50 protein-coding genes, 1 tRNA gene and 3 pseudogenes (2 of these 54 running past the window's edge) are annotated in these 55,343 nt (G+C 73.1%); 21 read left to right on the top strand and 33 right to left on the bottom strand.

Annotation, left to right across the window (positions count from 1 at the left end; all coding sequences use genetic code 11):
- On the top strand, positions 1-178 hold the end of the coding sequence (locus ACZ7LB_RS04150; RefSeq protein WP_471465287.1) for a heavy metal translocating P-type ATPase. The gene continues 2,183 nt to the left of window position 1, outside the view; only the last 178 of its 2,361 coding nucleotides appear in the window; the start codon falls outside the window, past its left edge; it ends in the stop codon at positions 176-178.
- A gap of 760 nt (positions 179-938) precedes the next feature.
- Here ACZ7LB_RS04150 and ACZ7LB_RS04145 read toward each other — a convergent pair.
- From ACZ7LB_RS04145 to ACZ7LB_RS04135, 3 genes are all read right to left on the bottom strand, one after another.
- Positions 939-1,433 (bottom strand): hypothetical protein, encoded by a 495-nt coding sequence (locus ACZ7LB_RS04145; protein ID WP_265294408.1) that lies wholly within the window; start codon positions 1,431-1,433, stop codon positions 939-941.
- Positions 1,434-1,704: 271 nt separating this feature from the next.
- Positions 1,705-2,157, bottom strand: coding sequence for an ATP-binding protein (locus ACZ7LB_RS04140; protein WP_471465286.1), 453 nt, complete (start codon positions 2,155-2,157; stop codon positions 1,705-1,707).
- A gap of 8 nt (positions 2,158-2,165) precedes the next feature.
- Complete coding sequence (locus tag ACZ7LB_RS04135) at positions 2,166-2,594, bottom strand: hypothetical protein (RefSeq protein ID WP_471465285.1); 429 nt, start codon at positions 2,592-2,594, stop codon at positions 2,166-2,168.
- Positions 2,595-2,749: 155 nt separating this feature from the next.
- On the opposite strand from ACZ7LB_RS04135, the pseudogene ACZ7LB_RS04130 reads away from it, so the two are divergent.
- From ACZ7LB_RS04130 to ACZ7LB_RS04120, 3 genes and pseudogenes are all read left to right on the top strand, one after another.
- Positions 2,750-3,854, top strand: a pseudogene (locus ACZ7LB_RS04130) (helix-turn-helix domain-containing protein).
- A 16-nt stretch (positions 3,855-3,870) separates the two neighbouring features.
- The gene (locus ACZ7LB_RS04125) at positions 3,871-4,539 is read left to right on the top strand and encodes a YdcF family protein (protein WP_471465284.1); all 669 of its coding nucleotides are present in this window, start codon (positions 3,871-3,873) and stop codon (positions 4,537-4,539) included.
- A gap of 46 nt (positions 4,540-4,585) precedes the next feature.
- Positions 4,586-5,275, top strand: coding sequence for a WbqC family protein (locus tag ACZ7LB_RS04120; RefSeq protein WP_471465283.1), 690 nt, complete (start codon positions 4,586-4,588; stop codon positions 5,273-5,275).
- A gap of 30 nt (positions 5,276-5,305) precedes the next feature.
- Here ACZ7LB_RS04120 and ACZ7LB_RS04115 read toward each other — a convergent pair.
- Together ACZ7LB_RS04115 and ACZ7LB_RS04110 are read right to left on the bottom strand one after the other, a co-directional pair.
- Positions 5,306-6,255 (bottom strand): annotated as a pseudogene (locus tag ACZ7LB_RS04115) (mobilization protein); the annotation flags it as partial.
- Between the two features lie 84 nt (positions 6,256-6,339).
- Positions 6,340-7,629, bottom strand: a complete 1,290-nt coding sequence (locus tag ACZ7LB_RS04110) for a helix-turn-helix domain-containing protein (protein WP_471465282.1) — start codon at positions 7,627-7,629, stop codon at positions 6,340-6,342.
- A gap of 188 nt (positions 7,630-7,817) precedes the next feature.
- Here ACZ7LB_RS04110 and ACZ7LB_RS04105 point away from each other — a divergent pair, with 188 nt between their 5' ends.
- Together ACZ7LB_RS04105 and ACZ7LB_RS04100 are read left to right on the top strand one after the other, a co-directional pair.
- A complete protein-coding gene (locus ACZ7LB_RS04105) occupies positions 7,818-8,282 on the top strand; it encodes a glycine-rich domain-containing protein (RefSeq protein WP_161229481.1) in 465 nt (154 codons plus the stop codon).
- Positions 8,283-8,389: 107 nt separating this feature from the next.
- Positions 8,390-9,091 (top strand): class I SAM-dependent methyltransferase, encoded by a 702-nt coding sequence (locus ACZ7LB_RS04100; RefSeq protein ID WP_471465281.1) that lies wholly within the window; start codon positions 8,390-8,392, stop codon positions 9,089-9,091.
- Positions 9,092-9,616: 525 nt separating this feature from the next.
- On the opposite strand, the gene ACZ7LB_RS04095 is transcribed toward ACZ7LB_RS04100, so the two are convergent.
- Positions 9,617-9,690 (bottom strand) — tRNA-Pro (locus ACZ7LB_RS04095).
- 383 nt (positions 9,691-10,073) lie between these two features.
- Positions 10,074-11,000 (bottom strand): metallophosphoesterase, encoded by a 927-nt coding sequence (locus tag ACZ7LB_RS04090; protein WP_161229479.1) that lies wholly within the window; start codon positions 10,998-11,000, stop codon positions 10,074-10,076.
- 498 nt (positions 11,001-11,498) lie between these two features.
- Here ACZ7LB_RS04090 and ACZ7LB_RS04085 point away from each other — a divergent pair, with 498 nt between their 5' ends.
- Positions 11,499-11,963: a GatB/YqeY domain-containing protein gene (locus ACZ7LB_RS04085; RefSeq protein WP_471465280.1), complete on the top strand. Its 465-nt coding sequence runs from the start codon at positions 11,499-11,501 to the stop codon at positions 11,961-11,963.
- 487 nt (positions 11,964-12,450) lie between these two features.
- Here ACZ7LB_RS04085 and ACZ7LB_RS04080 read toward each other — a convergent pair whose 3' ends face one another.
- Complete coding sequence (locus ACZ7LB_RS04080) at positions 12,451-14,886, bottom strand: transglycosylase domain-containing protein (protein WP_471465279.1); 2,436 nt, start codon at positions 14,884-14,886, stop codon at positions 12,451-12,453.
- Positions 14,887-15,345: 459 nt separating this feature from the next.
- Here ACZ7LB_RS04080 and wblA point away from each other — a divergent pair, with 459 nt between their 5' ends.
- Positions 15,346-15,684: a transcriptional regulator WblA gene (gene wblA / locus ACZ7LB_RS04075; protein WP_202551979.1), complete on the top strand. Its 339-nt coding sequence runs from the start codon at positions 15,346-15,348 to the stop codon at positions 15,682-15,684.
- Positions 15,685-15,877: 193 nt separating this feature from the next.
- Here the strand turns inward: wblA and bagB are convergent, their stop codons facing one another.
- Together bagB and bagA are read right to left on the bottom strand one after the other, a co-directional pair.
- Positions 15,878-17,440, bottom strand: coding sequence for an ATPase BagB (gene bagB, locus ACZ7LB_RS04070; protein WP_471465278.1), 1,563 nt, complete (start codon positions 17,438-17,440; stop codon positions 15,878-15,880).
- Entirely contained in the window at positions 17,437-18,414 is a 978-nt protein-coding gene (gene bagA / locus ACZ7LB_RS04065; protein WP_471465277.1) for an ATPase BagA, read from the bottom strand. The genes bagB and bagA overlap by 4 nt, the downstream gene beginning before the upstream one ends.
- A 72-nt stretch (positions 18,415-18,486) precedes the next feature.
- Here bagA and ACZ7LB_RS04060 point away from each other — a divergent pair, with 72 nt between their 5' ends.
- The 4 genes from ACZ7LB_RS04060 (at position 18,487) to ACZ7LB_RS04045 (ending at position 21,264) form a co-directional block, all read left to right on the top strand.
- Positions 18,487-18,645, top strand: coding sequence for a DUF4177 domain-containing protein (locus tag ACZ7LB_RS04060; RefSeq protein WP_382680914.1), 159 nt, complete (start codon positions 18,487-18,489; stop codon positions 18,643-18,645).
- On the top strand, positions 18,642-19,109 hold the full coding sequence (locus ACZ7LB_RS04055) for an Atu1372/SO_1960 family protein (protein WP_161229472.1): 468 nt from the start codon (positions 18,642-18,644) through the stop codon (positions 19,107-19,109). The genes ACZ7LB_RS04060 and ACZ7LB_RS04055 overlap by 4 nt, the downstream gene beginning before the upstream one ends.
- 446 nt (positions 19,110-19,555) lie before the next feature.
- The gene (locus tag ACZ7LB_RS04050) at positions 19,556-20,425 is read left to right on the top strand and encodes an NUDIX hydrolase (RefSeq protein WP_471465276.1); all 870 of its coding nucleotides are present in this window, start codon (positions 19,556-19,558) and stop codon (positions 20,423-20,425) included.
- Positions 20,422-21,264, top strand: coding sequence for an MBL fold metallo-hydrolase (locus tag ACZ7LB_RS04045; RefSeq protein ID WP_471465275.1), 843 nt, complete (start codon positions 20,422-20,424; stop codon positions 21,262-21,264). Before ACZ7LB_RS04050 ends, ACZ7LB_RS04045 begins: the two co-directional genes overlap by 4 nt.
- Before the next feature lie 147 nt (positions 21,265-21,411).
- Here ACZ7LB_RS04045 and ACZ7LB_RS04040 read toward each other — a convergent pair whose 3' ends face one another.
- Positions 21,412-22,086: a Crp/Fnr family transcriptional regulator gene (locus ACZ7LB_RS04040; protein ID WP_161229469.1), complete on the bottom strand. Its 675-nt coding sequence runs from the start codon at positions 22,084-22,086 to the stop codon at positions 21,412-21,414.
- 697 nt (positions 22,087-22,783) lie between these two features.
- Between ACZ7LB_RS04040 and nth the strand changes: the two genes are divergently transcribed.
- The 3 genes from nth to ACZ7LB_RS04025 all read left to right on the top strand — a co-directional run bounded on the left by nth (position 22,784) and on the right by ACZ7LB_RS04025 (position 25,803).
- Positions 22,784-23,773 carry an endonuclease III gene (gene nth / locus ACZ7LB_RS04035; RefSeq protein ID WP_471465597.1) on the top strand — a complete coding sequence of 330 codons (990 nt, stop codon included), beginning with the start codon at positions 22,784-22,786 and terminating at the stop codon, positions 23,771-23,773.
- A 109-nt stretch (positions 23,774-23,882) separates the two neighbouring features.
- The gene (locus ACZ7LB_RS04030) at positions 23,883-24,590 is read left to right on the top strand and encodes an NUDIX hydrolase (RefSeq protein WP_471465274.1); all 708 of its coding nucleotides are present in this window, start codon (positions 23,883-23,885) and stop codon (positions 24,588-24,590) included.
- Positions 24,591-24,603: 13 nt separating this feature from the next.
- The gene (locus tag ACZ7LB_RS04025; RefSeq protein WP_471465273.1) at positions 24,604-25,803 is read left to right on the top strand and encodes a MarP family serine protease; all 1,200 of its coding nucleotides are present in this window, start codon (positions 24,604-24,606) and stop codon (positions 25,801-25,803) included.
- 107 nt (positions 25,804-25,910) lie between these two features.
- Here the strand turns inward: ACZ7LB_RS04025 and ACZ7LB_RS04020 are convergent, their stop codons facing one another.
- From ACZ7LB_RS04020 to ACZ7LB_RS03990, 7 genes are all read right to left on the bottom strand, one after another.
- Positions 25,911-26,093 carry a hypothetical protein gene (locus ACZ7LB_RS04020; RefSeq protein ID WP_471465272.1) on the bottom strand — a complete coding sequence of 61 codons (183 nt, stop codon included), beginning with the start codon at positions 26,091-26,093 and terminating at the stop codon, positions 25,911-25,913.
- Between the two features lie 127 nt (positions 26,094-26,220).
- Positions 26,221-27,174 carry an alpha/beta fold hydrolase gene (locus ACZ7LB_RS04015; protein WP_471465271.1) on the bottom strand — a complete coding sequence of 318 codons (954 nt, stop codon included), beginning with the start codon at positions 27,172-27,174 and terminating at the stop codon, positions 26,221-26,223.
- Positions 27,171-27,659 carry a phage holin family protein gene (locus ACZ7LB_RS04010; protein ID WP_265294389.1) on the bottom strand — a complete coding sequence of 163 codons (489 nt, stop codon included), beginning with the start codon at positions 27,657-27,659 and terminating at the stop codon, positions 27,171-27,173. Before ACZ7LB_RS04010 ends, ACZ7LB_RS04015 begins: the two co-directional genes overlap by 4 nt.
- Before the next feature lie 100 nt (positions 27,660-27,759).
- Positions 27,760-29,184: a Na+/H+ antiporter NhaA gene (nhaA, locus tag ACZ7LB_RS04005; protein ID WP_471465270.1), complete on the bottom strand. Its 1,425-nt coding sequence runs from the start codon at positions 29,182-29,184 to the stop codon at positions 27,760-27,762.
- Positions 29,185-29,476: 292 nt separating this feature from the next.
- Entirely contained in the window at positions 29,477-31,441 is a 1,965-nt protein-coding gene (acs, locus tag ACZ7LB_RS04000; protein ID WP_471465269.1) for an acetate--CoA ligase, read from the bottom strand.
- 1,138 nt (positions 31,442-32,579) lie between these two features.
- Positions 32,580-32,939 (bottom strand): hypothetical protein, encoded by a 360-nt coding sequence (locus tag ACZ7LB_RS03995; protein WP_471465268.1) that lies wholly within the window; start codon positions 32,937-32,939, stop codon positions 32,580-32,582.
- A gap of 2 nt (positions 32,940-32,941) precedes the next feature.
- The gene (locus ACZ7LB_RS03990; protein ID WP_471465267.1) at positions 32,942-33,283 is read right to left on the bottom strand and encodes a hypothetical protein; all 342 of its coding nucleotides are present in this window, start codon (positions 33,281-33,283) and stop codon (positions 32,942-32,944) included.
- A 136-nt stretch (positions 33,284-33,419) separates the two neighbouring features.
- Between ACZ7LB_RS03990 and ACZ7LB_RS03985 the strand changes: the two genes are divergently transcribed.
- Positions 33,420-34,196 (top strand): GntR family transcriptional regulator, encoded by a 777-nt coding sequence (locus ACZ7LB_RS03985; protein ID WP_471465266.1) that lies wholly within the window; start codon positions 33,420-33,422, stop codon positions 34,194-34,196.
- Positions 34,197-34,423: 227 nt separating this feature from the next.
- On the opposite strand, the gene ACZ7LB_RS03980 is transcribed toward ACZ7LB_RS03985, so the two are convergent.
- Positions 34,424-36,913: a SulP family inorganic anion transporter gene (locus ACZ7LB_RS03980; RefSeq protein WP_471465265.1), complete on the bottom strand. Its 2,490-nt coding sequence runs from the start codon at positions 36,911-36,913 to the stop codon at positions 34,424-34,426.
- A gap of 721 nt (positions 36,914-37,634) precedes the next feature.
- Between ACZ7LB_RS03980 and ACZ7LB_RS03975 the strand changes: the two genes are divergently transcribed.
- The gene (locus ACZ7LB_RS03975) at positions 37,635-38,912 is read left to right on the top strand and encodes a polysaccharide deacetylase family protein (RefSeq protein WP_471465264.1); all 1,278 of its coding nucleotides are present in this window, start codon (positions 37,635-37,637) and stop codon (positions 38,910-38,912) included.
- Between the two features lie 40 nt (positions 38,913-38,952).
- Here the strand turns inward: ACZ7LB_RS03975 and ACZ7LB_RS03970 are convergent, their stop codons facing one another.
- A complete protein-coding gene (locus ACZ7LB_RS03970) occupies positions 38,953-39,933 on the bottom strand; it encodes an ATP-binding protein (protein ID WP_471465263.1) in 981 nt (326 codons plus the stop codon).
- 111 nt (positions 39,934-40,044) lie between these two features.
- Between ACZ7LB_RS03970 and ACZ7LB_RS03965 the strand changes: the two genes are divergently transcribed.
- Positions 40,045-40,869: a Fic family protein gene (locus ACZ7LB_RS03965; protein ID WP_471465262.1), complete on the top strand. Its 825-nt coding sequence runs from the start codon at positions 40,045-40,047 to the stop codon at positions 40,867-40,869.
- A 427-nt stretch (positions 40,870-41,296) separates the two neighbouring features.
- Here the strand turns inward: ACZ7LB_RS03965 and ACZ7LB_RS03960 are convergent, their stop codons facing one another.
- Positions 41,297-42,145 (bottom strand): HAD family hydrolase, encoded by an 849-nt coding sequence (locus ACZ7LB_RS03960; protein WP_161229457.1) that lies wholly within the window; start codon positions 42,143-42,145, stop codon positions 41,297-41,299.
- Between the two features lie 511 nt (positions 42,146-42,656).
- On the opposite strand from ACZ7LB_RS03960, the gene ssd reads away from it, so the two are divergent.
- Positions 42,657-43,778, top strand: coding sequence for a septum site-determining protein Ssd (gene ssd / locus ACZ7LB_RS03955; protein WP_471465261.1), 1,122 nt, complete (start codon positions 42,657-42,659; stop codon positions 43,776-43,778).
- Between the two features lie 554 nt (positions 43,779-44,332).
- A pseudogene (locus ACZ7LB_RS03950) lies at positions 44,333-44,911 on the top strand (ATPase, T2SS/T4P/T4SS family); the annotation flags it as partial.
- A 183-nt stretch (positions 44,912-45,094) separates the two neighbouring features.
- Here ACZ7LB_RS03950 and ACZ7LB_RS03945 read toward each other — a convergent pair.
- From ACZ7LB_RS03945 to ACZ7LB_RS03935, 3 genes are read right to left on the bottom strand one after another with little or no spacing between them, the layout of a single operon-like run.
- Positions 45,095-45,295, bottom strand: a complete 201-nt coding sequence (locus ACZ7LB_RS03945) for a hypothetical protein (RefSeq protein WP_471465260.1) — start codon at positions 45,293-45,295, stop codon at positions 45,095-45,097.
- Positions 45,292-45,624, bottom strand: coding sequence for a hypothetical protein (locus tag ACZ7LB_RS03940; protein ID WP_471465259.1), 333 nt, complete (start codon positions 45,622-45,624; stop codon positions 45,292-45,294). Before ACZ7LB_RS03940 ends, ACZ7LB_RS03945 begins: the two co-directional genes overlap by 4 nt.
- Positions 45,621-45,875, bottom strand: a complete 255-nt coding sequence (locus ACZ7LB_RS03935) for a hypothetical protein (protein ID WP_471465258.1) — start codon at positions 45,873-45,875, stop codon at positions 45,621-45,623. The genes ACZ7LB_RS03940 and ACZ7LB_RS03935 overlap by 4 nt, the downstream gene beginning before the upstream one ends.
- 156 nt (positions 45,876-46,031) lie before the next feature.
- On the opposite strand from ACZ7LB_RS03935, the gene ACZ7LB_RS03930 reads away from it, so the two are divergent.
- Positions 46,032-46,298 (top strand): GntR family transcriptional regulator, encoded by a 267-nt coding sequence (locus ACZ7LB_RS03930; RefSeq protein ID WP_471465257.1) that lies wholly within the window; start codon positions 46,032-46,034, stop codon positions 46,296-46,298.
- A gap of 67 nt (positions 46,299-46,365) precedes the next feature.
- Here the strand turns inward: ACZ7LB_RS03930 and ACZ7LB_RS03925 are convergent, their stop codons facing one another.
- The 9 genes from ACZ7LB_RS03925 to ACZ7LB_RS03885 all read right to left on the bottom strand — a co-directional run.
- The gene (locus ACZ7LB_RS03925) at positions 46,366-46,674 is read right to left on the bottom strand and encodes a hypothetical protein (protein ID WP_471465256.1); all 309 of its coding nucleotides are present in this window, start codon (positions 46,672-46,674) and stop codon (positions 46,366-46,368) included.
- Positions 46,671-46,904, bottom strand: coding sequence for a hypothetical protein (locus tag ACZ7LB_RS03920; protein WP_471465255.1), 234 nt, complete (start codon positions 46,902-46,904; stop codon positions 46,671-46,673). Before ACZ7LB_RS03920 ends, ACZ7LB_RS03925 begins: the two co-directional genes overlap by 4 nt.
- Before the next feature lie 3 nt (positions 46,905-46,907).
- The gene (locus tag ACZ7LB_RS03915; RefSeq protein WP_471465254.1) at positions 46,908-47,828 is read right to left on the bottom strand and encodes an N-acetylmuramoyl-L-alanine amidase; all 921 of its coding nucleotides are present in this window, start codon (positions 47,826-47,828) and stop codon (positions 46,908-46,910) included.
- 72 nt (positions 47,829-47,900) lie between these two features.
- A complete protein-coding gene (locus tag ACZ7LB_RS03910; protein ID WP_471465253.1) occupies positions 47,901-49,454 on the bottom strand; it encodes a hypothetical protein in 1,554 nt (517 codons plus the stop codon).
- Positions 49,455-50,054, bottom strand: a complete 600-nt coding sequence (locus tag ACZ7LB_RS03905) for a hypothetical protein (protein WP_471465252.1) — start codon at positions 50,052-50,054, stop codon at positions 49,455-49,457.
- 1 nt (position 50,055) lies between these two features.
- Entirely contained in the window at positions 50,056-50,997 is a 942-nt protein-coding gene (locus ACZ7LB_RS03900; protein WP_471465251.1) for a hypothetical protein, read from the bottom strand.
- 5 nt (positions 50,998-51,002) lie between these two features.
- Positions 51,003-52,184: a siphovirus ReqiPepy6 Gp37-like family protein gene (locus ACZ7LB_RS03895; protein WP_471465250.1), complete on the bottom strand. Its 1,182-nt coding sequence runs from the start codon at positions 52,182-52,184 to the stop codon at positions 51,003-51,005.
- A gap of 10 nt (positions 52,185-52,194) precedes the next feature.
- Positions 52,195-53,187 (bottom strand): phage tail family protein, encoded by a 993-nt coding sequence (locus ACZ7LB_RS03890; protein ID WP_471465249.1) that lies wholly within the window; start codon positions 53,185-53,187, stop codon positions 52,195-52,197.
- Positions 53,188-55,343, bottom strand: the 3' portion of a protein-coding gene (locus tag ACZ7LB_RS03885) for a hypothetical protein (RefSeq protein ID WP_471465248.1). 1,699 nt of this gene lie beyond the right edge of the window; 2,156 of the gene's 3,855 nt are visible here — the last part of the coding sequence; the start codon falls outside the window, past its right edge; the stop codon is at positions 53,188-53,190.

The raw sequence follows: 55,343 nt of genomic DNA, 5'->3' as shown, positions 1-55,343 counted from the left end.
CACCATCAAGGCCAACCTCTTCTGGGCCTTCGCCTACAACGTCGCCGCCCTCCCGCTGGCCGCCACCGGCCTCCTCAACCCCATGATCGCCGGAGCCGCGATGGCCCTCTCGTCGGTCTTCGTCATCACCAACAGCCTCCGCCTGCGCAAGTTCACCCCGCTCCCGACCACCGCCTGACGCCGGGGCGGAACACCAAGCAGGGGGAGGCGGGCCGGATGGGCCGCCTCCCCCCGCGTGGTGGAAGCACCCCAAGGCGGCGGGGGCGTCCTCCGGGTGGTGGCGGCGCCTCAAGGCGGCGGGGCGCCCCTCCCCGCGGCGTGCGGTGCCTCAAGGTGGCGGGGGGTGCCCCTCCGTGTGGTGGCGGCGCCCCAAGTCCCCGCGGCGGAGGCGCCGCACGCCAGGCGCCACACCCGGGCCGGACCACCACCTCGGGCCTCCTCGTGCTCACCGGGGACGACATCGGCGTCCTTGCCCCGGCGGAGCCGGTGAGGGGCGGGCAGGCCCTCCCACCACCGGGGGCAGGCCCTCCCACCACCGGGGGGCAGGCCCTCCCACCACCGGGGGCGGGCAGGCCCTCCACGGAGGCGAGGGCGGGCGGGGCCCTCCCCGGAGTCGCCACAGTCTCGGCACCGGGCCCCGAACGCGGTCGCCGGGGCTGGTGGTTCCCGGGCCGACGGTTCCCGGGCCGACCGGGCCGGCACCCTCACGCACCGTGCCCGGAGCGCGCCGTCGGCCCACGCCCCGGCCGCCCTCCGCGACCAGCCCGGACAGCACCCGTACGCCGCCGGTCCGGGACGCGGCAGCCTGAGCCGACGCCACCGGAATCACCTATCCCGTCGGCGTCGCCGCGCAGTTGGACGCTCTCCCCGGGTGTGCCCCGGGCTGCTGCGCGGCTGGGCCGATCGGGCCCGCACGGCACGCGAGGGACATGCCCCGGTCAGCCCCGGGACACCAGCTCGATCGTCACCGGTGCCGCTGATTCAAGGTCGATCGTGTCTCCGTCGTGCTCGGAGAGAGCTTCGTCCGGGTAGTCGGCGGGCACGACGATCAGCATCGTGTGAGGGCGGGGGAGCCAGCCGACATCCTGCGGAGGGTCATAGCGGCCGATATCGATGATCCGCACCAGCGTCTCGGGTATGCCCACCAGGCAGCTGTCACCGGCGTGCAGGTTCCACGGTTCGGGATCGGTCTTGAACAGGCTCATGGTCCACTCCGGGGAGTCGGGCGACATCGCGAAGGCCCTCTGCCCGTTCCACCTGAACCGGGAGTGCGGATCGATCTCCGCCCATGGCCACTCGACCGAGGCGTGGAAGCGGGACACCTCGGCCACTCGTCCTTCAGCGGGCGGGCAGCCGACTCGCAGAACGTCACCCACCCGGAACTCGTGATGCGGTGTGCCCGTGCCCGTGCCCGTGCCCGTGTCTGTGTTCATGGCCGCCCCTGCCGTCGCCCGCTCCGGGAACTGCACCGTACCGGCCGCTTCAGCCGCAGCGTGCGACTGTACGAACGAGTTGGACGCCCGGTGCCGTGTCTCCTTGGCCCTGCCCGGCTGCCCGCCCGAGCGCGGTGACTGAGTGTGGCGAGTGCCGGCGAAGACACTCCGCGGCCGTCCGCGGAGATGGCGAGGCGGCGCAACGAGCCGGTCTCAGTGCCCCGCGTGCTTGCTGCGGCAGGCGCAGCCCGATCCGGTGTGCCGGTTGTGGTCATCGGACCTTCACAGGGCAGTCGTCGCGGTCTGAGCCGGGAGGGCTGATCGGGGCTGCGTCGTCGTCCGCGGTTTTGAAGCAGGACCAGATGACCTTTCCGAGCGGGGTACGGTCCTTCACTCCCCACTCGTCGGAGAGCGCGGCCACCAACATCAGGCCCCTCCCGGAGATGTCTGTGGCGGTCGGCTCGCGTACGACGGGCTGCCGGCGACGGCTGTCGTGCACTTCCAGGCGTACGCAGTTGTCGTCGATGTCGAGCCGGACGAGGAAGCCGTGCCCGCGGGTGGTGCCGTGGAGGACAGCGTTCGTGGCGAGTTCGGAGACGCACAGGCGGATGTCCTCGGTGCGGCTCGTCAGGCCCCAGCCGTCCAGCGCCCGGGTGGCGAACTCCCTTGCCTTGCGGACGGACTGGTGTCGAGCGTCGAAGAACTGCTGAAGCGACTCGGGCATGGGGTGCCTCATGACTCCGTGCTCAGGAGGAGGAGTGGCGCGGGGAAGCGGCGGTGGGCGGTCTGCTGACGAGGTACGTGGCCAGGCCCGATGCGGGGGCGGCGGGCCAGCAGCAGGCGGGCGTCGGCGGCCTCGATAAGGCGGGCGCGTTCGGCGGCGAGGTGCTTCGGCCCCAGATGAGACAGGGCGGGGGCGATGACGCCGTAGACGTCGGGAAGAGCCAGCGCGTCCAGCAGACCGGTGAAGGCGGTGGAGGTCGGGTCGGTCGTCGCGCGCCTGTCCTTGAAGATGCCGGAGAGCTGCAACTCATGGATCCGGCAGTACTCCGTCAGAGACGCCCGTAACGCCGTTTGACGGGCTGCGGAGACGCCGACCAGCCGCAGGAAGCCGTAGACGACGGGCCCGTTGACCGGGCGGTGCTCGGTAAGGAGTTCCATGCTGGTGACCCTTCAAGGGACTCGGCGAAAGAATGACCCCTTGAGCGTCGCCGTACCCCAACGCGCAGGGAATCACCGGCTGTTCCACTTGCGCTCTACTTCCGCCCCACCGGCCACACGCTTCTGCTTCCATGGCTGGTGGAAGGGAGCGACGCGTGGCGACCGTGCACCATTGGACCGGCCTGGAGGCCAGAGCTTTACGGCTCGCCCTACGCCTGAGTGTGCGGGCTTTCGCCGAGCGCCTCGGTCTCGCCGTCGCGACCATCTCGAAGTGGGAAAAGCTCCGGTCCGTGACCGAGCCCCGCCCCGACACCCAGGCCATTCTCGACACCGCGCTCGGCCGCGCCGATGCCTCCGTGCACCTGCGCTTCGAAACGCTCTTGTCGGAAATGGCCGGCCCCGGGCAGCCGGCAGCCGGGCGCCGGGTGACGGCTGCCGGGCCCAGAGCCTGGGAGTACGAGTCGTGGACCGACGACCTGGACCGTGCCGTCGTCGCCTTGTCCCGGCAGAACTTCACCTTCGCCGACAGCCTGCTGGGCCGATGGCTCAACCGATTCACGGCCGCCGAACTCGACGACAAGGGCCTGTACCTCTACGCCCGATCCACCGCGTTACTCGGAGACCTCAAGCGCGATCAGGGCGCTGTGCTCGGACCGCTGTCCGCGCGCCACGCCTACGCGGGCGCGCGCTCGATCTTCACCCAGCTCGACATCCCCCGCCGTGTCGCCCAGCTCGATCTGTCCCTCGCGGTCGTCGCGGAGATGTCCGGTGACCTGGAGGCATCGGCCCGTACGTACGAGACGCTCGCCGTCGACGACCGGCTCTCTCGCCGTGACCGGGCCAGAGCCCGCCTGTGGGTGGGCATGGCACTCAGCAAGGACGGCAACCACGACTACGCGACCCGCGTGATGCAGGCCGCGACCCGTGAGTTCGAAGACCTCACCGAACCCGACGATTGGTCGGTGGCCCATCAGAAGCTGGCCCTGGCCCGCCGGGGCGTCGGAGACCTCACCCAGGCCCTGCACTTCATCGACATCGCCCGAAGCAGCGGGAGCACCGACTCACCGATGCAACGCGTACGACTGGACACCGCTCACGGCCACATCCTGCTCTCCGACACGGCGACCCGCGATGATGGGCTACGCGTTCTCGGCCAGGCCGCTCGGACGGCCGCGCAGTACGGCCTCGTGCACCAACTGCGCAGTATCGAGAGCGTCAAGGCCAGCAGTGAGGGGCTGCCCCGGGCCTCGCCGACGGTGATCAGGGAGACGAACGCGTGAGTGACAACCAGCAGGCCATCACCGAAGACCAGTGGCACCAGGCCAAGGCGATCTGGGACTTTCACCAGATGCACCACCAGGCCCGCCCCGTGGACGTGGCGATCGGCCTGGGCAGCCATGACCTTGGGGTGGCCACGCGCGCCGCCGAGCTGTACCACGCGGGTCTCTACCCCACGCTGGTCTTCACCGGCGGCAACAGCCCGACCACCGTCAAGGTCTTCCCACGCGGCGAAGCGGTCCACTTCCGCGAGCACGCCATCGACCTTGATGTCCCCGCCTCCGCGATCCTGCTGGAGCCCCACGCCGCGAACACCGGGCAGAACATCACCCTCGCCCGCGAGGTCCTGGCCAACGCCGGCATCACCCCGAAGAGGGTGCTGCTGGTCTCCAAGCCCTACATGGAACGGCGGTCGTACGCCACCGCCCGCAAGCTGTGGCCCGAGGCCGAGATGGTGTGCGCCTCGGAAACCCTGGAGTTCGACGACTACCTCAAGTCCATCGGCGACGAGAAGCTCGTGGTGGACATGCTCGTCGGCGACCTCCAGCGGGTGATCGAGTATCCGAAGCTCGGGTTCGCCATCGAGCAGGAGGTCCCGGAGGACGTGCATGCCGCGTACGAATCCCTCATCCACGCCGGCTTCACCAGCCGCCTCATCGCTTCCTGAACTCTCCACCCCAGGCGGCCTGTGCGCCATCCACCAGCCCAACTTCATGCCCCGGCTGACCACGCTGGCCAAGCTGTTCGCGGCGGATCACTGGATCGTCCTGGACGAGGTGCAGTTCGCCCGCCGCGACTACCAGCATCGCGCCCGCATCGCCGCACTCGACGGCCTCGGCCCGAACCGGTGGCTGACCCTCCCCACTCATCGCCCCTCCGGGCGGGCCACCCTCATCAGAGACGCCCTGATCGCCGACCCTGCCGCGGCCCGACGCCGGGCCTCAACGATCCTGCGCCAGCAGTACGGGACCAGCTCTCACTGGCCCGCACTTGACCGTGCCCTTCAGCCGGTCTGGAATGCGTTCGACACAGGAAGGGTCGCGCCGGTCGCCACGGCCTCGACTCGAGCCCTGCTCGGACTGCTCGGCTGGCGGGGACAGATCTTCACCAGCAGCGCCTTGCCCGCACGTACCGGCCGGTCCGAGCGGCTGGCCGACCTGGCCGACGCCACCGGTGCACGCGCGTACCTGTGCGGCACCGGCGGCATGACCTACCTGGACCATGCGCCCTTCACCGAGCTGGGCGTGGCCGTCGTCCCGTTTCTCTCCCCGGCCACTGGGCTGTGGGCCTCGGGGCGACAGGTCGGTGCTCTGCGGGCACTGGTCTTCCGCGTCCCCGACGCTGTGGGAGCTCGGTTCCGGGCTCTCGCGTTCGCCCACGATGCGCTGGGGTGCGCGGCCTGACACCCGCTTCGGGTACGAAAGCGAGTGTGATCAACGTCGACGTGCCTGTGGAAGCTGCGGCTGGGAGGCCGGCGCAACCGTTGTCGATCGGACCGGCGTGCCCGCCCACCGTGCCGCACTCCGCATGCCTGCCACACGTGCACGCTCACTCGGAACCGGCCTGGCACTGAGTCGCTCGACGCGCCAGGTCAGCACCCGTGGGGGGCTTCGGGCGTCGTCGAGTGCCCGTTCGTCGGTTGCCTGCTGAAGCAGTTGCTTCGGATCGTCTCCGGCCTTCTTGGCGGTCGCGAGCACGGCTGTGAGTGCGTCGAAGGACGGGTTTTCGACCACCTGCTTGGCATGGTCCGGTGGATGAGGAGGATGTGGCGCTGCACCACTTGCTGTGGTGGCCGACGCTGGGCGAGTGCGGTCAGCGGTGCGACGGCTGGGTGCTCGTAGGCGGCTCGCAGCTGGATGAGGGTCTGGTGGGCTGCCGCCACCTGCTGGTCGTGGTGACGTCGCTGGTGCCAGCGGGCGGCGGTGATGACGACAAGGATCGCGGCGTCGAGGACATCGCCAACAGCGCGCCGTCCCTCGGGGCGGGTTCGTGGACCATGGCCCGCACGGCGCCGCGCAGAGCGCGGGCGTGCTGGTGCTTGGCGTGGACGCGGGAGCGGGTGGCGCGCTCGAATGCCTCGGCTGCCTGCCGGAGGTGGGGGCGGATGGCCTGGGGCGCGCGAAGGGACAGGGCGTCGAGGGCTTCGCCGACGGCGGCCAGGCGGGCCTGGGCTGCCGCGTCCTCAGCGTGTTCGAGGCGATGGGGGATGCGTTCCGCAACGGCAGTGGCCTGGTGCCACGGGTTGGTTGTGCGGGGGCTCTTCTATGTGGTCGGTGTGCTGGAGCAGGCTGATGAACTGCTCGATGCTGGTGGCGGCGGCCACGGCGGTACGGACCGTGGTGCGCAGGCGTTCACGGGCGGTGCGGGCCTGGCCGACACGCTTCAGGCCTGGTCGAGGCCGGCTGGGACCCCTTAGCGCCGGGAGCGAGGCATGTCCGGATCCGGCGGGGCCCGACGGGCGGCGGTCTCAGCTCGCCGGGGCGGACACGGCGGCGTGCAACTCCCGCACACCAACGGCACGAGGGTGCCGCTGCGCCAACTCGGTCACGATGCTGCGGATCGCGGGACGGTCTCTCACCTCGCCGGGGCTCGCACGGTGAGCGTCGAGCAAGGCGCGGGCGGTCTGCTCAGGGCGGCCCCACGCCCACCAGGCACGCGCCATGTCTGTGCCCAGGCGTGCCTTCCTCTCGGCCGTGGGGAAATGCTCGGGCCGAAGGTATCGCCCCGCCTCCAGCGCGGCACCGGCGTCGCCAAGGGCCCAGTGGACGCCGACGGCGTAGAGATCCACGGCGGCCGGGCTGATGGGGAAGAGACGCCCGGCAGGTGCCTGGAGCGGCAGGCGCCGTGCGGCCCGCCGTGCCTCCTCGGCCATGGTCAGGGCCTCCGCGCGCCGGCCTCCCCGGGCGGCGGTGTAGGCCAGGGTGCACAGCATCTGCGCGTAGGCCGACGAGGCCGCGTCCGTCCGCAGCCCTGTCGTCTCCACCCGGGCCGCGGCCGACTCCATGAGGGTTTGGGCTTCCTCGCCCCGGTCCTGGTGGCGCAGCACGATTGCGAACTCGCGGGAGGCGGCAGCGGCGGCGAGCGGGGACCCGGACACCTCGGCCCAGGTGCGCGCGCGGTCGGCGGTGAGGCGGGCCTGCTCGTACGAGCCGAGCTTGATCAGCAGGGCGGCGCTCAGACTGTAGACGGAGGACAATCGGGCTTGGTCCAGCTCGCGGCGCGAGGAGGCAGCGGCGTGCCCGTCGGCCAAGAGGCCCGGCAGCAGCCCGAGGAGCTGCGTGTGGGCCCCCTTGTCGTAGAGGCCGCGGGCGGAGGCCACACGGTCGTTCAAGGCACCCCTGCCCGTCGGTGGCGGGGTGTCGGCCAAAGCCCGGTCCACGCCGAGCAGCATGGCAGCCGGTACGGTCGCCGTGGCGGTGAGCAACGAGCGGCGGCGCATCGGGTCCTCCTCGGCGTGCGGACTGGCCGACACTCTAGTGCTGGCCTGTCCGGAAGGAGCGGGGGGTACCAGAGAACTCACCAGGACGTGTCGAGGAACGCCTACTGCGGAGGCGGCTAGGTGAATGAGCGTCAGGTCGGTTACCTGGGTGCGGCGTTCCATCCGCGAGACCGTCGCCGCCGAGCACCCCAGATGCTCGCCGAGTCCGGCGAGTGTCCATCCTCGGTGCTCACGGCCCAACCGTACGAGTCCGCCCGGTTGCCGCCGGGCGACTAGCTCTCTGACCTTCGCGCTGTTCCAGAGCGGGTCACCGGGCACTGGTCCCTCCCCCTGCTGCACGACCGGGGGTCACCACGGTACGGGCGTGGGACGGCACCCGTCGAGACCGCTTGCACAACGTGCAAACGCCTTGCAAGGAGAGTCAGTTGACCACTGACCGGGTGCCGGATGCGGTGTTCTCGTTACATCGCCCCGCACCTCGTGGGGCACCATCCAAGGGAGGCACCATGGCAACCGCAGCCGACACCCCCGCCGCCACCGACCCGGTGACCGGGCCGGCCCGCTCCCCCCGTGACATCGTGCCGGCGGACCTCTGGGAGAAGCAGATCGGCCTGCTGATGCGGGACTGCCCGTACGACTCCGTCATGGCAACCCGCGTCCTCGGCCAGGGCTACGCCTACCTGCTCACTGCCATGTCCCTCCGGGGCCAGGGCCTGGGACTCGCCCCGAGCAAGCTGGTCGACATCGGCGCCCACACGATCATCCTGGACACCGTCGCCTACGCCGAACTGTGCGACAAGTACAACGGCGGGCACTTCCTGCACCACGTGCCCAAGGTCGAGATGAAGAACGACGGGTCGGTAATCAAGACCGCCCACCTCGTCGCCCGCGCAGGTTGGGAGGTGGACCTCCCTCTGTGGGAGGACGCCGCCGACTGCGGCCCCTGCCACCCGGGCAACGACTCGCACTGACCTCCACGTGACGCCCTCGGCGGTCCGGGTCCACGGCTCGGGTCGCCGAGGCGCGCCCGGGTGACTTTCGCCCGAACCGGCAGCAGCCCCCGCGCGGTGCCGCCAGGATGACGCGGGTGACGACCACGACCACAGACCTATGGCACCACTACGGCCGGGCCCGCGCCGCGCAGGACCACGCCGTCTCCGACTCCTTCCGCTGGACCTGGGACCAGCAGGACGGGCCGGGCCCGGAAGTTCTCGGCGATCTCACCGGCAAGACCGTGGCCGACCTCGGCGCTGGCGCCGCCCGCCACGCCGCGCACCTGGCCGTGCACCATGCCCCGAACCGGATCGACGCCGTGGACGCCTCCCCGGCCCAGCACGGCATGGCCACCGCTCTGTACGCCGACCTCGCCCCGCGCCTGCACTTAGTCCACGCGGACGTCGTCGCCCACCTTCGTGCGAACCCGGGCGCCTACGACGTGCTTTACAGCCACTTCGGGGCGGTGGACTTCACTGACCCCCGCGAGCTGCTCCCGGCCGCCGCTGACGCGCTCCGCCCCGGTGGACACCTGGTCTTCTCCACCCTTGCCCACTACCTGTCCGGCAAGCCCGCGCAGTCGGACGTCATCGCCGCCGAGGTGCCGGCGAAGACCCCGGGAGGCGAGAGTGCCACCATGCACCGGTGGGTGCTGCAGGAGCACGTGTGGACCAAGGTTCTGGACCAGGCCGGGTTCACCGACATCCGCGTCGAGGAGCTGCCCGCTGGCGACGGCCTCCGGCCTGCCGCCACCCTCCTCGTCACGGCCGAGCGCCCCGCCACCTGAGACCGGGCCGGGGCATGCCGCTGCCCCGGGCCCAGTCTCCTTGACTCCGGGACAGCGGTGCGTTCGCGCTGAGGGTCGGCCGCTCCAGGAACCTCTGCACTCGCGCGTCCAGGACCTTCTCCGTCTCCGGGTTGATCGTGCGCAGGGCCACCTGGGCAGTCACGATGACGTCGCACAACTTCTTCTCGACGTCCTCCCAGGTGTGGCTGTTGCCCTTGCGCGGGTTGGCGCCGGGGCCCCCGGTGACGGCCTCCGCCGCCTCCCCGAACTCCTCACCGACTTGAGCACGCGCAGCAGCCGCACGTCGCCGGCCGCGGCCTGGTCCTCCTCGTCCAGCCAGCCGCGCCGCTTCCGCACGCCGTCCCACGTCTGGCCCATGTGGCACGTCTCCACGTATTTGCTGCAGCAGCGCGCCGCCGAGCGGTGACACCCCATTTCAAGATGACGCCCGGATGGCACCCAGACACAACGCGGTCAGGGCCGGTCTCCCCAAAAGGAGACCGGCCCTGACCTGCGATTACGAAGTCGGGGTGGCGGGATTTGAACCCACGACCTCTTCGTCCCGAACGAAGCGCGCTACCAAGCTGCGCCACACCCCGATCGTCGGCGCTCTCGCGGCGACGTCGTTTACTTTAGCCCACTGGTGGCCTGAGACGAAATCCGGTTTCGGCGGTGGTGGCGCGGGGGCCCGGCGAGGTCAGGAGCGGTGCCGGGGCGATCGCCGGTGCGTGTCCGCCCGTGCGGGCGGCGGTACCCCGGTTCCCGGTCGGTGAGGGTGGGGGAGTGGCTGTCCGGGGGGCCGGGGGAGTGCCCGCTACGGCGCCGAAGGCGGGCGTCCGCCCGGGGCGCCGGGCCGCGGGGCGGGAACCGCTGTGCTCTCCCGGCCTCAGTTCCGTCCCGCCCCAGCCCCGGCCTCAGTCCCGTCCCGGCCCCAGTCCCGTCCCGGGTTCCGTTCCGCCCCGGACCCCCCGGCGTTCCGTCGCTACCCCCGGCTCACCAGCGTCAGCAGGGTCGACTCCGGGGGGCAGGCGAAGCGGACCGGGGTGTAGCGGTTGGTGCCGCAGCCCGCGGAGACGTGCAGGTGGGAGGTGTTGCCCCGGGCCGTGTGGGTGGACAGGCCCTTCACCCGGTCCGTGTCCAGGTCGCAGTTGGTGACCAGGGCGCCGTAGAAGGGGATGCAGAGCTGGCCGCCGTGGGTGTGGCCGGCCAGGACCAGGGGGTAGCCGTCGGCGGTGAACGCGTCGAGCACGCGCAGGTACGGAGCGTGGACCACGCCCATAGAGAAGTCCGCCGTGTCCGACGGGCCGCCCGCCACCTCCGCGTACCGGTCCCGCTTGATGTGCGGGTCGTCCACGCCCGTCAGCTCGACCGTCATCCCGTCGATCTTCAGGGTGCCGCGCGTGTTGGTGAGGTTGTGCCACCCGGCGGCGTCGAAGGCGTCGCGCAGGTCCTCCCACGGGTTGTGGACGGCGCCGACGGCGGGCGCGTTGCCGTTGAGGCCGTGGCGGCCCTGGGCCTTCTCCAGCAGGTACCGGGCGGGGTTGCGCAGCTTGGGGCCGTAGTAGTCGTTGGAGCCGAAGACGTAGGCGCCCGGGAACTCCATCAGGGGGCCCAGCGCGTCCAGCACCTCGGGCACGCCCTCCGGGTCGGACAGGTTGTCGCCGGTGTTGATCACGAAGTCGGGGCGCAGCCCGGCCAGGGAGCGCAGCCACCGCTGCTTCTTCCGCTGGCCGCCGACCATGTGGATGTCGGAGACCTGGAGCACGCGCAGGGGGCGCATCCCGGGAGGCAGCACGGGGACGGTCACCCGCCGCAGACGGAACGAACGGGCCTCGAAGCCCGCCGAGTAGAGCAGACCGGCGGCGCCGACCGCCGTGATTCCCAGGGGCACTGTGTATCGCGCGCGCATGACTCCATCGTGTCAGAAACGGCGGGGGCGGCCGACCGCGCGGGCGCCGTCCCTTCGCCGCCGCGGCCGCCGCCCCTCACCACCGGTGTCACGGCCCGTCCGCCGTGCGCCCGCCGCCCGTCACCATCGGTGTCACGGCCCGTCCGTCGTGCGCCCGCCGCCCGTCACCATCGGTGTCACGGCCCGTCCGTCGTGCGCCCGCCGCCCCTCACCACTGGTGTCACGGCCCGTCCGTCGTGCGCCCGCCGCCGCGTTCACCGCCCGTCCGCCGCCGTGCTCACCGCCCGTCCGCCGCCCACCCGCCGTCGTGCCCATGGCCCACCCGGGGGCGCCCACCGCCGCGTCCACCGCGCGCCCGCCGCCGTGTCCGCGGCCCCTCGCCCCGGTGCCACCGTCCGCCCGCCGTCGCGTCCACCGCCGGCCCGACGCCGCGGGCCACCGCCCCGCCTCCGGCAAAACGACGGGCGTCCGCCCGCCCGTACCTGAGACAATCGGCCCATGACCACGCTCAAGTCGAAGCTGCACGACGACCTCAACTCCGCGATCAAGGAGCGGGACGAGCTGCGCTCCTCCACCCTCCGGCTGACGCTCACCGCGATCACCAAGGAGGAGGTCGCGGGGAAGACGAAGCGGGAGCTCTCCGACGACGAGGTGCAGAAGGTGATCACCCGCGAGGCGAAGAAGCGCCGTGAGGCCGCCGACGCCTTCGCCCAGGGCGGCCGTCCCGAGCAGGCCGAGCGGGAGAAGGCGGAGGGCGAGGTGCTCGCCGCGTATCTGCCGAAGCAGCTCTCCGACGACGAGCTGCACGCCATCGTCGCCCAGGCCGTCGAGGAGGCCAGGGCCGGCGGCGCGGAGGGGCCCCGGGCCATGGGCGCGGTCATGAAGATCGTGAATCCGAAGGTCGCCGGACTGGCCGAGGGCGGCCGGGTCGCCGCCGTCGTCAAGAAGCTGCTGGCGGGCTGACCCCGGCGGGGTCCGGGTGGGCCGGGGTGCGTCCCGGCGCCACCCGGCGGCCCCGGGACGCCCCGGGACGCACCCGGCGCGGGCCGCTCGCCCCGCCCGGTGTGCTGGCCCGGCGTCCCCGCCGTCGTCAGTGCGTCCGCTCCTGACCGCGCCTTCGCCCGGCGCCTTGCCCGGTGTGCCGCCCCTGTCCAGGGCTCGTGGTCGGCGCCCCCGCCTTCGCTCGGCGCGCCCGCGCCTCCGCCTCCGCCGCCGCCCGGGACCTCGGCCCCCGGCCGCGGCGGGGACGTCGGCGCCCGGGACCTCCCGCCCCCGGCGGGCCCCGCCCCCGCACGGCGAACGGCCGGGGCTCCCGTAAGGGAAACCCCGGCCGCTCCCCGGCAGGTATGTACGCGCTCGTCATCCGATGCCCGTACCGCTGCCGCGCGTCACTGTCGTCGCTGTCGCCGCTGGTGACCCGCCTGTGCCGGGCGGGTCACCAGCGCCGTTCTCAGCCCTGCTCCCCGCCGTTGGCCTGGCCCTGGAACGGGACGCCCGGGAGTCCGCCGGTGGCCGCGCCGCCGTCGCCCGTACCGCCGGTCGGGGTGCCGCCGGTCGCGGCCCCTCCGTCGCCGGTGCCGCCGTTGCCGCCCCCGCCGGTGCCCGGGTCGCCGGTGGTCACGCCGCCGTTGGCCACGCCTCCGGCCGCCGTGGCGCCCGTGGTCACGCCGCCGTGGGTCGCGCCCCGGCCGGCGGTGCCGCCGGTCTGGCCGGCGATGAAGCCGCCCCGGCCGCGGTTGCGTCCGTCGTCGCGGCCCTTGTCCCGGTCGCGGCCCTTGTCCTTGTCCTTGTCCTTGTCCTTGCTCTTGTCCGCGTCCGGGATGTCGACGAGGTTGAACGAGGGGGCGTCCTTGCCGGACAGGGCGCCGGTCATGGCGTCCTTCCAGATCGGACCCGGCACCGCGCCACCGAAGACCAGCTGGTGGAAGACACCGCCGATGGAGATGTTCCGCATCTTGACCTTCTGGCTGCCGCTGCCGACCCAGACCGCGCCCGACATGTTCGGCGTGTAGCCGACGAACCAGGCGTTGCGCCGCTCGTCGGTGGTACCGGTCTTGCCCGCGTTGTCGCGGTCGCCGAGGCCGGCCGCCCTACCCGTACCGGAGTCGACCACTCCGCGCAGCAGGGTGTTCACGGTGTCCGCGGTCCTCTCGGACATCGCCCGCGAGCACGTCGACTTCGGCACGTCGAGCGACTTGCGCTGGTCGCCGACCTTCTGCGAGATGGACTCGATCGCGATGGGCGTGCAGTACATGCCGCGCGAGGCGAAGGCGGCGTAGGCGCTCGCCATCCTCAGCGGCGACATGCCCACCGAACCGAGGGCGAGGGCGGAGGGGTTCTGCGGCAGCTTGTCCCCGTTGCCCTGGATCACGTGGAGCTTGTCGGCCATGTTCGAGACGGGGCAGAGACCGATCTCGGCGAGCATCTGCACGAAGTAGGTGTTGACCGACATGGCCATCGCCTCCTTCAAGCGGTACGGGCCGACTTCCTTCTCGTTCTCGTTCTCGACGGTGTAGTTGCCGTCGTTGATCCAGGGCTGCCCGCAGGTCTGGATCGGGCTCGGGTAGTCCATGTCGTAGGGCGACGAGTACTCCTTCGTCGCCGGGATGCCCCGCTCCAGGGCCGCCGCCGCGAGGAACGGCTTGAAGGTCGAGCCCGTCGGGAAGCCGAAGTTGGAGCCGCCGTAGGCCGCGTCGACCGAGTAGTTGTACTCGGTCTCGTGCTGCTTGGCGTTGGAGCCGTAGGGCTTCGACTGGCCCATGGCGACGATCCGGCCGGTGCCCGGCTCGACCAGGGTGGCGGCCGCGGCGACCGAGTCCGACTTGTAGACGTGGTTCTTCAGCGAGGCCTGCACCGAGTCCTGGGCCTGCGGCGCCAGGGTGGTGCGGATGGTCAGGCCGCCCCGGTTCCAGGTCTTGGCCCGGTCCTTGCGGCTCTTGCCGAAGACCGGGTCGCTCAGGAACACCTCGCGCACGTAGGCGCAGAAGAAGCTCGCGTCGCGGGTGGCGGTGATGCAGCCGTTCTTGGGGCGGCTGACCTTCAGCTTGAGCGGCGCGGCCTGCGCCTTCTCCGCCTCCGCGACGGAGATGTCGCCGACCTGGGCCATGCGGTGCAGCACGGTGTCGCGCCGCTTCCTGGCCTCCGCCTCGTCGTTCACCGGGTCGTAGCGGGTCGGCGACTGGACGATGCCGGCCAGGAGGGCGGCCTCGCCGAGGTCGAGGTCCTTGGCGTGCTTGGAGAAGTAGCGCTGGGAGGCCGCCTCCACGCCGTAGGCCTGCTGGCCGAAGAAGGTGATATTCAGGTAGTTCTCGAGGATCTTCTTCTTGCCCAGCTCCTCCTCCACCTGGATCGCCAGCTTCAGCTCGCGGATCTTGCGGCCGATGGTCTGCTGGGTGGCCTGGGCGACCTTGGTCGGGTCGTCGCCCGCCTCCTCGACGAAGACGTTCTTGACGTACTGCTGGGTCAGGGTGGAGGCGCCCTGGGAGACCTCGCCGCTGCCCGCGTTCTTCTTCAGGGCGCGCAGGACGCCCTTGAGGTCCACCGCGCCGTGCTCGTAGAAGCGCGAGTCCTCGATGGCGACGATGGCCTTCTGCAGGTACGGCGAGATGTCCTTGAGCGGGACCACCGTGCGGTCGCGCGAGTAGACGGTGGCGATGTGGCCGCCCTCGGCGTCGAGGATGGTGGTGCGCTGGCTCAGCGGGGGCGTCTTCAGGTTGGCCGGGAGAGCGTCGAAGCTCTCCACCGACCCCTTGGCCGCGAGTCCCAGGGCGCCCACGGCGGGCAGCGCGAGGCCGGCCAGGACTGCTCCCGCGAGCACACTGACACCGAGGAACTTGGCGGCCTGCTGAGTGGGCGACAGGCCACCACCGGAGGGCTTCTTAGGCATGGGGGCAGCCTACGTTCTCATTCGCCGGACACGCGTATATGCCTTGGCCTAAGCTGCACTCGACTGTCACAGCTTTGTGGTCACGTATCAACACGTCCGGCGAACCCGAATCGTTCCGGACCTGTTCGACTTTTTTCCGCACGGCGCCGACGGAGGCGCGCAGGCCCGTCCGAGTGTGCTCCGCGGTGCGGGGCACATGCGTCCGGAACCACCCGGTGTGTTGTGTGGTGCCCGTTATTACCCGTCGGAGATGTCTCCTATGCCGGGATGGTCGCGCATGTCGCCAGCTCACTCCCCCGGGTGATCTGCCGCTTACCCATAGTCCGTTCGGGCCATTCAAGATTGGGCCCGACGGGGGTGTTGCGCTGTGCCCGCCTTCCGTAACGTCCTCAACTGGCGGCGGGGAATATGCCGCTGCCGCCGTGGGGGAGCCTCGATTCGGGAGAGGACGGCGCCGGTATGGGCTGGGTAACCGACTGGAGTGCGCAGGCTGCCTGTCGCACTACCGATCCGGACGAACTGTTCGTCCAGGGAGCAGCGCAGAACAGGGCCAAGGCGGTGTGCACGGGATGCCCGGTGCGCACCGAGTGCCTGGCCGACGCGCTGGACAATCGCGTCGAGTTCGGCGTGTGGGGAGGCATGACGGAACGGGAACGCCGCGCGCTGCTGCGCAGGCGGCCCACCGTGACCTCCTGGCGCCGGCTGCTGGAGACGGCGCGCACGGAGTACGAGCGGGGGGCCGGGATCCTGCCCCTCGAAGAGGACGAGGTCTACGAGAACTACGCGGCGGTGGGCTGAGGCGCTCCCTCCCCGCACCCCGTCACCGGTCCGGCTCCGCGGGGCGCCGGACACGCCCTCCCACGGGCCGGCGGCCACCGGGCGGACGCGGCCCGGCGCCGGCACTGCTCCGGACCGGCACTGCTCCGGCGGGCGCGGCTTACGGCGGACCCGGCCCCGGGGGCGTACGGACCTCCGGGTCCCGGTGCCTCGCTCAGGCGCCCGGCTCGGGCAGCTCGGGCCGGACCGCCGCCAGGCGGTCGCCGATGTCCCGCAGCCCCGCGAGGTCGTGCACATCGCCGGGCAGCGCGGCCACCTCCGTCACCGCCACCTCGGGATGGCGCGCGGTGAAGCGGTCCCGTGTGCGCTGCTCGCGGGCGAGCAGCCGCATCCGTTCCGCGTGCAGCCGCAGCAGGCCCGCCGTGAGCAGCTCCACGGATCCCTCCGCCGATCCCTCGGCCGTCCCGGCGTCCGGCCCGTCCTCCGCACGGCCGCCGGAAGCGGACGGGGCGTCGGGGCCCGGCTCCGCCGGGGGCGCGTCGGAGGGGCCGGAGGAGGAGGGCGGTGCGTCGGCGGGGTGCGGGTCGGGCGCGGGGTGCGGGTCGGACGACGGGGACCGCGAGCCCCCGGCCGGGCGGTGGCCGGGGCCGGGCGCGGAACCGGCGTCCGGTGCGGTGCCGGAGGGGGCCGGACCGGCGTCCGCGGAGCCGCCGTCCGAGGGGGCGTCGGACGCTGAACCGCCGGGGACGTCGGAGGGGTGTCGAGGTCCAGCCTTCCCGTCGTCCTGATCCACAATGCGGGCGTCCTCAAGATTTTCGGCGGCGGCCGTCGCCCGCTCGGCCGACAGCCCGTCGGCGCCGCTGCCGTGCACCCGGTTGAGGACCAGCCCGGCCAGCGGCATCCGCTCCTCCGCCAGCCGCTCCACGAAGTAGGCGGCCTCGCGCAGCGCGTCCCGCTCCGGGGCTGCGACCACCAGGAACGCCGTACCGGGCGCCTGGAGCAGCTTGTAGGTGGCGTCCGCGCGGGTGCGGAACCCGCCGAACATCGAGTCCATGGCCGCGACGAAGGTCTGCACGTCCTTCAGCAGCGGCCCGCCCAGCAGCTTGCCCAGGGCGCCCGTCATCATCGACATGCCGACGTTCAGGAACTTCATCCCGGCCCGCCCGCCGACCTTCGCCGGGGCCAGCAGCACCCGGATCAGCTTGCCGTCGAGGAAGGACCCGAGGCGCTTGGGGGCGTCCAGGAAGTCCAGCGCCGACCGGGACGGCGGGGTGTCGACGACGATCAGGTCCCAGTCGTCGGTCGCCCGCAACTGCCCCAGCTTCTCCATCGCCATGTACTCCTGCGTGCCCGCGAAGCCCGCCGAGAGCGACTGGTAGAAGGGGTTCCCCAGGATCGCGGCGGCCCGGTCCGGGTCCGCGTGCGCCTCGACGATCTCGTCGAAGGTGCGCTTCATGTCCAGCATCATGGCGTGCAGTTCGCCGCCCGCCGCGTCGTCGACGCCCTTCACCCGGCGCGGGGTGTTGTCGAGCGAGTCGATCCCCATGGACTGGGCGAGCCGCCGCGCCGGGTCGATGGTGAGCACCACCACCTTGCGGCCCCGCTCCGCCGCGCGCAGCCCGAGCGCCGCCGCGGTGGTCGTCTTGCCGACCCCGCCCGAACCGCAGCACACCACGATCCGCGTCGCCGGGTCCTCCAGCAGCGGGTCGATCTCCAGCAGCCGCGCGGGGGCCAGGCGCCGCGCGCCCTCCTTCGCCTGGGCCGGGTCAGGACTCATGCGATCCCCTGCTTCCGCAGCTCGGTGGCCAGCTCGTACAGGCCCGCCAGGTCCATGCCCCCGGTGAGCAGCGGGAGTTCGTGCAGCGGCAGCCCCAGCTCGCCCAGGGCGGCCCGCTGCTCCTGCTCCAGCGCGTACCGCGCGGCGTACTCCCCGGCCTGCGCCAGCAGCGGGTCGACCAGCCGCTCGGCGTGCCCGCCGCGCCGCGCCCCGCCCAGCCCGGCGGCGGACAGCGAGCGCGCGATGGCCGTGCGGGGGGTGCTCCGCACGAGGTCCAGGGCGGCGGCGTCCAGCACCTCGGGCCGGACCATGTTGACGACGACCCGGCCCACCGGCAGCCGGGCCGCGTGCAGCTCCGCGATGCCGTCGGCCGTCTCCTGGACCGGCATCTCCTCCAGCAGCGACACCAGGTGCACGGCGGTCTCCGGGGACTTCAGCACCCGCATCACGGCCTGGGCCTGGTTGTGTATGGGACCGACCTTCGCGAGGCCGGCCACCTCGTCGTTGACGTTGAGGAAACGGGTGACGCGCCCGGTGGGGGGCGCGTCCATGACGACGTAGTCGTAGGCGAACCGCCCGCGCGCGTCCTTGCGCCGCACCGCCTCGCACGCCTTGCCGGTCAGCAGGACGTCCCGGAGGCCGGGGGCGACGGTCGTCGCGAAGTCGATCGCGCCGAGCTTCTTCAGGGCCCGGCCGGCGCCGCCCAGCTTGTAGAACATCTGGAGGTAGTCCAGCAGCGCCAGCTCCGGGTCGATGGCGAGGGCGTACACCTCCCCGCCCCCGGGGGCGACGGCGATCTTCCGCTCCTCATAGGGCAACGCCTCCGTCTCGAAGAGCTGCGCGATGCCCTGGCGGCCCTCGACCTCCACGAGAAGCGTGCGCTTCCCGCTGGTGGCCAGGGCCAGCGCTAGGGCCGCGGCCACCGTGGTCTTGCCGGTACCGCCCTTGCCGCTGACGACCTGGAGCCTGCTCACGTATTCGAGCGTAACCAGTCCGGCCCCGGGCTACGCGGGAGGCTGTGGATAACAGCCGATACAGTCGGCCGCATGACCAAGTGGGAATACGCAACCGTGCCGCTGCTCGTCCATGCCACGAAGCAGATTCTGGACACCTGGGGCGAGGACGGCTGGGAGCTCGTCCAGGTCGTCCCCGGGCCGAACCCGGAGCAGCTCGTGGCCTACCTGAAGCGGGAGAGGCAGGCGTGAGCGCCGTCGAGGCCAGGCTCGCCGAGCTGGGCCTGACCCTGCCGGAGGTGGTGCCGCCGCTGGCCGCGTACCAGCCGGCCGTGACCTCCGGGCCCTACGTGTACACCGCCGGCCAGCTCCCGATGGTGGACGGCAGGCTGCCGGTCACGGGCAAGGTGGGCGCCGAGGTCACCGCCGAGGAGGCCAAGGAGCTGGCGCGCACCTGCGCGCTGAACGCCCTGGCCGCGGTGAAGTCCGCCGCCGGGGACCTGGACCGGATCGCGCGCGTGGTGAAGGTCGTCGGCTTCGTCGCCTCCGCCCCCGACTTCACCGGCCAGCCGGGCGTCCTCAACGGGGCCAGTGAGCTGCTCGCCGAGGTGCTCGGCGACAAGGGCGTGCACGCCCGCAGCGCGGTCGGCGTCGCGGTGCTGCCGCTGGACTCGCCGGTCGAGGTCGAGATCCAGGTGGAGCTCGTCCAGGGCTGAGCGGCCGGGACACGGACGGGTACGGGCCCGGCGCGGGATGCCGCGCCGGGCCCGTACGCGCGCCGGGCGACGCCGGGCGCCTTCCCCGGGGGTCGATCCGCACACCGCCGGGTCCGTACGCGCGGGGCGACGTCGCCCTGGTCGCGGTGGGGTGCCCGTGACGAACGCCGGGTCCGCCCGCGCGCGGCGGCGCACCCTCCTCGGCGTCCGCCCCGGCCGCACGGCGCCGGTCCCGCCGGTCCCGCTGGTCCCGCCGGTCCCGCGGCGACGGCGGCGCGCACGGCCCGCTCCGGGGCTGCCGGGCACCCTCCACGGCCGTCGGCGCCCGCCCGCGCCCGGCCGGCCGGTCGGCGCCCTCCACGGCCTCCGGCGCCCGCCCGCGCCCGCCCGGCCGACGTCCTCCGGGGCCTCTCGAAGATCCGGGCGCCAGCGGATAGCCTCCGGCCATGGCGAATGGTCAGTGGTACCCACCGGAGTGGCCCGACCGCATCCGGGCCCTCGCGGCCGGCGCGCTCACCCCGGTCGCCCCGAGACGCGCCGCCACCGTCCTGCTGCTCCGCGACGGCGCCGGCGGCCCGCTGGTGCACATGCTGCGCCGCCGCACGTCCATGGCCTTCGCCGGGGGCGCCTACGCCTATCCGGGCGGCGGGGTCGACCCGCGCGACCACGACCGCGCCGTCGGCTGGGCGGGTCCGCCGCGCTCCTGGTGGGCCGGGCGGCTGGGCGTCGGCGAGGCGGACGCCCAGGCGATCGTCTGCGCGGCGGTCCGGGAGACCTACGAGGAGTCGGGCGTCCTGCTCGCCGGTCCGGACGGCGGCTCGGTCGTCGGGGACACCACGGGCGACGACTGGGAGGCCGACCGGGCCGCCCTGGTCGCCCGGGAGCTGTCCTTCGCCGAGTTCCTGGACCGCCGGGGCCTCGTCCCGCGCACCGACCTGCTGGGCCCCTGGGCGCGCTGGATCACCCCGGAGTTCGAGGCCCGGCGCTACGACACGTGGTTCTTCGTGGCCGCCCTGCCCGAGGGCCAGCGCACCCGCAACGCCTCCACCGAGGCCGACCGCACCGTGTGGATCACGCCCGGGGAGGCCGCGGCCGGCTACGACCGGGGCGAGCTGCTGATGATGCCGCCGACCGTCGCGACGCTGCGCGCCCTGGCGCCGTACGGCACCGCGGCCGGGGCGCTCGCCGCCGCGCCCGGCCGCGACATGGCGCCCGTACTGGCCGGGGCCCGGGTCACGGGTGACGGGATCGTGCTCGCGTGGCCCGGCCACGACGAGTTCACCAAGCACATCGCGAACGGGGGAGCACCCGCATGACGGACGCCGCGGCACTGCCCGGACAGCCGAGGGACGCGGTCCACTCGGGACCGGCCACCGAGCGGGCGGTGAACGTCCTCGCGCCCAACGCCTCGCCGATGACCCTGGACGGCACCAACACCTGGATCCTGGCCGAACCCGGCGCGGACCTGGCCGTCGTCGTGGACCCCGGTCCGCTGGACGAGGCGCACCTGGCCGAGGTGATCGGCACCGTCGAGCGGTCCGGCCGCCGCGTCGGGCTCACCCTGCTGACGCACGGGCACCCGGACCACGCCGAGGGCGCCGCCCGCTTCGCCGGGCTGACCGGGACGAAGGTGCGGGCCCTGGACCCGGCGCTGCGCCTGGGCGACGAGGGACTGGCCGCCGGGGACGTGGTCACCACGGGGGGCCTGGAGCTGCGGGTCGTGCCGACCCCGGGCCACACCTCCGACTCGCTCTGCTTCCACCTGCCCGCCGACGGGGCGGTGCTGACCGGCGACACGGTCCTGGGGCGCGGCACGACGATGGTGGCGCATCCGGACGGCCGCCTCGGGGAGTACCTGGACTCGCTGCGCAGGCTCAGGTCGCTCACGGTCGACGACGGTGTGCACACGGTGCTGCCGGGGCACGGGCCGGTCCTGGAGGACGCCCGGGGCGCCGTCGAGTTCTACCTCGCGCACCGCGCCCACCGGCTCGCCCAGGTGGAGACGGCCGTGGAGAACGGGTACCGCACGGCCGAGGAGGTCGTCGCCCACGTCTACGCGGACGTCGACCGCTCGCTCTGGCCGGCGGCGGAGCTGTCGGTGCGGGCGCAGCTCGACTACCTGCGCGAGCACGGGCTCATCCCGCCGCCGGGGTAGGGGCCGCCGGGGCCGGTGAGCGGGACCGAACCGCCGGAGCCGCGCACGGGACCGGCCGCCGGGGCGCGGGTACGGGCCCCGGCTCCGGCCGGGCCACCGCCGGGACGGGCGGCGGCGGGACGGGGGCGCCGGGGCGGGCCGCCCGGTTCAGCGGGAGCGCTTGGCGAGCCGCTCCACGTCCAGCAGGATCACCGCGCGGGCCTCCAGCCGCAGCCAGCCGCGCTGGGCGAAGTCGGCCAGCGCCTTGTTGACCGTCTCGCGGGACGCGCCGACCAGCTGGGCCAGCTCCTCCTGCGTGAGGTCGTGGACGACGTGGATGCCCTCCTCGGACTGCACGCCGAAGCGGCGGGAGAGGTCCAGCAGGGCGCGGGCGACCCGGCCGGGGACGTCGGAGAAGACCAGGTCGGACATGGCGTCGTTGGTCCTGCGCAGCCGCCGGGCGACGGCGCGCAGCAGCGCCGTGGCCACCTCGGGGCGGACGTTCAGCCAGGGCTGGAGGTCGCCGTGGCCGAGGGCGAGCAGCTTGACCTCGGTCAGCGCGGTGGCGGTGGCGGTGCGCGGGCCCGGGTCGAACAGCGACAGCTCGCCGATCAGCTCGCCGGGGCCGACCACGGCGAGCATGTTCTCGCGGCCGTCGGGCGACGTGCGGTGGAGCTTCACCTTGCCCTCGGTGACCACGTAGAGGCGGTCCCCGGGATCGCCCTCGTGGAACAGCGAGTCGCCACGGGCGAGGGTCACCTCACTCATGGATCCGCGGAGCTCCGCGGATTGCTCGTCGTCGAGCGCCGCGAAGAGCGGGTTGCGCCGCAGAACGTCGTCCACGAGTTCTCTCCTTGTCGACCTGCTCAGGGGATCGCGCTCCCCTGTCTGACAGGGAACCGTGGTGCCCATTTTGCAGGACAGTCCAAACAGTGTGATCTGTCACAAGGATGCCGCACTGGTGTCCCGGGGTACGCGGCAGGGGTCCAATTGGGCGCCGATCCTCCGGGTCCGGGGCGGACGCGGACCCCGGGCCGTAGGCTGGCCGGGTGTCCAATTCGCCGGTGGGGGCACAGGGCTGGGAGCCGCGCGGGTGACCGCTCGCCACGATTCCGCCATGGGCGAACAGGGCCCCGATGGCGGTAGGGGAACGGCGTACGCGACGAGGGAAGCGGGGCCCGCCAAGAGGGTGACCGCGAAGAAGGGTGCCGTGAAGAAGACGTCCGCGAAGAAGGCCGCGGCCACGGAGACGGTGGCCGGGAGCACGGTGGCGGGCACGACGCCCGAGGCCCGGACCCCGGCCGGAGGAGAGTCCGGGGGAACGGGCGCGGAGGGCTCCGCCGCGGAGGCCCCCGCGAGGAAGACCGCGGCGCGGGCTGCCGCGAAGAAGACCGCGGCGGGGACGGCCGCTGGGAAGAAGACCGCGGCGAAGAAGACCGCCGGGAAGGCCGCTGGGACGGCCGCCGCCGGGAAGGCCCCGGCCAAGAGGACCTCCGCGAGGAAGGCGGGGGAGGGGACCGGCGCCGGAGAGGCTCCCGCCGTGAGGACCTCCGCCGGGAAGGCCGCGGCGAAGAAGGCCCCGGCCGCCGGGAAGACCGCCGCCGCGAAGACCTCCACCGCGAAGGCCCCCGGCGGGAAGGCCCTCGTCCGGCGTCCCGCGGCCCCCGCCAAGAAGGCCGTGGTCGCGCCCAAGAAGGCCACCGCCGCCGTCGGCGGCCTGGCCCCGGCGAAGACCGTCGCCCCGAAGCCGCCGCGCCAGGAGTCGCGCACCGCCCTGGTCCGCCGCGCCCGCCGGATCAACCGCGAGCTGGCCGAGGTCTACCCGTACGCCCACCCCGAGCTGGACTTCGAGAACCCCTTCCAGCTCCTGGTGGCCACGGTGCTCTCCGCGCAGACCACCGACCTGCGCGTCAACCAGACGACGCCCGCCCTCTTCGCCTCCTATCCCACCCCCGAGGACCTGGCCGCCGCCGATCCGGAGAAGGTGGAGGAGATCCTCCGTCCGTGCGGCTTCTTCCGCGCCAAGACCCGGTCCGTCATCGGCCTCTCCAAGGCCCTGGCGGAGGAGCACGGCGGTGAGGTGCCGGGCCGCCTGGAGGACCTGGTCAAGCTGCCCGGCGTCGGCCGCAAGACCGCGTTCGTGGTGCTGGGCAACGCCTACGGGCGGCCCGGCATCACCGTGGACACCCACTTCCAGCGCCTGGTGCGCCGCTGGAAGTGGACCGAGGCGACCGACCCGGACAGGATCGAGGCCGCCGTCGGCGCGCTCTTCCCGAAGAGCGACTGGACGGACCTGTCCCACCACGTGATCTGGCACGGCCGCCGGATCTGCCACGCCCGCAGGCCCGCCTGCGGCGCCTGCCCCATCGCCCCCCTCTGCCCGGCGTACGGGGAGGGCGAGACCGACCCGGAGAAGGCCCGCAAGCTGCTGAAGTACGAGAAGGCCGGGCTGCCCGGCCAGCGCCTCAACCCCCCGCGGTCCTATCTGGACGCGGGCGGCATCCCGGCGCCGCCGCTGAGGGCGGGGTGACGGAACGAACCAGGGGCCGCCGGGCGTTGAACGGGGCGGGAACGGCCCCGCGAGCGGCGCGGGCGGAGGCACGGAGCGTACGCGCGGGACGGGCGGGACAGGGGTGGCGATGACGGGGGCGGGCGACACCCGGGGCGCGGCGCCCGGTACGGCGGGGCTGCCGGGCTGGCTGGAGCCGGTGGCGCGGACCGCGCGGACGGTGAGCCCCGGGCAGCTCAGCCGCTTCCTGCCGCCGGAGGACGGCGCGGGGCGGCAGTCCGCCGTCCTGGTCCTGTTCGGCGACGGCGAGCACCCGGCCGGGAGCGGGCGCGGCCCCGAGCTGCTCCTCATGGAGCGGGCCGGCACCCTGCGCTCGCACGCCGGGCAGCCGTCCTTCCCGGGCGGCGCCCTCGACCCGGAGGACGGCGACCCGCAGGGGGAGGGGCCGCTGCGGGCCGCCCTGCGCGAGGCCGAGGAGGAGACCGGGCTCGATCCGTCCGGCGTCCAGGTCTTCGGCGCGCTGCCCAAGCTGTACATCCCGGTCAGCGGCTTCGTGGTGACCCCGGTGCTGGGCTGGTGGCGCGAGCCCAGCCCGGTCGGCGTCGTCGACCCGGCCGAGACGGCCCGGGTGTTCACCGTCCCCGTGGCCGATCTCACCGACCCCGCCAACCGGGTGACCGCGCTGCACCCCAGCGGCCACCGGGGGCCGGCGTTCCTCGTGGAGTCCGCCCTCGTCTGGGGCTTCACCGCCGGGGTGATCGACCGGCTGCTGCACTACGCGGGCTGGGAGCGGCCCTGGGACCCGGAGAAGCAGGTCCCGCTGGACCGGCGCGCATGACAGGGTGGCCCTCGTGAACGTGCTGGACATCCTGTTGCTGGTCGCCGCCGTGTGGTTCGCGATCGTCGGCTTCCGCCAGGGCTTCGTCGTCGGCGTCCTGTCGGTGACCGGCTTCCTCGGCGGCGGCCTCGCCGCCGTCTATCTGCTGCCGGTCCTCTGGGACGCCCTGACGGACAACGCGGAGGTCGGCACGACCGCAGCCGTGGTGGCGGTCGTCATCGTCATCGTCTGCGCCTCCGTCGGCCAGGCCCTGACCACGCATCTCGGCAACAAGCTGCGCCGGCACATCACCTGGACGCCCGCGCGCGCCCTGGACGCCACCGGCGGCGCCCTGGTCAACGTCGTCGCCCTGCTGCTGGTCGCCTGGCTGATCGGCTCCGCCCTCGCGGGGACGACTCTGCCGACGCTCGGCAAGGAGGTGCGCGGCTCCAAGGTGCTGCTCGGGGTCTCCCGGGCGCTGCCGGAGCGGGCCGACACCTGGTTCGCGGACTTCTCCTCGGTGCTCGCGCAGAACGGTTTCCCGCAGGTCTTCAGCCCGTTCTCCAACGAGCCCATCACCGACGTCCGGCCGCCCGACCCGGAGCTGGCCGACAGCGCGGTGGCCCGGCGCGCCCAGCGCTCCATCGTCAAGGTCATGGGCACCGCCACCGGCTGCGGCAAGGTCCTGGAGGGCACCGGCTTCGTCTTCGCCGAGCGCCGGGTGATGACCAACGCCCATGTGGTGGGCGGCGTCGACGAGCCCACCGTGCAGATCGGCGGCGAGGGGCGGCTCTACGACGCGACGATCGTCCTCTACGACTGGCGGCGCGACATCGCCGTGCTCGACGTGCCCGAACTGGACGCGCCCGCACTGCGGTTCACCGAGAAGGACGCGGCCGGCGGCGACAGCGCGATCGTCGCCGGCTTCCCGGAGAACGGGGCGTACGACGTGCGGGCCGCGCGGGTGCGGGGGCGCATCACGGCGAACGGCCCCGACATCTACCGCCGGGACACCGTGCGCCGCGACGTGTACTCGCTCTACGCGACCGTTCGGCAGGGCAACTCCGGCGGGCCGCTGCTGACCCCGGAGGGCGAGGTCTACGGCGTGGTCTTCGCCAAGTCGCTGGACGACGCCGACACCGGATACGCCCTGACCGCGGACGAGATCCGCGAGGACATCACCCGGGGCCGCACCGCCGGCCAGCAGGTGAACAGCGACAACTGCGCACTCTGACCGCCCGGCGGCCGGATGGCGCCGCCGGGGTACGGGGGCGGGGGCCCGGTGCGGAGCGGGGCGGCGGCCGGTGCCGCGGCGGCCCGGCCGTACGGCGGCCCGGCGGCTCAGCCGCGTGGATGGCGCAGCCGCACGGAGACCCAGCGGGCCCTGCGGCGCAGGATGCGCGGAATGCCCACCCGGGGGTCGGCGCCCGCCAGTTGCGGGGCGCCACCGCGCCGGTGGGTGCTCACGCCGCTCATGGAGCGGCCGTCGCGTGCTACGTCACTGTAGTCGTGCGTCCAGCCCATACCGGGACCTGTGCCCCCGGCTCGTGGTCCATAACCTCTCCGGTGGGCCCCAATTGGCCTATGCGCCGGGCACATGGCCGCTCATATGACGACCGTTCCGGTTCGGACACCGATCGCGTTCGGCCGGTCACCGATCGGGTTCGGAATCCTTCAGCCAGCTGATCAGTTCGGTGGAGAAGGCGACCGGGTCCTCCTCGTGCGGGAAGTGGCCCAGGCCGTCGAACAGCCGCCAGCGGTAGGGCGCTTCGACGTACTCCCCGGAGCCGGCCGCGCTGCGGGTGCGCAGCACCGGGTCCAGCGAACCGTGCAGGTGCAGTGTCGGCACCCGCACCGGCCGCTTCATCCGCCGGTTGAACTGGATGCCGTCGGGCCGGGCCAGGGAGCGCACCAGCCAGCGGTACGGCTCGACCGAGCAGTGCGCCGTGGAGGGGACGCACATGGCCCGGCGGTAGACCTCCACCGCCTCGTCGTCCGGCGGGCGCGGACCGGACCAGTCCCGGATCAGCCGCCCCACCAGCGCGCCGTCGTCGGCGGTCAGCTGCCGCTCGGGGACCCAGGGGCGCTGGAAGCCCCAGATGTGCGAACCGGCCCGGGTCTGGCGGACGTCGCCGAGCATCGCCGAGCGCCAGCGCCGGGGGTGGGGCATCGAGGCCACCACGAGCCGCCGCACCAGCTTGGGGCGCATCGCGGCGGCCGTCCAGGCCAGGTAGCCGCCCAGGTCGTGGCCGACGAGCGCGGCGTCCGGCTCGCCCAGGGAGCGGACCACCCCGGTGACGTCCAGCGCGAGGTTGGCGGGGTCGTAGCCGCGCGGGGTGCGGTCGCTGCCGCCGACGCCGCGCAGGTCCATGGCGACGGCGCGGAAACCGGCGTCCGCGAGCGCCGTGAGCTGGTGCCGCCAGGTCCACCAGAACTGGGGGAAGCCGTGCAGCAGCAGCACCAGCGGCCCGTCGCCCAGCTCCGCGATGTGGAAGCGGGCCCCGTTGGCCGCGACGTCCCGGTGGGTCGCCTCGCGACCGCCGGGCAGCGGCAGCCGGACGACCGAGGCGGGCTGCGCCGAAGGGATGGGAGGACGGTCCGTCATGAGGAGGGGCGGGCCATGGCCTCGATGGCCTCCGGTGAGCGGTCCGCGGGCAGCTCCGGGCGGGGGTGCGGCCGGGCGTTCTGGAGGACGCCCGCCGTCTGCTTCACGGAGGCGGCGACCTTCTGCGGGCCGCGGCCCTTCTTGGCCTTCTTCGCGAAGACCACGCCGATCAGCGCCAGCAGTCCGGCGACCAGGACGTTGGCCGCGAAGGACAGCAGGAAGCACACCGCGAGGTTCCAGCCGGTCCAGGTGCGGATGCCGTAGGCGAGCGCGAAGCTCAGCATCGGCAGCGAGAAGATCAGCACCGCGCCCGCCAGCGAGAACGCCCCGCCGCTGACCGCGCCGCGCTTGACGTCCTGCTTGAGCTGCGCCTTCGCCAGCGCGATCTCGTCGTGCACCAGGGCCGACATCTCGGTGGTGGCCGAGGCGAACAACTGGCCGATGGTCCGTTCGGCGCCGACCGGGCTGCCGTCGGGTGCGCTCATCGCGGTCTCCCTCTTCTGCTGGCTGGAGTGCCTACGGGCCGCGGCCGCCGGCGTCTGGCGCGGGGACGGCGCGGTCCGTCTTTTGTACCGTCCCGTCAGATCATGCCGGACGGTCGTCCCCCTCGCCTGCCCCGCCCGTCACTTCGGCACGCCGCGCCGCCTCCTTCTCCGCCGCCAGCCGCCGGTGCTCGGCCGCCCTGCGCTCGTGGAGGGCCGCCATCCGCAGGTGGTGGGCCGGGTCGTCCTGCTCGTACACGTCGGGGACGCCGCTGAGGTCCTCGTCGCGGTCCTCGTCCTCGGTCATCCGCCGGTACTTGGCGTTCCGGATCTTCAGCAGCACCGTCGCCAGGAGCGCGGCGATGAACGAGCCCGTCAGGACGGCGGCCTTCACCTCGTCCGTCAGCACCGCGTCGCCCTCGAAGGCCAGCTCCCCGATGAGCAGCGAGACGGTGAACCCGATCCCGGCCAGCGTCGCCACCGCGAAGACGTCGGCCCAGGCCAGGTCGTCGCTGAGGGACGCCCTGGTGAACCGCGCGGTCAGCCAGGTGCCGCCGAAGATGCCCAGCGCCTTGCCGACGACCAGGCCGAGCACGACACCGAGGGTCTCGGGCAGCGTGAACACGTCCCCGAGCGCCTTGCCGGACAGCGACACGCCCGCGCTGAACAAGGCGAACAGCGGCACCGCCAGGCCCGCCGACAGGGGGCGCACCAGATGCTCTACGCGCTCGCCGGGGGAGTGCTCCTCGCCCTCGCGGGTGTGGCAGCGCAGCATCAGGCCCATCGCGACACCGGCGATGGTGGCGTGGATGCCGCTGTTGTACATCAGCCCCCAGATGACGAGGCCGAGGGGGACGTACACGTACCAGCCGCGCACCCCCCGGCGCAGCAGCAGCCAGAAGAGGAGGAGGCCGGCGACCGCGCCGCCGAGCGCCGCGAAGTTCAGGGTGTCGGTGAAGAAGACCGCGATGATCAGGATCGCGAAGAGGTCGTCGACGACGGCGAGCGTGAGCAGGAAGGCGCGCAGCGCGCTCGGCAGCGAGGTGCCGATGACGGCGAGCACGGCGAGCGCGAAGGCGATGTCGGTGGCGGTGGGCACGGCCCAGCCGGCGAGCGAGCCGCCGCCGGTGCCGCTGACGACGGTGTAGACCAGCGCGGGCGCGGCCATGCCGCACAGCGCCGCGATCACCGGCAGCGCGGCGGCCCTGGGGTCCTTGAGGTCCCCGGCGACCAGTTCGCGCTTCAGCTCGATGCCGGCGACGAAGAAGAAGACGGCCAGCAGCCCGTCGGCCGCCCAGTGCGCCACGGACAGGTTCAGGCCGAGGAGCCCGGGGCCGAAGTGGAAGCCGCTGACGTTGCCGTAGCTGTCGCGCAGCACCGGCACGTTCGCCCAGACCAGCGCGGCGACGGCGGCGAGGAGCAGCAGGACGCCGCCGACGGTCTCGGTGCGCAGCGCGTCCGCGACGTATGTCCGCTCGGGCAGGGAGAGCCGTCCGAGGGCTTTGCGGGGGGTGCGGGGCGCGGTCACGGGGAGACCTCCGGTCGATGGGCAGCACGGAACACGTGCCGACCAGACTTCCCGGCGCACCATGAGGTTCTTCGATGTCTCTTACGCGTCCACCAGCCTACCCAACGCGACGCGGACGATGCCTCGGGCGTGCGCGCGCCGGGACGACGCGGGGGACGGCGTCCCGGGAAGGGGGCCCGGGGCGCCCGGGCATCCGGTGGGGATGCCCGGCGGGGGTGCCCGGCAAGGAGTGCCCCCGCACACGCGAGGGGCACCCGGCACGGCGCTCGCCGGGTGCCCCTCGCGCGGTGGGTCAGTCCTCGCTCGGCGCGGCCGGGAGCTGCGACTGGATGAGGGACATCACCGAGGAGTCGGTCAGCGTCGTGACGTCTCCGAGCTGGCGGTTCTCCGCCACGTCGCGCAGCAGACGGCGCATGATCTTGCCGGAGCGGGTCTTCGGCAGCTCGGCCACCGGGAGGATCCGCTTCGGCTTGGCGATCGGGCCGAGGGTGCTGCCGACGTGGTTGCGCAGCTCGGCGAGCAGGTCGTCGGACTGGTCCGCGGTGCCGCGCAGGATCACGAAGGCCACGATGGCCTGGCCGGTGGTCTCGTCCGCCGCGCCGACCACGGCGGCTTCGGCGACCGCCGGGTGGGAGACGAGCGCGGACTCGACCTCGGTGGTGGAGATGTTGTGGCCGGAGACCAGCATCACGTCGTCGACGCGGCCGAGCAGCCAGATGTCGCCGTCGTCGTCGCGCTTGGCGCCGTCACCGGCGAAGTACTTGCCCTCGAAGCGGGACCAGTACGTGTCGATGTACCGCTGGTCGTCGCCCCAGATGGTGCGGAGCATCGACGGCCACGGCTCGGTGAGGACCAGGTAGCCGCCCCCGCCGTTGGGCACCTCGTTGGCCTCGTCGTCGACGACGGTGGCGCTGATGCCGGGCAGCGGGCGCTGGGCGGAGCCGGGCTTGGCGTCGGTCACGCCGGGCAGCGGGGAGATCATCATGGCGCCGGTCTCGGTCTGCCACCAGGTGTCGACGACCGGGGTGCTGTCGGCGCCGATGTTCTTGCGGTACCAGACCCACGCCTCGGGGTTGATCGGCTCGCCGACCGAACCGAGGACCCGCAGCGACGACAGGTCGAACTTCGCGGGGATGTCGTCGCCCCACTTCATGAACGTCCGGATCGCGGTGGGCGCCGTGTAGAGGATCGTGACGCCGTACTTCTGGACGATCTCCCAGAAGCGGCCCTGGTGCGGGGTGTCCGGGGTGCCCTCGTACATGACCTGCGTCGCGCCGTTGGCGAGCGGGCCGTAGACGATGTACGAGTGGCCGGTGACCCAGCCGACGTCGGCGGTGCACCAGTAGACGTCGGTCTCCGGCTTGAGGTCGAAGACCGCCCAGTGGGTGTACGCGTTCTGCGTGAGGTAGCCGCCGGAGGTGTGCAGGATGCCCTTCGGCTTCCCGGTGGTGCCCGACGTGTACAGGATGAAGAGCGGGTGCTCCGCGTCGAACGCCTCGGGCGTGTGCTCCGTGGACTGCCCGCCCACGACGTCGTGCCACCACTTGTCGCGGGTGTCGTCCCAGGCGACGTCCTGGCCGGTGCGGCGGACCACGACCACGTGCTCGACGCCCTCGACGCGGCTGACGGCCTCGTCGACGGCGGGCTTGAGCGCGGACGGCTTGCCGCGGCGGTAACCGCCGTCGGCGGTGATCACGACACGGGCATCGGCGTCCTGGATGCGGGTCGCGAGCGCGTCGGCGGAGAAGCCGCCGAAGACGACCGAGTGGGCGGCGCCGATCCTGGCGCAGGCCAGCATCGCGATCGCCGTCTCGGGGATCATCGGCATGTAGATGGCGACCCGGTCGCCGGTGCGCACACCCAGTTCGAGCAGGGCGTTGGCCGCCTGGCTGACCTCGTCCTTGAGCTGGGAGTAAGTGAGGGAACGGCCGTCGCCGGGCTCGCCCTCGAAGTGGATGGCGACCCGGTCGCCGTTGCCCGCCTCGACGTGCCGGTCGACGCAGTTGTAGGAGACGTTGAGCTTGCCGTCCTTGAACCACTTGGCGAACGGGGGGTTCGACCAGTCGAGGGTCTCCGTCGGCTCCACGGCCCAGGTCAGCCGGCGGGCCTGCTCGGCCCAGAAGGCCAGCCGGTCGGCGTCCGCCCGCTCATACGCCTCCGCCGTGACGTTGGCGTTGGCGGCCAGATCGGCGGGGGGCGCGAAGCGTCGCTCCTCCTTGAGCAGGTTGGAGAGGGAAGCACTCTCGTTAGCAGCCATCTACGCACCGTCCCACGTGGTTTAGACCATTTACGGGGCTGATTCTCCGGCGGCCCCGGTAGTCGGTCAACCCCTTCCCTGATCCTCACCCAGATCACGTATCACGGCCCGTGGGGGTTCACACCCCTGTGGACCGCCTACCCGACGTGACCGGCCGACGACCGAGTGACGGGGTTTTCCGGGAATTATCCACATGGATATTACGGGGTGGTGCGGGGGGGTGGGCGGTTGTGCGGGACGCGTCGCGGCGCATCCGGGGGGCGGCGGTCGCGACGGTCCGTTCCGGTGGGGTGAGCGGGGGCGGGCCGGCGGGGACGGGCGGGCGGCCGGTGGCGTGCTGCGGGCCTGGTGGTGGCGTGGTGCGGGCCTGGGGGTGACGGGTCCTGCCGGGCGGGGTGCGGTGGGGGCGGCGCCGGTGCGGGGGCCCGGTACGGGTGGGGTGTCGGGTGCGGGGCGGTTGGGCCGGGTTGCGGATCGGCGCTGGGCGGATGGCCGGGGCGGGCCTGGCCGGGGCTGGCCGGGTCGGGGCTGGAAGGGTCGGTGCCGGGGCGGTCGGGCCGAACTGGGTCCGGGGCCTGATACCGGGGGCGGCGTTCCCATGCCGGGAGCGGTCTTTCCTCAGGTGGGGGACCTCCGCTCTGTTGGGGCGGCGGCCGGTCGCGCCGGTGCCGTCGGCCGGACGCCTGCCGGGTTCCGCGTGGACGCCCGGCCCGTGCCCGCGCGGCGGCTCGCGGCACGGGGGTGCCGGGGAGCGCCGCGCCCGGGCCCCGGGCCGGGGCGACGCGTGACCGCCGTGACGGCGGCGAAGGGGCCGACGAGCGACGGGGCGCGGATGGGATCGGCACACGCGCGGGGTGGAAGGAACCGGCACTCGCGCGTGGGGAAGGGAGCCGCACGTCGCGAGGGCGGAGCGGCCGTTACGCGGCGGGTGGGGAGGGGCGGCGGTCCCCGTCTTCCGTGTCCTCCCCTCCCGTACGGTCCCGTTCGCGTGCTGGTACCCGCCCGAGGTGGGGGCGCCCCGGGACCGCGGGACGGCAGGGCCAGGGGTGGAGGTGGACGGCGGGAGCGGCGCCGGAGCCCGTCTCGGGCGCCATGGTGCGCGGGGTCCCGATGATGGGGGTGCCGCAGTGGTCGCAGATCACCGGGTGTCTTCCTGGGCGAGGCGGCGCAGGGTGCGGCGTGCCTCGCACGTGGCGGGGTCGCGCTCGCAGCGCCGGCAGTAGGTGCTGTGACGGCGGTAGGTGTGGTGCGCGACGCGGTGCACGCAGGGCGCGCAGCCCCGGGGATGGATGGGGATGCCGAGTGGGCCGGGGCGGGTGCCCAGGTCGATGCCGGTGTCCTCGGTGACCGGGGCCGCGCACCAGGGGCAGGCCCGGCCGTCGCGCTGGTCGTCGGAGAGCAGTCGCGTCGTCGGCAGCGCCAGCATCGTCGTACCGCGCCTCTCGGGGCTGGCCTGCGGTTGCTCCGGACGGGTGCCCGGAGTGGGCGGGAGGTTCATGTTCACTCCGTTGTGAGCTGGGCCCAGAGCCCGCAGCCGTCCGGGGTCGTTCCGGAACGGGCGGACAGGGCGGCGACGATGGTGCGGCCGAGACCGGGCGGAAGGTGGGCGGTCAGGTGCTCGGAGCCGGTCACGGTGATCCGGACCCGGCTGCCGGCCGTCGACACGGTGACCGTGACGAGGTCCGGCCCGGCCGAGAGCACCGCCGCGAACAACTCGCCGAGAACCTGCTCGGCATCGGCGTGCCCGGCACGGCTGCCCGCCCATCGGCGTGCAGTCCGCGCCTGCTGCGGCAGCCCCTTGAAGGCGCGCTGCCACGACTGCCCGCAACCGCACTCGGCCATTGGCCGCCCCCACTTTTGTGATTACTGAAATCGCGTTTCTGATTACACAGTGGCGGGATGGTTGGCGTCGGTCAAGCCGATCCGTGCAATATGTGTCATCAGAAAGGCCGAGGATCACCCGGAGGGAGGCAGCGCCGTGGCACGTACCGACGAGCCTGGCTACATGCGGATCGCGCGTGAGCTGCGCGACCGCATCACCGCGGGAGCCGACGGGTACCGGCCGGGCGACAGACTGCCCACGCTGCCGCAGCTGGCCGAGACGCACGACGTGTCCGAGCCCACCGTCCGGCAGGCGCTGGGACTGCTGCGGGTCGAGGGGCTGATCGAGTCCCGTGCCCGCGCGGGCACCCTCGTCCGGGCCCGGCCCCCGGTGCAGCGGCTCGCCGTGGACCGCTACCGGTGGAAGGGCCCCGCGGGCGCGGCCGGCGCGGCGGCCCGCGCCCAGGGCCTCGGATGGTCCGAGTACCGGCTCGACAAGCGGTTCGAGCGGACGGAGGCGGACGACGAACTCGCCGCCCTCTTCGAGGCGGAGCGCGGACTGCGCCTGCTCGCCCGGCACTTCGTCGTCTACGACAACGATGTGCCCACCCAGATGAGCACCAGCTACGTCCGGTGGTCCGACGTGGTCGGCACGCCCGTCGCCGACCCGCTGCTGGAACCGTGGCCCGGCGGCACCGCCGCCCAACTCGCCACCCTCGGCATACGCGTCGTCCGCGTGACGGAGTCGCTGCGCGGTGGCATGCCCACACCGGAAGAGGCCGAGGCGCTGCGCATCGGCAAGGGCGTACCCGTGTTCCGGATCACGCGCCGGCACATCGCCGAGGGCGGACGCGTCGTCGAGGTGGCCCACCCGATAGTCCGACGCGCGGACACGACCATCGTCGACTACGCCGTCGATCTCGACGAGGCGTAGTCACCCGGAGGTTCGGCCCCGAGGGCTGCGGCGGCCCCCGGCGGGCGGGGCCAAGGGCGTCACCGGAACCGGGCCGAACCCCGCCCCACCACCGGCCACCGTCCCCGCACGCCTTCGCACCCACGGGTGCGGTGGGGCGTACGGGGACCTCGCGTGCGGGAACGCGGCGCGGTGGGACATCGTGCGGTGGACGTCGTGCGAGGGGATCTCGTGCGCGCGCCGGTACGTCAGTGCGCCAGGACCTGCCACACGCTCACGGCGAGGGCGACGACCCCGGTCACCGCGGCCAGGAACAGCAGCGGCCGCCGGTGACGCTCCAGGGCGTCGAGACGGGCCGCGTGGTCGTCCAGGGCCCGGTCGGCCCGGTCGTACCGCCCCGTCAGGGGGGCGAGGGCACCGTCGGTGCGGGTGAACCCGGCCTCGACCGCGCGCCGGACCCGCCGCAACTCGACGGTGAGCGCGGCCAGGTCCGCCGACGAGGGGGCGACCGCGGCCCCGCCCCGTGACCGGTCCATCCGACCCGCGAAGCGCCGAAGGCGGTGGGTGGGGCCACGCCGACCGAAGAGGCGTGCGCCTCCCAAGGGCCCGGTGATGCCGGGAGCTCCGGCCGCGCCGGAGGCCCCCGCGCCGCGCGGGTCCCCGAGGGCTCTTGGACCGCCCGTCGATCCGAGGTCTCCAGGCGCCCCTGGGTCCACCACCGCACCGGGGTACCCCAGCGCTCCGGTGTCTCCCAGCGCTCCGGTGCCTTCCGGAGTTCCGAGGTCTCCCGGGCCTCCGAGGGTGCGCGGTACTCGGAGATCATCGGTGAGATCGGGTGAACCGGGAACGCCGTGGATGTCGGCGGCAGCCGGTGTGCGGAGACCGGCCGTGACGACACCGTTCGTCGATACGGCGACGGTCCCGCGCGCGTCAACGCCACCGGGAGCGTCCTCTGCGGAGTCCGGACCGACGCGCGCCCCGGAAGGGGGCCGGCCACGTGCCCCGCCGCGCGGCCCGTCGGGCGGCTCCCCGGTCGGCCGGGCACCCGAAGCGGTGTGCGTTCCGCGCTCCGGCCCGGTCGACGGCACGGTACCCACCGGTTCCACGTCCAAGGAGCCGGTGCTCAGCGGCCCGCCGTTCAGCGTGCCGGTGCTGGAAGGGCCGGTGTCCGGGAACCCGGTGCCCGACGGCCCGCTGGGCGAGGGGTGGGAACCGGTGAGACGAACGCTGCCGTCCCCCTGGGCGGTGTGGGTCCGCTGCCAGTCCCGCAGGGTCTCGTACGCCGCGTGGTCCATGAACGACCCGTCCAACTCCACGACCGCGTCGCTTCCCTGGGGCACCTGGTGCAGCACCCGACTGAGCCGTGGCACCGCGAGGAAGGTCAACTGGCCGCGCACCCGGACGCGGTGCACCCCGTCCGTCTCCTCATGGGTGATACGGGTCCGCGCCAGCCGGTGCAGGGCGACACCCACGGCCACGGCGATGCCCAGCGCGACGCCCTCCAGGACGCCCAGGAACACCACCCCGCCCGTGGTGGCGGCGTAGACGGGCGCCTCGCGATGACGGGTCACCGTGCGGATGTGGCGCAGTGACACCATCCTGGCGCCGACGGCCATCACCAGGGCGGCCAGCGAAGGCAGCGGGATCAGCTCCAGCACGGGGACCAGGAGCAGCGCGGCGACCATCACGAGGGCGCCGTGCAGCATCGTGGAGTTCCTGCTGACGGCCCCGGCCCGCACGTTCGCCGAACTGCGCACCGCCACCCCGGCGATGGGCAGCCCGCCGAGCGATCCGGAGACGATGTTGGCCGCGCCCTGGCCGAGCAGCTCCCGGTCGAGCCGGGAGCGCCGGATCTCGGGCGGCGGCCCGGGACGGGCGGCCACGAGCCTGTCCACGGCGACCGCGCCGAGCAGGGACTGCACACTGCACACCAGCGTGGTGGTGAGCACGGCGGCCGCCAGCGCGAGCACCGGCCCCTCGGGCAGGGTGGCCAGGGCGTGGCTGCTCCAGGAGGGCAGGTCGACCTCGGGCACCCGTAGCCCGAGGAGAGCGGCGACGGCCGTGGCGCCGACGACCGCGACCAGAGCGGCCGGAAGCCTTCCCGTGGCCCGTCCGAACCGGCCCGGGATCTTGGGCCAGAACGCCAGCAGGGTCAGCGTCAGCACGCTCACCGCGAGGTCGGCGGGCCGGAGAGCGGCCAGTTGGGCGGGGAGCGCGCGCAGGTTGTCCGGGACGGAGCTGTGCGGGGTGCCGCCCAGGACGATGTGGAGCTGGGCGACGGCGATGGTGATGCCGATGCCGGCGAGCATGCCGTGGACGACGGCGGGGCTGACGGCGAGCGCGGTGCGTGCCACCCGCAGGCAGCCGAGGGCGAGTTGGGAGAGCCCGGCGAGGACGGTGATGGCGCAGGTCGTCCGCCACCCGTAGCGCTGGATGAGGTCGGCGGTGACCACGGTCAGCCCGGCGGCGGGCCCACTGACCTGGAGGGGGCATCCCCCGATCCATCCGGCGACGATCCCGCCGACGGCGGCGGCGACCAGACCGGCCTGGAGCGGGGCCCCGGTGGCGAGGGCGATGCCCAGGGACAGGGGGAGAGCGATCAGGAAGACCGCGATCGAGGCCGAGACGTCGGCGCCCGCGATCCGTGGGCGGGGGAAGCGGCCGCGCGGCGGGCTGTGCGGTGGATGCGAGTAGGCGATCCGGGCCGAATCGGCCCGGGAGGGCACGCAGGCAGGCATGTCTTCCTCTCCTTCTGATCCATCTGAGGTGTCCGGTCCATCAGGTCCATCAGGTCCGTCCGGGCCGTCCGGGCTGGTCGGATCCGTCCGGGCCCGCCCGGTGCGTCCGAGCCCGCACCTGCGGGGCCGAGCCGCCCGGCGGGTCCGAAGCGTCCGCTCGTCCCGTCCTGTCCCGTCCTGTCCCGTCCTGTCCCGTCCGGGTGTTGCGGGTCATGCGGCCGGTCCGGCCCGTCAGGTCACTCCAGTCGATTCCTGCGGTCTCTCCGATACCTCCCCTCTCCTCCATCTCCCCTGCCGTTCCTGCCTCTTCGGGTCCTCCTGTCCCTCGGAGCCGCCGACCGGCCACCGATCCGTGCCGCCGGCCGAGGCCGCTGACCGGGGTCGCCGGCCCGGGCCGCTGATCCGTCCGGGCCGGTCGCCCGCGGCCGAGGGGCGCCCCCTGCCGGGCGCGAGGGGGCGGGCTCGGCACGGCGGGGGAATCGGACGCGTTCGGTAAACGACCCGTAATTCAGAGTAAAGAACGGGCAAGAACTTTTCGAGCATATGAAGCAATAGCTCGCCCTAAAGAGTGAATCAGTCTTTTCATCGGCTTGTCGTACTAATTCATTTCCGCCCTCGTGCCAGCTTGGCGGCGCTGGCGGCCCGCGCGGCCCCGGCAGCCGAATCACCGACATCGCCGTCACCGGCGTTGGCCCGAGAGAAGGAAGAAGGTGGGCGGAACATGGCCGCCACCCAGAGGATCGCCGCGGGCGCCGTGGTCGCCGCGGTCTGTGCCGTCTCGCTAGCCGGCTGTGGGGCCGGCACCGATGGTTCCGCTCCCGCCGGGGGGAACCCCGGCAAGGAGAAGGGAAAGGCGGCGCCCGCCCCGAAGAACGCCGTCCGGCTGATCGGCGACGGCTCCACCGCCTACACCGGCGCCCAGCCCCACCTGCCCCGCGCCGAACGCCTCAAGTCCGGCCAGAAGCCCCCGCAGTTCGTGGTGTTCTCGTGGGACGGCGCGGGCGAGGACAGCCAGAAGCTGTTCTCGCACTTCCGCGAGGTGGCCAAGGAGAACAACGCCACCATGACGTACTTCCTGAGCGGCGTGTACCTGCTGCCCGAGAAGGACCGCGACCAGTACGAGCCCCCGCAGCACTCCCCGGGCCGCTCCGACATCGGCTTCAACGACGAGCAGGGCATCGCCGACACCGTGAAGCAGCTCCGGCTCGCCTGGCAGGAGGGCAACGAGATCGGCACCCACTTCAACGGCCACTTCTGCGGCGCGGGCGGTGGCGTCGGGGAGTGGTCCGTCGAGGAGTGGAAGAGCGAGATCAGCCAGGCCAAGCAGTTCGTGAAGACCTGGAAGACCAACACCGGTTCGAAGAGCGCCTCCCCACTGCCCTTCGACTACGACAAGGAGCTGATCGGCGCCCGCACCCCGTGTCTGGAGGGCCAGGACAACTTCACCAGGGCCGCCGGTGAGATGGGCTTCCGCTACGACAGCAGCGGGGTGAACAACCAGGTCTGGCCGGGGAAGAAGAACGGCCTCTGGGACCTGTCCATGCAGCTCGTGCCGTTCCCCGGCCACACCTTCGAACAGCTCACCATGGACTACAACTTCATGGTCAACCAGTCGGGCACCGCCACCCAGGGCGACCCGGCCATGTTCGACCGCTGGGGCGACCAGATGCGCGACAGCCTGCTGCGGGGCTTCCAGCGGGCCTACGACGGCAACCGCGCGCCGCTGATCATCGGCAACCACTTCGAGTCCTGGAACGGCGGCACCTACATGAACGCCGTGGAGGAGGTGGTCAAGGACGTGTGCAACAGGAAGGAGGTGCGCTGCGTGTCCTTCCGGCAGCTCGCGGACTGGCTGGACGCCCAGGACCCGAAGGTCCTGAAGAAGCTGCGCACCCTCACCGTCGGCGAGGCCCCGGAGAAGGGCTGGGCGTCCTTCCTGTCGGCCGATCCGGCCCCCGCGCCGAAGGGCGTCCCCGGGGCACCCGCCGCCAAGCAGTAGCGCCGGCCGGGCGGTTGGGCCGCCCGACGGGGGACCGCCGTCAGGCCGTGGCGGCGATCCCCTCGCCGAGCACGAAGCCGGGGTCGACCTGGGCGGCCAGGTCGGCGCCGGTGCGCTCGTTGCCCCAGCTCCGGGCGTTCTTGAGGTGGAAGTGCACCATCTGGTGCGTGTAGCGCTCCCAGTCGCGCAGCTCATGAGTGGCGTCCACGGCGGTGTGCAGGGCGCGCAGCGCGTCCCGGTTGGCGTCCTCCAGGAGGCCGAAGCGGGGCGGGCGGCCCTTCTCCATGGCGCGCACCCAGTCCGAGTGCCCCACGGTCGTGAGCAGGTCGTCCCCGGCCTGCTCACGCAGGTAGTCGAGGTCGTCCGGGCCCTGCACCTTGTTGCCGACGACCTTGAGCGCCACACCGAAGTCGCGGGCGTACTCCTTGTACTGGCGGTAGACGGAGACCCCCTTCCGGGTCGGCTCCGCCACCAGGAAGGTGAGGTCGAAGCGGGTGAACATGCCGGAGGCGAACGAGTCCGAGCCCGCCGTCATGTCGACCACGACGTACTCGTCCCGCCCGTCGACCAGATGGTTGAGGCACAGCTCCACCGCCCCGGTCTTGGAGTGGTAGCAGGCGACCCCCAGGTCGGCGTCGGTGAAGGGACCGGTCACCATCAGGCGCACGGAGCCGCCGTCGAGTTCCACCGGCCGGGCGCACGCGTCGTAGACGGGGTTGTCCTCGCGCACCCGCAGCAGGCGCGAACCCTCGCCCGGCGGGGTCGTCTTGATCATCGTCTCGGCGGAGGCGATGCGCGGGTTGGAGCCGCGCAGATGGTCCTTGACCAGGGGGAGGTGCTCGCCCAGCGCGGGCAGCGCGGCCGACTCCGTCTCGTCGAGGCCCAGCGCGGCCCCGAGGTGCTGGTTGATGTCGGCGTCGATGGCGACGACGGGCGCGCCGGCGGCGGCGAGATGGCGGATGAACAGGGAGGACAGGGTGGTCTTGCCGCTGCCGCCCTTCCCGACGAAAGCAATTTTCATGTTCACCAAGCGTAGTGGGGCGCTGGCGGTGCGTGGCGCGCGCGGCCGTCGGTGCGAGACGAAGACCACTCCTTCGTGGGGTGCGGCACCCGGGTGCGTAGGGTCTTACCCATGAGTACGACAGGCGCGAACGCCGATCCGCTCGCGGCCCTGGGCGAGCTGCCCGGCGTGGCCGAGTCCGTGGAGTCCGTCCGCAGGGCCGTGGACCGGGTCTACGGTCACCGGATCATGCGGCGCCGCAGCAACGCGGTCACCTCCGAGGCGGCGTTGCGCGGCGCCCGGGGCTCGGCGGCCCTGTCCGGCGCGGACTGGGCGCTGGAGGAGGTGCGCCGACGGGGCGACTTCGGCGGCGACGACGAGGCCCGCACCGTCGGCGCGGCGCTGCGGTTGACCGCCGAGGCGGGGCAGTTGCTGTCCGTCTGGAGGCAGTCGCCGCTGCGGGTGCTGGCCAGACTGCATTTGGTGGCCGCCGCGGAGGGGGCCGACCGGGTGGGTCGTCCGCGGCAGGGCGGTGAGCCGGTGGACGAGCCCTTCGTCGAGGTGCCGCTGCCGGACGCCGCGGAGGCGCACGGACGGCTGGAGGGCCTGGCCGGGTTGATCATCGCCGGGGGGTCCGCCCCGGCCCTGGTCACGGCGGCCGTGGTGCACGGCGAACTGCTGGCCCTGCTGCCCTTCGCCTCGTACAACGGCCTGGTCGCGCGCGCGGCGGCCCGCATCGTCCTGATCGGCAGCGGCCTGGACCCGAAGTCGGTGTGCCCGGCGGAGGTCGGCCACGCCGAACTGGGGCGTGCCGCCTATCTGGCGGCCCTGGAGGGCTATGCCTCCGGCACGCCCGAGGGGATGGCTGCCTGGATCGGCCACTGCGGCCGGGCGGTCGAGCTGGGCGCGCGCGAGTCCATGGCGGTGTGCGAGGCGCTCCAGCGCGGAGCGGCGTGACGGGCCGCCGGTCCGGCGCTCTCCGGATGCCCGGGCATCCGGTGGCCGCGACAGAGTGATGCGGCGGTACGAGAGACTCGTACCGCCGCTGGCACGTTCACCGGGGTACCAAGCGTCCTCGATGTATTGCCCATCAGGCCGGGATCTTCGCCCGTCACCTGGTGCGGCTGGCCCGTAATCGACGGGTCGACGTCGCGTGGGTGCCCGGTGTTCATGCTCGGTCCGTGGGGCCGAATGCGTTTCTCGGGTGATCCTCTCGGATGTCCCTGGTCTCGCGGGCCGTTGATTCCTTTGTACTCCGGGGCCGGAAGAAGCGGAAGGGGATCCCGCACTTCTTTACTTTCACCCTCAAATACAGGTGAGGGGGCGCGCCCCGGCGTTTCGGGGGCCGGCCCGGGGCTCGGTGGCGGCCCCGGCCCCGGGCGGATCAGGCCGCGGAGGCCGACCGGCGCCGGCTCGCGTACCAGACGATGCCCGCGGTGGCCGCGGCGGCGCCTATCGCGGCGGCGGCGACGAGCGCCGGGCGCGGCGGCACGGAGAGCCCGGGGATGCGCTGCTTGAGGCGGACGGGCCGGTGGAAGTCGAGGATGGGCCACGAACGGGTGAGTGCCTCGCGGCGCAGCGCCCGGTCCGGGTTGACGGCGTGCGGATGGCCGACGGCCTCCAGCATCGGCAGATCGGTCGCCGAGTCGCTGTAGGCGTAGCAGCGGGACAGGTCGTAGCCCTCGGACTCGGCCAGTTCCCGGATCGCCTCCGCCTTGGTCGGTCCGTACGCGTAGTACTCCACCTCGCCGGTGAAGCAGCCGTCGTCGCCCACGACCATGCGGGTGGCCACCACCCGGTCGGCGCCGAGCAGCTCGCCGATGGGTTCGACGACCTCGGCGCCCGAGGTCGAGACGATGACCACGTCGCGGCCGGCGATGTGGTGGTCCTCGATGAGGGAGGCGGCCTCGTCGTAGATGATCGGGTCGATCAGGTCGTGCAGGGTCTCGGCGACCAGCTCCTTGACCAGCTCGACGTTCCAGCCGCGGCAGAGGGCGGAGAGGTACTCGCGCATCCGCTCCATCTGGTCGTGGTCGGCACCGCCCGCCAGGAACACGAACTGGGCGTACGCGGTGCGCAGGACGGCCCGCCGGTTGATCAGCCCGCCCTGGTAGAAGGACTTGCTGAAGGTGAGCGTGCTCGACTTCGCAATGACCGTCTTGTCCAGGTCGAAGAAGGCGGCTGTGCGGGGCTTGGAGTGGCGCAAGGAGTGGTTTTCCACGACCCCGAGCATAGGCGCAGCCCATTCGGCGTAAGGTGGGGCGTGTGGGTTTGCCTGAGAAGGCTCTCGGGTACACCATGGAAGTCACGGATCGTTCGCGACCGTGCTAACCCGGCCCGACTCCTCCCCCCCGAGTCGGCCGTGGAGACGACCCCCGCTCTCCCCCCCCGGCGGGGGTCGTCGCATGTCCGGATGCGTTTTTCGCTCCTCCCGAGGATTCAGGGCATCGGTGCTGTACAGCGAGGTGCGCGCTTGTCATGCATATGACATCTAACGCTGTGTGATGGTCGGCCTCCTCTCGGGAGGCCGCGCGAAGGGCGGCCCGGGGCCGTTCCGCGCTCACCTGTACGGGTGATGGCGATATTCACAGGCTCCGAGTTGTCCACAGTTTTCGACCAAGATCCACACGATTTCCCGGTTCGCCGCACCGTGTTTCCCGAGACGTCCGGACCGCGCCGACTTCACGGCCGGTTCCGTTTTCCGGGCGCGCATTGACGACGGACGCAGCGAAGGGGCTCGTGCCATGTCCAAAACAGTCATCGACGATCCGCCGTCCGCCGCCGGGGGGCGCCAGAGCGGCCCGCTGATCGTCACCGAGGACACCGGGCTCCTCGACGACCTCCTGCGCCTGTGCGCCGCGGCCGGCGCCACCCCGCAGGTGCACCACGCCCCGCCCCCCTCCGGTGCCGACCGGTCCGGTGGCTGGGACGCCGCACCGCTCGTGCTGGTCGGCGACGACGCGGCGCCACGGGTGCGCGGCGCCGCCCGCAGACGAGGTGTGGTCCTCGTCGGCCGGGATCCGGACGACCCGGGGGTCTGGCGGCGGGCCGTCGAGATCGGCGCCGACCACGTGCTGGTGCTGCCCGACGGGGAGCAGTGGCTGGTCGACCGCATCGCCGACGTGGCCGAGGGCGCCGGCCGACCCGCCCTCACGGTCGGTGTCATCGGCGGCCGGGGCGGCGCCGGCGCGTCGACGCTGGCCTGCGCGCTGGCCGTCACCTCCGCCCGCGAGGGGCGGCGCAGCCTCCTGGTGGACGCCGACCCCTTGGGCGGTGGGCTGGACGTGCTGCTCGGCGGGGAATCGGCCGAGGGGCTGCGCTGGCCGGCCTTCGCGGCCTCGCGGGGCCGGGTGGGCGGCGGAGCCCTGGAGGAGTCGCTGCCCGAACTGCATTCGCTGCGGGTGCTGAGCTGGGACCGGGGGGACTGCGTCGCGGTGCCTCCGCAGGCCGTGCGTGCCGTGCTCGCGGCGGCCCGGCGCCGGGGCGGCACCGTCGTGGTCGATCTGCCGCGCCGTGCCGACGACGGGGTGGCCGAGGTGCTCGGTCAACTCGACCTGGGCCTCCTGGTGGTCCCGGCGGAACTGCGGGCCGTCGCGGCGGCGGCCCGGGTCTCCGCCGCCGTCGGCCCGGCGCTGCGCGATCTGCGGGTCGTGGTGCGCGGCCCGTACCCCGCCGGTCTGGACGACCGCGAGGTGGCCCGGCTGCTCGGGCTGCCCCTGGCGGGTGAACTGCCCGTCGAGTCCGGGCTGCTCCGCGCGGCGGAGGACGGCCGCCCGCCGGGTGCCGGTGGGCGGGGCCCCTTGGCGGGCTTCTGCCGGGAGTTCTGGGAGCGGGCGCTGATGGAGACGGGTGGGAGCGGCGCATGAGGACGGCAAGGACGGCGACGGATACGGGGTTCGGCGGAGCGAGGGCCTCCGCGGGGGCCGTGCGGGACGGCGGGGCGGTGCCGGGCGGGGCCTACGGGGACGCGCCCGCGGGTGCGGTGCCAGTCGGTGGGCCGGGCGACGGGGCCGGCTGGGCGGTGCCCCCGGGGGAGCCGGGCAGCGCGGTGGTGTCCGGGGCGCCGGGCGGCGTCGTGGCTCCCGGCGGGCAGCGCGGCTCGGGCGGTGGCGGGCCCGCCGGTGCCGTGGGAGGCGTGGCGGGCGGTGGGCCGGTCGCGGGGGCCGTGCGGCCCCTGGGCGCTCACGGATGGGCCCTTCCGGGAGCCGGTCCGGAGCCGGTCCCCGGCGATGGCGGCGGGGACCCGCGCCGACGGTGGGCGACGGCGGACGCGCGGCGGACCGGCATGCCGCCCCGGCCGGGAGACCCCGCCCCGGGGCCGGGCACGGGCCCGGGGACCGGGCCGGGGGTACGGCCGGGGACTGGGACGGTGCCAGGGGCAGGGGCGCCTCTGGGGCCCGGGCCCGGCCGGACCGCCGGGATGCTCGACGGCGTACGGCGGTGGCTCGCCGAGAGCGGTGCGGAGCCGACCCCGGCGCGCGTGGCCCAGGCACTCCGGGAACAGGGACGGGTGCTCGGGGACGCGGAGGTCCTCGCCGCGGCCGAGCAACTGCGGTCGGAACTGGTGGGCAGCGGGCCGCTGGAGCCCCTGCTCGCGGACCCCTCGGTGACGGATGTGCTGGTCTCCGCGCCGGACCGGGTCTGGGTCGACCGGGGCGGTGGGCTGGAACTGACGCCGGTGTCCTTCGCGGACGCCGGAGCGGTCCGCAGGCTCGCCCAGCGCCTCGCCGCGGTCGCCGGGCGGCGGCTCGACGACGCCCGCCCGTGGGTGGACGCCCGGCTGCCCGACGGCACCCGGTTGCACGCGGTGCTGCCGCCCGTGGCCGTCGGCTGCGCCTGCCTCTCCCTGCGGGTGGTCCGGCCGCGTGCCTTCACCCTCGACGAGCTGACGGCGGCGGGGACGGTGCCGCCGGGCGGTGAGCGTGTCCTGCGGGCGCTCGTGCGGGCCCGGCTGTCGTTCCTCGTCAGCGGCGGGACGGGCAGCGGGAACCCCAACATATGGTTGTGACGCCTTTAATGAGAGGTCGCTTCGCCGAGGCTGGCAGAGTGATTCGCGACCCCTCTGACCTGCGGTTATGTGGCAGATATCCCCAGCTTGTGGACGGGCCTTCGAATCCAAGGTGAGTACAGAAAGCGGCCCCGGACCGCCGACGGGGGATGTCGGTCCGGGGCCGCGGCTCCGCTACTGGCTCGGTCGGCGTGGCGCGAGCCGGGAGCGGAACTCAGTGGGGCCGCCGCCGTTGGGCGTGGCGTGGCCGTCCTCGTCGTCGTGGCCGTCCTCGTTCGCGTGGCCGGGCGGCCGGCAGCAGTGCAACTGCCGCGGGCCGAACTCGACCCAGCAGTACCCGGCGGCGCGGCCGGCGGCGAGGTCCTCGGGGGTCACCGGGTCTCCTCCACGAGACGGCCCAGGGTCCGGCGTGCCTCGCACCGGGCGGGGGCACGCTCGCAGCGCTGGCAGTACTGCGGGTGCCTGCCGTACTTCTCCACCGCGACCCGGTGCACGCACGGCCGGCAGGCCCAGGGGTGGATGGGGGTGCCGAGTGGTCCGGGCCGGACGCCGAGATCGATGCCGGTGTCCTCGGTGACCGGGGCCGCGCACCAGGGGCAGGCCCGGCCGTCGCGCTGGTCGTCGGAGAGGAGGCGCGGCGTTGGCAGCTCCAGCATCGTCGTGCCCCGCTCCTCGGGGCTGAGGGGCGGGCGCGCGGCACTCACTGCGGGCCGTCCTGGTGGCCGTGAGCGGCGGCGTGCGGGCGGCAGGCCCGCGGGTACCAGCGGCCCAGGATGGCGTTGGTCTGCTCGCCGAGGTCGACGGCGTCCGCTCCGGTCAGTCGGGCGGTGCCCCAGACGCAGACGGCGCCGCGGAGCTGGTCCTCGGTGAGGCCCGCCGGGTCGGGCAGGGGCGGCCGTTGGTCCTGCGGTGGTGGGTCTCCCCGTCTGGCGGCAGGGGCGGTACGGTGCGCCATGTCGACTCCGATCCGGTCGGCCGTCCCCCGGGCCCTGCCAGGCTGCGGGGGTTCTTCATGGCCAAGGACTGTACGCCAACTTGGTACGTCTTGGTACGTCCTCTGACGTCGTAGGTAGGTCTATGTCATGACGGGATGTGCTCATACGGTCACGGCATGATCGAACTGGACCGGGACGCGATGACGCCGCTGTACGTGCAGCTGGCCAACGTTCTGCGCGACCGCATCCGCAACGGAGAGATCCCGGTCGGTCGGCGCCTGCCCTCCCAGGCCGAGCTGGAAGTGGAGACGGGCGGCGTGGTCTCGCGGCGCACCATCAAGAGCGCGCTTGAGGTACTCGCCGCCGAGGGCCTGGTGCAGGGCGTCCAGGGCAAGGGCGTGTTCGTCATCGCCGTCCCCGATGCCGCGAAGGGTGCGGACTAACACCGCACCCCTGAACGCACGAAGGGCCCCGCCCTTCCCCCAGGCGGGGGGAGGGCGGGGCCGGTGGTCAGTGGCCGAGGGCCTGATACAGCGTGAGGGCCAGGGCGCCGAGACTGGTGAGCGCGGCGAGTGCCGGCAGCGGCCAGCGGGCCCGCTCTAGGGTGGAGACCCGCGGCTCGATGTCGCTGCCCTTCGGCATCGCCTCCAGCGCCCGGAGCCGGGACTCGTGGTCGGCCACGTCCTTGCCCAGCTCGGACAGCCCTTGCGCGATCCCGTCCAGCTTGGTCTCCACCCGGGTCACACCATCGCTCAGGGACCTCAGCTCCTGGTACATCTGTGCGGGCGGTATGTACACGCCCGGGTCCGGGCCCGTCATTCGACCCTCCACGTCGCCGGATCCTGGCTGGAGGGCAGGGTGGAGGCGGTGCCCTTGCGGCCGACCTGCCGGGCCGCCCACGCCTTCGCGGCCGCGGCCACCAGCGCGACCGGCGCCGCCCACCACATCGGTACGTCGGCCAGCTCGACCGCGACCAGACCGAGCGCGGCCTGCGCCCCGGTCCAGCCCGCGCGCTCGCCCAGGTCCAGAAGGAAGGAGGTGCTCATCATGGGTCAGTCCTTCACGTCGAAGCCGTGCTTCGCCCCGAGGCGGGCGAGGCTGGTCTTGCCGGGGATGCCGTCGGCGGCCTTGCCGGTGTAGCCGAGGCGCCGCTGCCAGGCCGCGTAGGCGGCCACGGTGGTCGTGCCGAAGTGGCCGTCGCTGTACCTCTTCGCGAGGAGCCCCTCGTCGACGAGGGCGGCCTCGACGGTCCGGACCCCGGCGTAGGTGACGGGCGTGCCCTTCGCAGCCGGGTTGGAGCGGGCGGCCTTCACCAGCTCGGACAGGTCGACGACCGGCCGGGCCGGGACCGGCCGCGGCGCGGGGGCCGGGGTCTTGCTGCCGAGCCGCTTCGCGATCCGCCGCTCGATGTCCGCCCAGTCCAGGCCCGGCCCGCGGGGGTCGACCTTGCCGGGTTGCCAGTCCAGGTGCCGGATCACGGACCGGGCGTCCCAGCCGTGGTGCCGGCAGACCGCGGTGGCCGCGCGGACGATCGCCTCGACCTGCACGGGCGGCCACGGGTCCTGGCCGTCGCCGAGGTTCTCGCACTCGAAGCCGTAGAAGTGCCGGTTCCCGTCGACGGTGGCCTCGTTGTCGGGCGGTAGGGGGCGCTCGGCGATGACCGCGGCGAGGACGTCCGGGTCGCCGGCCCCGGCGTGGTTGGTGCGGCCGTAACCGACCAGGTGCACCCGGCCGTCCTTCGCGATGACGCCGTGGCACAGCGGGCCCGGCAGGTCGGAGTGCCCGTCGCGGCATATCCGGACGGTGGCGGCGGTGCCCCGGGTGACGGAGTGGTGGACCATCACGCCGTGCACCGGGCCCCAGGGGCCCTTGTGGTCGCGGTTGCGGGTTGGCCAGGCACCCTCCTGGACGACGATGAGTCCCTCGGCCTCCAGGGCGGCGAGGAAGGTGGGCGCGGGCATGGGGTCGGCCATGGGGCCTCCAGACATGACGAAGCCCCGGCCGTGACGGTCCGGGGCTGGCGGTGGTGAGCGGCGGTGCGGGGGTCAGAAACGGCGGATCACGCGCAGGCTGGTGGCGTAGAGGCCGGTGCCGTCGAGCGCGGACGCCCCGCCCAGGTCGCCGAAGGTGGCCGCGTTCGGGGTCTTCCGCGAGTTGATGAAGCGGGGGCGGCCGTGCTGGTCGACGCCGAGATAGATGCCGTTGTGGTCGAGCTGGCCCGCGACCGGGTCGGTCTGGTCGGCGTCGAAGTGCGGGACGTCCCCAGGCAGCATGGCGGTGAGTGGCGGCGCGGTGTCCACCGCCTGGGCGACGATCACGCCCGGTCCCCTGGGGCCGATGTCCTTGGTCTGCCTCGGCAAGGTGAGCCCGTCGATCCCGGCACTTCTCACCATGGGCAGGCCCATGTGGTGGCCGTAGATCATCCGGACGAAGCCGCTGCAGTCCATGCACCCGTCCCACTCCGGGCTGGTCGTCTTCGACTCGCCGTTGGGAAAGACCCAGTCCAGGCCAGCGAACTGGTGCCAGTCGGCCCCTTCTCTCCGGAGCCCGTCCGCCGCGTCGGGCCCGTACTTCGACTGCCCTGCGATCTGTGCCCCGGCGCCGAGCCGGGGATCGTAGACCGGCGGGGCACCCGTCGCGTACATGACGGCGTAGGCCAGCGCGTCTGGAGTGGTGTCGGCGGCCCACGCCTGGATCTGCGCGGCGAGCGCCGGGGACCACTGCCCGGTGAACGGGGACGACAGAACGCGCACCCAGGTGTCGTGGGTGATCACGGGCGGGTCCGGCCACGACCCGCTGTAGAGCTGCACGTCGTGGACACGGAAGACGAACGGCACGGCCGTCGAGCCGGACGAGGCGATGCCGCGGACGCCGATCCGCCCGGCGCCGAGCGTCGCGTCCACGACCTCGTGCGCCCAGCTCGACGGCTCCGGGGTGCCGTCCTTCCAGGCCCGGCACCGCAGGGTCGTGCCCTGCCGCTGGACCCGGATGTGCCAGACGTCCCCGACGGCGTAGCCGGTGCCCAGCTCCACTGCCGCGCCGAGGGTCGTGGTGGCGCTGGGGGTCTGGCACTCCAGCACGAGCTGCACGACCCCGCTCGTGAGGACCGAGAGCCGGGCCCGGTACTGCGACGTTGAGCTGGTGTACGCGAACGCCAGGGCCAGCGACGAGGCGTTGCCGGTGGGTATCCTGTCCAGCGACCACGAGAGCCTGGCGTTCAGGTCCGTCACGTCGTTGACCAGGGAAGTGTGGCGGCTCGCGTTGACCGCGGTGATCGCCATGAGGCCCCGGCCGGGCGTCACCGTGTAGTCGGTATCGACGCCGTTCGAGTTGGACCAGGAGCCGCCCGCGGGCGACACCCCCCATCCGCTCGTGGTCGTCCGCAGGAAGGCGTCGACGAACGGCCTCTTGTCCTCGGTGAAGGTCCGCGTCTGGCCCCGCACGGTCACCGTCTTCGCGCCCTCGGTCAGGGTCGCCAGCAGCCCCCGAGTGTCATACACCCGCAGCAGCCGCGGGACCCCCGCGACTACCTCCGTGACCAGCGGGGCGGACGGCGGGCGCCGGTCGTGCTGGTCGTCCAGCACAGCGAGCAGCGGCATTCAGAGCCCCCTGATGTCGAGCTGGATGGTCGCCGCGGTGGGCGCCCCGGAGACGCTGCGCACGGCGACTGCGAAGGTGTCCCCGGTGTCGAAGGCGGCGCCCTGGAGTTCCGGGCCCGACAGCCAGGTGTCCGCCACGGCCAGGGACAGGTCGGTGGGTAGCAGGTCGCCCCCGTTCCTGGTGGCGTTGATGGTGAGGCCGGTCCCGCCGACGCGGTAGCCGCGGACCGCTGTGATCGTGCCGGGACTCGGCGCCCGCCAGATCACCCACGACCCGGCCACGGGCGCCGTGACGACCACCGCCTTCGACGACTCCCGCAGGCGGGCACTGACGTGCGCGTCCAGCCACACCCGGGGCCCGCCCGCGTCCCCCCACATCCCGTCCACCCAGTGCGGGCCCTGGAGACCGGGGATCGCCCCGTACTCGTCGGAGAAGACCGACTCGACAGCGGCGCCGGTGCCGTCGAGGAGATCGGTGTACCGGGTCCCGTCGACCTTCGAGTCCCAGAAGGTGATCTCCCGCGCGGCGCCCACGCCCCACTGGCCGTCCACCGGGAGGACCACGAAGTCCCCGATACCGGCCCCGAAGGAATACCGCATATCAGTCCACCACCCAGCTCACGCCACCCTCCGGCAAGACGTCATCGCCCGTGCCGACTTCCTTGTAGTTCTCCAGCCAAATCTGTCCCGGCTTCGGCGCGTTCGCCGCGTAGACCACCAGCCGCGCCAGCCAGGCGCCGGTGATGTACGCGAGGACCGGCTGATCCCGGGTCGGATGCCGGTACGCGGCCGGGATCAGGCCCGGCAGCCGGGAGGACGTGCTGCCGGACAGCCCGCCGCCGGTCCGCTCCATCGAGCCGAGCCGGAGGTAGACCGCCCCGTTCTTCAGCTCCAGCACGCTGTCGGAGCCTGCTTTCCATCCCGACACCGTCGTGGTGATGACGACCTGTCCGCTGTCCTCGTAGAGGGTCCGGGTCTTCTGCCCGTCGTAGAGCCGCAGCCGCTTGGTGTCTGACTCCCAGGTGAGGTCGCCCAGCTCCGGGTTCGGGTTGGTCTGGGCGGTCGAGGTGGTCACGCGCAGGGTCCGGCCGACGTACCGCTCACCGCGCGTCACGGTCACCGACAGAGCGCCCGGCGGGACCGTGACGTTCCCCAACAGGGTCTCGTAGTTCGGGAGGTCTGGGCCCGTGGCCAGGGTCGGTGGCCCGCCGCCCGGGGTGCCCTTCTTCACGACCGCGCGCACCGTCCAGGTCGTGCGGGACAGGCGCAGGATCACCCTGTCCACGCGGGTCTGGCCGCTGGTGTTGGGGTCGATCGTGAGCGTGTCGCCGGTCGTCCCCGACGTCCAGCCGTGCCCGGAGACGGACGCGAAGACGTCCGGCCGGACCGTCACCGTCAGGCCGACCCCCGCCCGGACCACCGCCGGATCGGTCGGCGAGCCGTAGATGCCGCTCCCGGTGAAGTACCGGGCCATCTGCTCGTACTCGACATCCGTGATAAACCGCGCGTTGTGCTCCGGACTTGGCCAGGACTGCTGGGCCATGGTGGCTACCTGCCTCTCGCTTCGATTCGTCCCAGGCGGGCCGCCAGGTCGCGCACGGTGCGCACCATGCGGGTCTCGGTGGTCTGGTCGCTGGAGCCGATGACCGAGGTCACCTGCTCGCCGCCCTCGGGGGTGGCCTCCAGGCGGATGCTCCGAACGATGTCCGTGACCTCCAGCCCGGTCGGCAGCTCGACCGTGACGCGGTCGCCGAGCCCGTAGTCGCGGCCCGCCTGGAGGTCGTCGGTGTCCACGGTCTCGGTGGACAGGGAGACCTGCGCGGCGTCGTCGGCCAGGGCCCGCCGCGCGGCGAGGGTCAGCTCGCCTTCGCTGTCGTCGTCGGTGCCGGACTCCTGGACCAGGCGCTCGACCCGGTACCAGGTGGCGGCGGCGCCCGACGCCGTCTCCAGGTAGGAGCGGACGTTCGGCGGGGTGGACGGCTGGGCTGGGTCGCTGCCGCCCATGACCAGGGCAGACGTTCCGGTCGGCGCCCCCAGCGTGAAGCCGACGCGCCGCAGGTTGCCGAGACCTTTGGAGAATCTGCACGTCCCGGTCCGGTCGCGCGGGGCGTACACCCCGAAGCGGATCTGGTCCCCGACCTGGCGGGTGCGGAAGCCGAGCGCGTCGGTGACGGCCGCGGCCCGGCACGCGTCGAGCAGCGGCTCGAACCGCGTGGACAGCGTTCGGTTGGTGCCGACCCCGGCGACCGTGTCCAGGACCAGGCGCTCAATCCGGCGGGCCGTCAGAGCGCCGGGCCCGCAGTTCTCCGAGACGAGCTGCCGAATGATCAACTCAGCGTTGACGGCGGTGAACTTCCGGCTCTCGTCGAGGTAGGTGGTCTGGGCCGTCCACGCCTTGGCGGGGTCGGGGTAGGTGAGGTACCCGGCGATCCGGCCGAGGTCGTCGGTCCAGCGGGCTGTGACGGTGCCGGTGCCCGCGGCCTGCCCGAGATCCCAGGTGTAGTCCTGCGGGTCCTCCAGCGGCCCGGCACACCACACTGCCTGGTCCCGGATGAGGACCATGCGGTTGCCGGGCTGGAGCAGGGCCATGACCTCGGGCCGGGCGGGCAGCGTCACCGACCCGGCCGCCGGCACGTTGAACGTCAGGTCGCAGGAGAGCTGTCCCCACCCGGTGACGGGGTCGCCCAGGACGTTCAGGTTCCGGTCGGTGACCAGGAGCTGGAGTGCCACGGGGTCCTCCTCACGCGGTCTCGTAGCGGGGGTAGTAGAGGAGATCGACCGCGCTCCCGGGCCCGGCCCCGGCGAGCTGGAAGCTCACCTGTGTCGACCCCGGCGGGATGGACCAGAGCACCGCCCCGGGCCAGCTCAGCCCGTTCGTCAGGTTCTCGCCGGTGCCGGAGCGGACCCGGGGCGGATCGGTGGAGATCGTCACCGTCTCCCCGGCCAGCAGCGCACCGTGGACGGTCGCGGTCATGTCGAGGGTGAACGCCTCGGTCACGGTCCGGAGTCCGGCCGGGCCCCGCACCCGCTTGGTCGCCGAGAAGGCGACGGAGGTGGCCGGGCCGGTGATGCGCCACGTCGGCCAGACCTCGACGTCGCCGGGCTGGACGAGGGTGGTCGCACCGAGTACCTGGCTGGACGACACGGTCGGGTACGGCTGGAGGAAGTCCGCCCCGGCGCCCTGCTCTCGGTGCACGGTCTGCGCCTGGAGGTCGACCCAGTACGGGTCCTCACACCAGAGCGTCAGCACAGCCTTGTCCCAGGTGATCCCGGTAGCGGGCTGGCCGAGCCCGTCCCAGCCCTCCTCGTAGTGGACGGCAATGCGGCGGCCGGAGCCGTCCGGGCGGACCACCTCCAGCCAGCCCGGCCCCTCCCGCAGCGTCCTGGTGAACGCCGTCGCCAGGGCCCGCCACGTCCGCGTGAAATCCATGTGGTCGCTGCCCTTGACCAGCATCGGCCAGATGATCGTGCGGGCGAGCGGCTGCACGTGCCGCAGCCGCTCCCCGCCGCGCGGATGGGGGTCGGTCACCAGAGAGACCGGCGCCGCCCCCAGCCCGGACACCCCCTCCGCCAGCGCGTACCACTGCCCGGCGAGGTCCGTCATCGGCCACCGCGTCCCCGTCGGGTCGACATAGGTGATCGACGCGTAGCCGACCTCGGGGATCTCGATGGGCGGCGGGATCTCCGGGCCGGGGTCCTCCGGATCGATGACGGCGGGTGAGATCAGGGGCATCTACCTGGGCCTCCTCACGCGCTCGCGCGCCTCCTCCTGCCGCTGGATCAGCCGCAGGTCGTGGACATCGATCACGCTGGCGCGGGGGTAGATCGCGTAGGTGACCGCCGGGCGGTCGGTGCCGGCCGCAGGTGCGGTCCGGACCGGCAGCGCCGGCAGCCCCGGCCGCGCCGCCCGCCCCACCGCCAGGCGCTCCCCGTTGACGTCGTCCATGAACTTCTCGCCGTACCGGGCGACGGCGGAGGCCTTCACCATGTACTCGCCCGTCGACCCCCAGAGCGGGATGCTGTCCGACGTCGAGGTGCCCGGGCCCGTCAGCAGCCCGCCCTCGGCCAGCCGTACCCCGCGCCCCTTCACCTCCTTCACGAAGGCGCTGCTGCCGGGGAGGGCCTTGATCTCCTTGGCGAGGAGCGGCGCAAGGTGGGCGATCATCGGCCAGCTCACCCCCGCCGCCACCACGTCCGCCACGGTCGCGCCCTTCTTCCCGGCGAGCGCGCCCATCATCTGCGCCGCCGCCGAAAGCTCCTCCGCCGACAGCAGCTTGCCGTTGGCCTGGAGCGCGGCCGACGCCTTCTTCGCGGCCGCCGGTGACTTGACCGCCGCGGCGGCGATCGCCATGGCGTCCGCGTCGCCCTGGCCCGCGAGCTGCATGACCAGATCCCCGTAGCCGCGGGCGGCCAACTTGAGGAGGTCGCCCTGGAACTTCCGGCTGGCGGACGTCGTGGTGTTGAGCTGCTTCGTGTAGTCCGCGAGCGTCGCCGCGGCCGTCGGCGCCAGCCGTCTCAGGTTGGCGACGATCCCGTTGAACTCGCGGGTGCTGGCCTTGGCCAGGGCGGAGACGAGGGAGCGGCCGGACTCGCCCATCCCGCGCAGCGTCTCCTCGACGTCGCCGCCGGCCCGCTTCCCGATCCGGTTGAGGTTCCGCTCCCACGCCTCCGACGCGCGGACAGCCTCGCCGAGGTTGGTCGCGTAGCCGGTCAGGCTGAACCCGCCCACCTTGCTTCCGGCGCGCAGGCCGAGCGCCTTGTCCGCGGCGTTCACCGCCCGCTGGGCATCCGCCACCGCCTTCCGCGTCGCCGCCGTCGACTTCTTCGCCTGCTCGCGCAGGGCGTTGTTCAGCTCCGCCCAGGCGTCCTTGAGCCGACGCACGTCCTCGTCGTACCAGGACGACACGGTGGAGGTAGAGATCCGCGCGGCTGCCGATGCGGTCGGCGCGTACCGGAAGTCACCGGCCCGGCCGCCGCCGGCGAACCGTTCGGCGTTCAGCGCGTCGAAGAGGCCGATGCCGTAGCGGTCCACGGCTGATGCCCGGATGACGTACTCGCCGTTCGACAGCCAGGCCGGGATGCTGTCCGACGTGGAGGTGCCCGGCCCGAAGACGGCGCCGCCGTCCGGGATGAGCTGGACGACTTCGCCGCCGTCGGCGTAGCGGCTGACCGGCCCGCCGGCCGCCTGCTTCCGCAGCATCGGCGGGACGTTGCTGCCCGACTGGACCTTCTTGTAGTACTCGGTGGTGTAGACACCGATGCCCACGGTCTTGCCCCGCACGCCGTCGATCTTGGCCTGCGCCTCGCGGATCTTCCGCTTCAGGTCCTCGATCTCGGCCTTGATCTCTGCGGTCTTCGAGGACGGGGCCTTGGCCAGCCGCTCCTTCGCGTCGGCCAGCTTGACCTTGAGGTCGTGGAGGTCGCCCTTCAGGTAGGCGGTCTTGTCGGGGGTCTTGAGGATCTGGCCGGCCAGGGCCTTGGCCTGCTCCCGGTTGAGGCCCATCTGCGTGGCCGACCGGATGAGCTGGTCACGGCCCCGCTCGTGGATGCGGGACACCTCGGCCCAGGACGCGCCGGACTCCCGCGCCGACGCGGCGGCCTCGTCGGTCTTCGCCGCCAGGTCGTTGAGCGCGGTCGCCGCGGCCCGCTGCTTCTCCGTGGTGAGGATGAGTTCCCCGCCCTGCATCTGCAGGACTCCGGCGTTGTCCCGTGCGGCCTTCGTCGCCGCGTCGACGGCGGCCTCGAAGCCGATCATGCCGGTCAGGCCCTGGCGGTGGACGTCGTTGAGGGCCTGGATGCTCTGCCTGAGCCCGTCGGCGCTGGCCTTCTGCGCGTCGAGCTGGCGCTGCACCTCCTGCGCCTGGGCGCCGAAGGTGCCCATGGCCTCGG

Source organism: Streptomyces sp. NPDC107521, assembly GCF_055598485.1.
Note: the sequence above shows the minus strand (reverse complement) of the source record. Positions and strands in the feature narration are given on the sequence as shown.

Bases quoted from the DNA above. Each gene is read 5' to 3' on its own strand.
- ACZ7LB_RS03965 (WP_471465262.1), top strand. From the start codon at position 40,045: ATGAGTACGACAGGCGCGAACGCCGATCCGCTCGCGGCCCTGGGCGAG.
- ACZ7LB_RS03920 (WP_471465255.1), bottom strand. From the start codon at position 46,904: ATGATGAGCACCTCCTTCCTTCTGGACCTGGGCGAGCGCGCGGGCTGG.
- ACZ7LB_RS03975 (WP_471465264.1), top strand. From the start codon at position 37,635: ATGGCCGCCACCCAGAGGATCGCCGCGGGCGCCGTGGTCGCCGCGGTC.
- ACZ7LB_RS04085 (WP_471465280.1), top strand. From the start codon at position 11,499: ATGACCACGCTCAAGTCGAAGCTGCACGACGACCTCAACTCCGCGATC.
- bagB (WP_471465278.1), bottom strand. From the start codon at position 17,440: ATGAGTCCTGACCCGGCCCAGGCGAAGGAGGGCGCGCGGCGCCTGGCC.
- ACZ7LB_RS03900 (WP_471465251.1), bottom strand. From the start codon at position 50,997: ATGGCCCAGCAGTCCTGGCCAAGTCCGGAGCACAACGCGCGGTTTATC.
- ACZ7LB_RS04045 (WP_471465275.1), top strand. From the start codon at position 20,422: ATGACGGACGCCGCGGCACTGCCCGGACAGCCGAGGGACGCGGTCCAC.
- ACZ7LB_RS03990 (WP_471465267.1), bottom strand. From the start codon at position 33,283: ATGGCCGAGTGCGGTTGCGGGCAGTCGTGGCAGCGCGCCTTCAAGGGG.
- ACZ7LB_RS03925 (WP_471465256.1), bottom strand. From the start codon at position 46,674: ATGACGGGCCCGGACCCGGGCGTGTACATACCGCCCGCACAGATGTAC.
- ACZ7LB_RS04140 (WP_471465286.1), bottom strand. From the start codon at position 2,157: ATGCCCGAGTCGCTTCAGCAGTTCTTCGACGCTCGACACCAGTCCGTC.
- ACZ7LB_RS04050 (WP_471465276.1), top strand. From the start codon at position 19,556: ATGGCGAATGGTCAGTGGTACCCACCGGAGTGGCCCGACCGCATCCGG.
- ACZ7LB_RS04100 (WP_471465281.1), top strand. From the start codon at position 8,390: ATGACGCGGGTGACGACCACGACCACAGACCTATGGCACCACTACGGC.
- ACZ7LB_RS03995 (WP_471465268.1), bottom strand. From the start codon at position 32,939: ATGAACCTCCCGCCCACTCCGGGCACCCGTCCGGAGCAACCGCAGGCC.
- ACZ7LB_RS04120 (WP_471465283.1), top strand. From the start codon at position 4,586: ATGCCCCGGCTGACCACGCTGGCCAAGCTGTTCGCGGCGGATCACTGG.
- ssd (WP_471465261.1), top strand. From the start codon at position 42,657: ATGTCCAAAACAGTCATCGACGATCCGCCGTCCGCCGCCGGGGGGCGC.
- ACZ7LB_RS04145 (WP_265294408.1), bottom strand. From the start codon at position 1,433: ATGAACACAGACACGGGCACGGGCACGGGCACGGGCACACCGCATCAC.
- ACZ7LB_RS04060 (WP_382680914.1), top strand. From the start codon at position 18,487: ATGACCAAGTGGGAATACGCAACCGTGCCGCTGCTCGTCCATGCCACG.
- ACZ7LB_RS04105 (WP_161229481.1), top strand. From the start codon at position 7,818: ATGGCAACCGCAGCCGACACCCCCGCCGCCACCGACCCGGTGACCGGG.
- ACZ7LB_RS03910 (WP_471465253.1), bottom strand. From the start codon at position 49,454: ATGCCGCTGCTCGCTGTGCTGGACGACCAGCACGACCGGCGCCCGCCG.
- ACZ7LB_RS03960 (WP_161229457.1), bottom strand. From the start codon at position 42,145: ATGCTCGGGGTCGTGGAAAACCACTCCTTGCGCCACTCCAAGCCCCGC.
- ACZ7LB_RS03915 (WP_471465254.1), bottom strand. From the start codon at position 47,828: ATGGCCGACCCCATGCCCGCGCCCACCTTCCTCGCCGCCCTGGAGGCC.
- ACZ7LB_RS04090 (WP_161229479.1), bottom strand. From the start codon at position 11,000: ATGCGCGCGCGATACACAGTGCCCCTGGGAATCACGGCGGTCGGCGCC.
- ACZ7LB_RS03970 (WP_471465263.1), bottom strand. From the start codon at position 39,933: ATGAAAATTGCTTTCGTCGGGAAGGGCGGCAGCGGCAAGACCACCCTG.
- ACZ7LB_RS03935 (WP_471465258.1), bottom strand. From the start codon at position 45,875: ATGGCGCACCGTACCGCCCCTGCCGCCAGACGGGGAGACCCACCACCG.
- ACZ7LB_RS04010 (WP_265294389.1), bottom strand. From the start codon at position 27,659: ATGAGCGCACCCGACGGCAGCCCGGTCGGCGCCGAACGGACCATCGGC.
- ACZ7LB_RS04015 (WP_471465271.1), bottom strand. From the start codon at position 27,174: ATGACGGACCGTCCTCCCATCCCTTCGGCGCAGCCCGCCTCGGTCGTC.
- wblA (WP_202551979.1), top strand. From the start codon at position 15,346: ATGGGCTGGGTAACCGACTGGAGTGCGCAGGCTGCCTGTCGCACTACC.
- ACZ7LB_RS04135 (WP_471465285.1), bottom strand. From the start codon at position 2,594: ATGGAACTCCTTACCGAGCACCGCCCGGTCAACGGGCCCGTCGTCTAC.
- ACZ7LB_RS04020 (WP_471465272.1), bottom strand. From the start codon at position 26,093: ATGGGCTGGACGCACGACTACAGTGACGTAGCACGCGACGGCCGCTCC.
- ACZ7LB_RS04080 (WP_471465279.1), bottom strand. From the start codon at position 14,886: ATGCCTAAGAAGCCCTCCGGTGGTGGCCTGTCGCCCACTCAGCAGGCC.
- ACZ7LB_RS03930 (WP_471465257.1), top strand. From the start codon at position 46,032: ATGATCGAACTGGACCGGGACGCGATGACGCCGCTGTACGTGCAGCTG.
- ACZ7LB_RS04030 (WP_471465274.1), top strand. From the start codon at position 23,883: ATGACGGGGGCGGGCGACACCCGGGGCGCGGCGCCCGGTACGGCGGGG.
- acs (WP_471465269.1), bottom strand. From the start codon at position 31,441: ATGGCTGCTAACGAGAGTGCTTCCCTCTCCAACCTGCTCAAGGAGGAG.
- ACZ7LB_RS03905 (WP_471465252.1), bottom strand. From the start codon at position 50,054: ATGCGGTATTCCTTCGGGGCCGGTATCGGGGACTTCGTGGTCCTCCCG.
- ACZ7LB_RS03980 (WP_471465265.1), bottom strand. From the start codon at position 36,913: ATGCCTGCCTGCGTGCCCTCCCGGGCCGATTCGGCCCGGATCGCCTAC.
- ACZ7LB_RS03890 (WP_471465249.1), bottom strand. From the start codon at position 53,187: ATGCCCCTGATCTCACCCGCCGTCATCGATCCGGAGGACCCCGGCCCG.